Source organism: Micromonospora sp. NPDC049645 (genome assembly GCF_040675155.1).
In the GTDB taxonomy this organism is placed as follows: domain Bacteria; phylum Actinomycetota; class Actinomycetes; order Mycobacteriales; family Micromonosporaceae; genus Micromonospora.
Window position 1 is genome coordinate 346,886 of the sequence record NZ_JBFAOI010000006.1, and the last position, 56,316, is coordinate 403,201.

Sequence of the window (56,316 nt, forward strand, 5' to 3'; positions counted from 1 at the left end):
TCACGGATCGCATTCTTTCCGGAGCGTAAAGTGATTGATTATTACTTTTGGGTAGGTGCGGGATCGGCTGCGAATTAATACCGCGTTCGCCCGAAAGTTGAGGTAGTTTGACGTTCGCGTTTACCGGCGCAACCGCATCCGGACGTGCCACCCCCGCCCGTCCGCGTCCACTTTCACCACTCGTGGAAGGTCCAATGGCGGACATGGGCGACGGTCTCGTTGACGAGCTCGAACGGTACATAGAGGATGCGGCGGTGGCGGCCGCACTGCGGGACTGGGCGGCCGGGCTCGACGCCGTCGTTCGCCCGCCGTGCCACCCCGCCCGACGCCGCGGGCGAAGCGGCGCCGAGCTGATCCAGGTCATCCTGGAGCGGCGTGCCGGCCGCAACGCCGAGCAGCTGTACGTCAAGGTGCTGCCGGCCGGGCAGGCGATCGAAGAAGCCGCCCGGCACGCAAAGGCCGTCGCTGTGGACACCGTCTTCGCGGAGCGGCACCTGGTCCGTCAGCCGTATCCGCGATACCCGGTCGGCGACGGTCGCTACCTCATGTTCCAGGACATCGCGCACGGCGCCGAGCAGGTCGTTCCGCTCGCCGAGGTCGACGACGACCAGCGCAGGGACGCCTACCGGACCCTGCTCGACGGTGTGTGGAACCTGTGGCACCGCCAGGGGCGGCACGTCAGCCAGACCACCGTGGGTCGGTTCGTGCGGCGGGAGGTCGCCGACGCCCAGGCCCGGGACGAGCTGTCCGCGGCTGTGCGGGCGCTCGGCCTCGGCACCGTCGCGGGCGACTGGCTGCACGACGTCGCCACCGGCACGGTGCTGCCGCACCCCCTCCGGTTCGCCGACGTCGGCTCACTCTTCGACGACGACCAGCTCGACCAGCTCTGCGGCGCGTCGCACGGCGACCTGCACGGAAACAACGCCCTCTTTCCGTGCTCCCGAAGCGGCCACGTGCAGGTCAAGAAGTTCTGCCTGGTGGACACGGACCGGTTCGCCGAAGACGCGCCACTCACTCGCGACCTGGCCACCCTGACCCTTGACGCCATCGGCCCGGACGTGGCGGGTGGCCCCCGCACCGCCGCGACCGACGCGCTCCGCGCCCTGCTGATCGACCCGGCGGAACGCCCCTCGGATCGGCTGCCGGCCCGGCAGGTCAAGGTGATCCAGGCCAGCTACGCGGTGGGGTTGGCGGTGGCCAGGCAGGGCAACTGGGGGGCGAGCTGGCGGGCACAGTACCTGCTCTCCCTGCTGAGTCAGGCGCTGATCTCGTGCACCTACGAAAACGTCGGTCGCGCCGGGCGGGTGTGGTACTTCCAGCTGGCCGCCTACGCGGCGCGCGCCTATCAGCTCGAGTTCCGTGACGACCTCGTCGCACCGGCCGCAGCCGGCCTGCCGCCCCTGCCGCACGCCGACGCGCTCCCGCAGGTCGCGTTCCCGGCGAACGACCGGTCGGCCCGGTTCGACGCGGTGGGACCGCAACCGAGCCAGCAGAACCGGGGCGCCCCGTTGGACCGGCTGCCCTTCGAGCAGTCGACCCGTCCGCTGGCCCCGGAGACGTCGACGTCGCAGCGCGGGGCCGCGCCGGTCCCGCAGCGGCAGCTCGGCGGCGGCTGGCACGCGACGGTTCCCCAGTCCTCGGGCTCCCCGGTTTCCCGCACCGGCGCGTCGGGCTGGCCCACCGAGCGGCACGGCGGTCGTCGGGCGAACCGGCCGGCGCGACGGCACACAAGCTCCGCCCGGACGACCGCCATTCCACGGCCTCGCCGACCGGTGGCCGAGGAAACTGTGCCGGCCCCGCCCGCCCCTGGCCGGATCGGCCGGCTGCCACCGAGGGTGCAGGCCGCGCTGGCGGTGGTCGTCCTCGGCGGGATGTCCCTGACAACCCTGGTGGGAGTGGGTGTCACCGCGATCAGGGAGCGTGCGGGGGCCCGAGGCGTACCGACGACCGAGGCCCCGCCGGGGACCCAACCGCCCACCGGCGGCACTCCGACGATCGCCGGCAGGCCGGACCGACTCGCCGATCTCGCGCTGACCGTCGCGGGCATCGCGCCCACGGCCACCCACGGGTCGTACACCATCTCCTGCCTTCGGGTCTGGGCACCGGCGGACCTCGCCCCCGGGACCGATCGGGACAGCTACCGTGACGAGACGCTGTGGTGGACCGCGGAGCTGTCCGGCCGCCGGGTCGTCACCCCGGTCACCGACGGACGCCGATCGGGCGCCCCGACGACGGTCCCCTACCGCCGGGGCGACCTGTCCGAGATCCCGCCGGCGCCGTCGGTGGACCCGCAGGAGCTGCGTCGGCAACTGGCCTCGCTGCTGGGTGAACAACCACCGGAGTTGCGTACGGCGGCCGGGATGCTGAACCTGGTCAGCCGGATCTTCCGCTACCACCTGCTGAGCCCCGGTCAGGTCTCGGCGCTGCTGTTCGAGTTGGCGGCGACGCCCGGCATCCAGGATCGGGGCGCGTACCCGGACTGGGACGGCCGACCCGGGTTGACCTTCAGCGCCGACGACACGCTCGGACGTCGGGAGACGTTGCAGTTCAACCCGCTCACCGGCGAGCTACTCAGCCACGAGACGACCACGGTCGCCGACGACCAGATCCTCGAATACGTGCTGTTCCTGACGAAGGCGCGGACCGACCGGACCACCGTGCCCGGCTGCGCCTGAGGCGACCACGCCGCGCGGTCACCGGCAGCGGCGCTCCACGTAGTTGGGCCAGTTGCGGTAGGGGGACGCGTCGCTGCGGACCCGGTTGCTCGCGCCGATGTCGAAGAGCCGGGTGTCGTAGTAGTAGAACGACACGGTGCCACTGCCGAGGTTGTAGTGCGCCGACTCGACCCGGAACTGCCACTGCCAGGTGGCGAGGCTCTGCCGGCCGCAGTCGGAGAGCCGACCCCGGGGGTAGCCGTAGTTGGGCCACTCGTAGAAGCAGTACCAGCCCGAGGGGCAGTCGGCGGCGGCGAGCGTTCCCAACGGACGCCGCAGCGTCACGATGAACGCCCCACCGTCGTAGCTGATCTCGTTGTCATTGATCGCTTTCCCGCCCGGGTGGGTAGCCAGATAATTGGCCATTTCCTGACTTTCGCCGGTGGCGGCCACGGCGGGGCCGGGTGCCGAACAGACGATCAAAAACCAACCGAGTACGGCCGCGAGCACGACCAGAACAGGACGTGGAATGACCATTTGACACCTCGCGATGTGGGGCGCGCGAGAACCAGCGTATTGACTGTCTTTGATTGATCGCCAGGTGGACCGGGGTGCAGAATCCTGACAACGCCCCTTTTCGGGCACGCCTCACCAACAAGTGAGACATCGCATTGACATCGATGCATCAGGGCTACCATTCGGCTATGTCCGCTCGCCGTGTCACCGCCACCATCGCCCTCGCCACGCTGGCGAGCCTGCTCGCCGTCGGCGCCGTCAACGCGGCCCAGGCCGACGGACCGGCGATCAGCACCCCCGGCAGCCCGACGGTGGTGGCCAACGAACCGCACCGGCTGACGCTCAGCTGGGCGCCCTCCGCCTGGGTCGAGCCCGGCGCGGAGCAGCCGATCAACTACGAGGTCCAGGTGCCGTTGGGTCCGAACACGTACCGCTTCCTCGGCGCCACGACCGACACCACCATCACGTTGACCGACCTGGCACCCGGCACGACGTACCGGATCGCGATCGCCGCCCGCGCGCTCGGCGGCTACTCGGACACCTCGCCCGCCACGACCGTGCGCACCGCGGCCGGCCGCGCGACGGTCAGCTACCTCAACCTGGACTGGTCGCCGACGAACAACCAGATCCAACACCTGCTGCGGGTCACCAACACCGGCACCGGACCGCTCGACCTGACCACCGTGCGGGTGCGCTACCACCTGCGTTTCGAGGGCGGCAACACCTCGTTGGTGCCGAACTGCGACTGGGCCGCGCTGGGCTGCGCCCGGATCCGGCAGACCGTGCAGTTCTTCATCCCGCCGGGCACACCGTCGACTATGACGACGCCGGCGCCGCCGTACCCGCCGCCGGGTACGCCGGTCCCCGGCTGGGTCGAGCTGACCTTCACCGACGGCACGCTCGCGCCGGGTCAGTCGACCGGGCCGATGCAGCTACGGCACCACCGGCACAGCTGGAGCGACATCGACGAACGCGACGACCCGAGCTGGCTCGCCGCCACCGGCCAGTGGATCGAGAACGATCGGATCACGCTGGACGTCGACGGGGTACGCGAGTTCGGCGACGTCTCGTCCTGACCACGCTGATGTCGCGAAGAGCGACCGGCGGCAGTCGCGACCGGCCTGACTTGTCCTGACGAGCGATATACCTGTGAGTCATATCTATGCCCCACAGGCATATCGCTCTACGGAAACTAATCCCGACCTCTCGCAGCGGTTGCCGCACACCTTCAGCCGGCAGGTCAAGGCGGCGGCATACACGATCGGTATGCGCTCGACCTAGCGACGGCGCAATCGGGCAGACTGCGGGCATGACGGAACGCCCGGTGCTGTATCTGGTCGTCTGCGCGGCGGGTCCGGCGGAACACATCGACGAACTCGTCGACCTCCTGATCGGCGACGGGTGGCGGGTGTGCATGATCGTCAGCCCCACCGCCGCGCCGTGGCTGGACCGTCAGGCGTTGCAGGACAAGACCGGCTATCTGGTACGGGTGGAGTGGCGGATGCCCGGCGACCCTGAGCCGCACCCACCGGCCGATGTGGTGCTGGCCGCGCCGGTCACGTTCAACACGGTGACGAAGTGGGCGTTGGGCATCAACGACACGTTGGCGCTCGGCGTACTCAACGAATCGCTGGGTGGGGGCCTACCGATCATTGCCTTCCCGCACACCAAGGCGGAGTTGGCTGCCCATCCGGCGTACGAGGGTCACGTGGCGGTGCTGCGGGCTGCCGGCGTGACCGTCGCTGACGGGAACCCGCTGAACCCGGTACACGGGCCGGCGCGATGGGACCCGGTCATCGGTGCGCTGCGGGCGGCGCGCCCGTCCTGAACAGCTGCCGGGACGTCGGGCGGTGCTTCGGCGGCCGTTCCGAACTGTTCCGTACGGCCTGACGTCTTGTTGCCCAGTTCCTGCCTTGCTCAGATCGAGGTGCGGCGTTCGACGGGCCGCGGGGGTGAGCCCGTCGCCGCGATCACCTCGGAGGAAGGAAGAGAAGTATGCAGAGGACACGTCGTCACCTGACGGCCGGTATCGTCGCGATCCTGGCCATGGTTGGCTCGGTGTTGTTCGTCCCGAGCAGCGCTCAGGCGTACAGCCCCAATCCCACTGTCCGGTGGGCCCAGGTCGACACGGACAACTGCCAGCGCCTCGCCGGCAACCTGACCGTGGTCGCCCAGAGCGACGGGTGCCGCATCAACGACTCCTTCGACGGCACCTTCTTCCGCAAGGACCCGAACGGCGTGGCGATCAAGGTGGAGCTGTACGTCGGCTCGACCCTCGTCGCGAAGTCGGAGTTCCACCCGTACGGCGAGGTGCTCTGGGCGTACGACACCCGTGACGACAGCGACACCATCTACACGACGCTGCGGGTCAGGGAGACCGGCCCGCTCTACGGCCCGTACCGGGGTCCGGTGAACGGTGGAGACCTGTACAACCTCTCCATCACCGACGGCTCCACCGTCTCGATGGCGGTCAACGACAACAACGACCCCAACAACCTCGATCAGCTCATCGCGCTGCAGGGCACCGCGTAGTGGCAGTCGTCCCGGGCTGACTGACGGGCGAGGTGGCGGCGGGTCGTGCCTGGGGCACGACCTGCCGACGCCGGTGCTGCGTGGCATCCCGGCAGGGAATGATCGAGCGCTAGGTTGAAGGCCATGGAGCAGCGGATCAGCCTGGTCACCCTGGGAGTTGCGGACGTGGCCCGCGCGAAAGCGTTCTACGAGCACCTCGGTTGGCAGGGCCAGGAGGTCGAGGAGACGGTCTTCATCCAGGCCGGTGGTCTGGCGGTCGTCCTGTGGGGCCGCGGCAAGCTGGCCGCCGACGCCGGCATCGACGACCCGGGCGCCGACGGTTTCGGCGGGATGACCCTCGCCCAGAACGTCCGCTCGCGAGCCGAGGTCGACGAGGTGATCGCCACGGCGGTCAAGGCCGGCGCCACGGTGACCAAGCCGGCCGAGGAGACCTTCTACGGCGGTTACGCCGGCTACTTCGCCGACCCGGACGGTCACCTGTGGGAGATCGCCTGGAATCCCGGCTTCACCCTCGCGGAGGACGGCACCCTGACCGTCCCCGACTTCAGCGCCACGAACTGAGCGAGACAGGCGCGGGCCGCTGATCAAGGCGCTGGAGACGGGCAGAGCAACGGATCCAGCAACGGCAACCGGACAGGATCCAGGCAGACCGTCAGCAGTCCCGGGTCCGGTGAAGACGTCGCGGTCGGGGTCGGCGAGGGCGACTCGGCGGGCGTCGTCGGGAGGGGCGTCGCGGGCGGGGTCGTGGTGGGAACCGGAGCAGGCGTCGGCACCGCACCGGCCGACGCCTCCGGGGCGACGGACGGCGGGGCGACCGGCGGCCCGGCCAGCACGTTGGCCGGTACCGCCGCAGCGGAGACGGCGGGTTGGATGGCCGCCTCGCGCGATCGAGCGTACGGCCGGCTCGGTGCGGCACGGCCGACCGATCCGACCCTGACCTTCGGTGCCACCGGCCCAACGGAACCGATCGGAACGAGGGCCACCCCATCCGTCGGGACGTCCAAGGCGACGACCTCCGCCGAGGGCACCGGCCCGCGAGGGGCCCACGCGCCCGGCCCGAGTGCACCGGGGCCCAGCGTCACGAACACCACCGCCGCGACGGCTGCGGCGCCGAGCGCCCGCCGGTCGGGGCGTACTGCCGTCAGTGGCGCCTCGTCCGGGCGCACCATCGGCAACGGCGTGGGCCGGGCGTCCCGGTGCGCGGCCAGCAGCGCGTCGACCTGCGCGATGACGTCGGTGCGATGGTCGGCAGCCGCGAGGGTCAGGTAGAAGCGGAAGTTCACCACGGCGTTGGCCGGCACCAGGAGGCCATCGAGTCGTCCGTGGTCGGGCAGCAGGGTGACCGCGGCGTGGGGGTGGTGGGCGGGGCCGACCAGGTCGGCGTACCGCCACTCGCGCCGGTGCGCATGACCGCCGAAGGCCACCCGTCGGCTGGTCACGACGGCCATGCCGGTGTCGACGGTCCGCAGGCCCGCCGGCAGGGCTTCGGAGGAAGCCTCCGTGAAGGAACAGCAGCCGCCCGGGGTGGGCAGACCGGGGACGTGCCGCGCCTCGGCTTCGACCAGCGTGGCGACGGGGAGGACACGGAAGACGAGTTCGTCGTCGTCGAGGTCCACCGGCAGGCCGGTGCGGGGCTGCGTACAGCCGAGGAAGCTGGCGGCTTCGATGCGGAGCCGGGCCAGGTGGTCGTCGCGGCGCCGCCAGTCTTCGGTGGCGTCGCGGTACGCGCGCTGCCGCCGCTCGTTCTCGCGCTCCGCCCAGGCGATCCGCCAGGGGGCGCAGGACACAGAGGTCACGGTCACACGCGGTACAACCGCTCACGTACGTGACAGGGAACGCCACTCGGATCGATGCATCCCGTTGCGCCCGAAAGGAGAGAATTGCAGGTGATCAGCCGGCTCGCCGGCGGTACGGCTGCGGACCGTGGTTCGGAAACCGTGACTGGGTACGCGGCGGGTACGCCGCGCAGTGCTCGGCCCAGTGCTCGGCGGCGGTGGCCAGGGCATCCGCGGAGACGGTGAGGACCAGCGGGTAGATCGCGGTGGACGGGCGGCGCATCCACGGTGGCAGTGACTCGGCGGAGAACTCCACGATCAGTTCCAGCCGGCGGCGGCGCAGCACCCGGGTGCGCAGCGCCAGGTTGGGTTCGGTGAAGCGGACCATCGCCGGTGGCGCGCTCAGCCCGAGGGCGGCGGTGGCCTGTCCGTGCAGCCAGCCGCCGAGCGCGCGGGCCTCCTCGACCATGAGGCTCGGGTAGTGATGGGACCAGGTCTGACCGTCGGCGGTGCGGGCGTCCACCTCGATGAGCAGCCAGTCGTGCCAGCCGGGCGTGTCCCCGTCGGGCTCGTCGGGCGGGTCGACGCCGGGCTGGTAGCCGACGGGGCGTATCCGCACCCGCGCGCCATCGTCAGACCGGATCTCCACTCGATCATTCTGGCCGAGCAAAGCGGACTTCAGACCCCGAATCGGTCACTTGGTGATGGTCCGCCGTACGCCGTCGTGCTCGGTGCAGGCGCTGGACCGGCCGCCGGCCAGGCTGACCGAGCCGTCTCGGCACTGCACCAGGTAACCACGACCGGCCCAGAACTGCGGTACGCAGTCGAACCAGTCACATACCTCGGCCGCCGGCTTGCGGATGCGGGTGCCGCCACAGAAGTCGTACCCCAGCGGGTTCTCCGGGGCCCCGCAGCGCGGGTCGCCCTGGCTGGCGCTGGGCGACGGACGTGGCGACTTCGCCGGCTTCGGCGGCGGGGTCCTCAGCGCCAGGGTCGGGCCGATCAGCGCGGGCGCGGCGCTGGCCGTGGGCGCCGGGGTGGCGGCGGCGGCGACCTCCGCGCCACCGGTCGGGTCGGACGGGTCCGACTCGATAAGCGCCGCCGGCACCAGCAGCGCGATGGCGGAGGCCACCGCGATACTCCTGCGGCCACCGGGCACGAACGACGACAGCCGGGCCTGCCCGGGGGTGGCCACCGCCGGCCGGAACGGCTTGAGCTGGGCATGCTCCGCGATCAGCTCGTCGAGCTGGGTGAGCACCGCGGCGCGCTGTTCGATCGCGTCGGCGAAGGCCAGGGTGAGCTTGAACCGGAAGTCCGGCGCGGCGTCCGTGGGCAGCAACAACCCGGAGGTACGCCGCCGGTCCAGCACCTGGATCAGGGTGACCGGCGCCGCCGGGTCGTGGGCCAGACCGGTCATCCGACCGTACGCCCAGTCGCGCCGGCCTCGACCGCCGAGCAGCACGAGCCGACGACTGGTGATCACGGCCATGCCGGCGTCGGTGACGCGTACGCCGTCCGGGCGGCGCGGACGCAGTGGCCCGGTTCGCGGGGCCACCGTGAGGTCCGGCGCGGGCAGCACGCTGGTGTGCCGCACCTCGACCAGTTGGGCTGCGGGCAGGGCCCAGAGCACCACCTCGTCGGCGGCCAACTCCAGTGGCAGACCGGCCCCGGCGGCCACCGAGCCCTCGAAGTCGGCGGCCAGGGCGCGCAGCCGCCGTAACTCGTCGTCGCGTCGCCGCCACGCCGCCTCAGCGCCGCGGTACGTGCTGACCCGCCGCACGTTCTGCCGGTGCGCCCACCGGTATCGCCAAGTGGAACCCGTCGAATCAGTCTTTGCCACGCCGACTCCTTCGCCGCGCAGGCCACCAATCTGGGGTGTCACCCGGTTCAACCGGCGCGGCGCGCCGCCCGGACACGCCGAAACGGGCGAAATACCCAATCGGCGGAGCAACCCACACGATAGGGCGATAGTGTTGCGTCGATTCACGTCTGGAGGGGGTGGCGGTCGTGCCGCAGGTCACGCTGCCCGGGGTCGTGATCGGGGTGGACATCGGCACCACCAGCACGAAGGCCGTCGCGTACGACACCGACGGGCGGCAGCTCGGCAGCCACCTGATCGGCTACCCGCTGAACGACCCGCAGCCCGGTTACGCCGAGCAGGACCCCCAACTCATTCTTGAGGCGGTGCTCAAGTCGGTCAGCGTGGTCGTGGCCGAGTTGGTCCAACCGGTGTCCGGGCTGTCATTCGGCTCCGCCATGCACAGCCTGATCGGGCTGGACCCGGACGGCCATCCGCTGACCCCGTCGGTGACCTGGGCGGACTCGCGAGCGACCCGGCAGGCCGAACGGTTGCGGGCGGTGCCGTCGGGGCTGGCCCTGCACCGACGTACCGGCACGCCGATGCATCCGATGTCGCCGCTGCCCAAGCTGCTCTGGTTCGCCGAGCAGGAGCCGAAACTCTTCGAGCGGGTGGCGCACTGGGTCGGCATCAAGGACTGGGTGCTGCTGCGACTCTGCGGCGCGCTGGTCACCGACCACTCGATCGCCTCGGCCACCGGCCTGCTGGACATTCACCGGCTGGAGTGGGATCACGAGGCGCTGACCATCGCCGGGATCACCGAGGAGCAGCTGCCGCAGCTGGTCGCCACCACCGCCGTGTTGCCCGGTCTCACCCCGCAGGTCGCGGCCGAGACCGGCCTGCCGGAGCGCACCCCGGTGGTGGTCGGCGCGGGCGACGGGCCACTGGCGAACCTGGGCCTGGGCGCGGTGCACCCCGGCATGGTGGCCTGTTCGATCGGGACGAGCGGCGCGATGCGGGTGATGGTCGAGCGGCCCGGTGTGGACCCGCTCGGCGGGGTGTTCTGCTACGCGCTGACCGAGCGGCGCTGGGCGGTCGGTGGCGCGATCAACAACGGCGGCATCGTGCTGAAGTGGGCCGGGGCGGCGCTCGCCCCGGACCTGGGCGAACACTCCGAGGAGGACCTGGTCGCGCTGGCCGCCCGCGCACCGGTCGGCTCGGGTGGGCTCATCATGCTGCCGTACCTGCACAGCGAGCGGGCACCGCACTGGAGTGCCCTGCCGCGCGGCGCGTACGTGGGGTTGACCTACGGGCACCGCCGTGAGCATCTGGTGCGGGCCGCGTTGGAGGGCGTCTGCCAACAACTCGCGCTGGTGCTCAGCTCGGTGCGCGCGGCCGGCAACGAGGTGCGCGAGGTCCGGGCCGGCGGCGGCTTCGCCCGCAGCGGGCTGTGGCGGCAGATGCTCGCCGACGTGCTCGGCCTGCCGGTGAGCTTCCCGGCCGCACACGAGGGGTCGAGTTTCGGCGCGGCGCTGCTCGGCATGCAGGCGCTCGGGCTGATCCCCAGCATCGACGTCGCCGCCGACCTGGTGCGAATCGAGGAGACGGTGCGTCCCGACCCGGCCGCCGCCGCCACCTACGCGTCGCTGCTGCCGCTCTTCGCCGAGCTGTACGACGCCCTGACGCCCACGTTCACCTCGATCCGCCGGATGGCACCCGGCCTGCCCACCGACCCCGAACCGCCGATGTGACCGTCGCTGTCGTGCGGTGCGCGGGTCAGGCCGCCTCGACGCCGGAGATCAGGTAGCGGTGCACGTCGGCGTCGAGGACGGCCGCTGTCTGCGCGTCACTCGGCCCGGAGCCGCGAAACGCCGCCAACTGCTCCGGGGACTCCCAGCGTTCGTAGACGTGGATGCGACCCGGCTCCAGTGGATCGGCCGCGAGCAGGAAGTCGAGGCAGCCGGCGGTGGCGCGGGCCTGGGCGATGACCTGCGCGCAGTCGGCCAGGTATGCCTCACGTGCCGCCGGCTCGACCAGGAGGCTGCCTGCGATGATCAACATGGGCGGTCCCTCGGGGTGGAGTGCTGCTGATGCGGGTGATGCCACCGGGTCACAGTTATACCCCTGAGAGTGCCGCTCCGGGGGACATCGCCGCCCGGACGGGTGACGGCGGTCCCGCTGGTCTCAGCCGCCCCCGGCGCTCCATATCGTGCAAACGTGAGAAAAAGCGACAAGCGGCGCTCATCTTCCCTGCTGGGGGGCTCGGCCCGCGTACCCCGGAAATGGCTGTCGGCGGCGGTCGCGCTCGCGGTCCTCGCGACGACCGGGCCGGCCACCGCGGACGGTCCGGGCCGCGAGCCCATCGCGGACCCGGCGCAGACGACCCAGCCGGGGTACGGGCTTGAGCCGGGCGACGGGCAGAGCCACGAGCCCGGGGTGGACCCGACGCCGGGGCAGCCCCCGACCAGCGAGGTGTCCTGGCTGTCGTTTCCGGGCGGCGCGTTCGCGGTGGATTCGCTCGGGCGCACCGTGCGCTACCGGGCCTGCGACGGCGACACCGGTCGGGTCGCCGACCCGACCATGCGGGTCGCCGCCGGCGTGGCCAGCGGCGCGGTCGTGGTCGGGGGCACGGCCTACCGCTACCGGGTACCGCTGGTCGGGCGGACCGAGGGCACCCTGGAGGTGATCCAACCGCACCGGCCGCCGACGACGCTGACCGGCGTGGTGGTCACCAGCCCGCAGCCGCCCACCGACCCGGTCGCCGGAGCCCGACTGTTCCCGCTCAGCGGGCAACTCGCCCGGGTGGTCGCCGACGCGAGCCTCAACCCGGCCGGAGTCACCGTCCGCGACCTGTCCGGTCGCTACGGCGACCAGCAGATCGCCGTCAACGGCGCCCTCCGGCCGAAGGCGGCCAGCGTCATCAAACTGTGGATCCTCGTCGAACTGCTACGCCGGGTCGACTGTGGACAGGTCTCGCTCGACGACGGCGTGCTGGTCACCCCGGAGGACGTGGTCGGCGGCACCGGTCAGCTCCAGTTCGAGACGTTCCCGCAGGTGGTCACGCTGCACCGGCTGGCCCAATATCTGATCAAGTACAGCGACAACGTGGCCGCGAACGTGCTGATCACCTATCTGGGTGGGTTCGCCCCGGTCAACGCGTTGATCGACTCGATGAACCAACGCTCCACCATCCTGGCCCGCCGGATGCTCGACAGCGCGGCAGCGCAACGCGGCGAGGAGAACTACACCAGCCCGGACGACGTGGTGTCCCTGCTCGGCGCGGTCTGGGACGGTGAGATCCTCACCCCCGCTTCCCGCGACCTGATGATCGGCTTCATGCGGGAGCAGACCCTGAACACCAAGATCCCGGCGGCGTTGCCACCCGGGGTGCCGGTGGCCCACAAGACCGGTGACCTGCCGGACGCCTCACACGACGTCGGCTACTACCTGATCCCCGGCACCGAGACCGCCGTCGCGTTCCTCACCGCCGGACCGATGGCCACCGGCGACGAGACGGTCCGGCGGATGGCCCGCACCGTCTACGACTTCCTGGTCACCCCGGTCGACGGGGCGGTCGAGGAGTGAACCCTTGTCATGCGCCCGGGATGTTCGCCGGTGGGTCCTCGCCGACCAGGTCGGCCGCCGGCGGGTCGGCCGACACCGGCACCCCGAAATCCGAGTACGTCAGGTCGAGCTGGGCGGTCTGCGACTGCTCGCTGGCCAACTCGATGCGGTAGCGGACCAGCCGACCCTGCTCGTCGACGGCAGCCGTGAACGGCACCGCTCCGGCCCGGTCCCCGAGCACACCTTCGACACCGCTGCCCAGCACCGCGCCGCTCTCGCGCAGGTCCAGCGTGCCCGCGTACTCCCGGGTCGCGGTCTGCCGGACGCCGGCCGGCGCGGTCAACGTGCTGGCCAGCCGGCTGTTGTCCAGGCCCTGCTTCGCGGCCGGATCGCCCGGGGCGCCGACGTGCCACCAGGTCTTGCCGTCCCAGACCGGGACCCGTCGATCCGGGGCGGTGACCCGCACGTACACGTCCGGTCCGGTGGTCAACCGCTCGATCTTCACCACACCGCTGGGCACCTTCAGCGAGGTGGTCTCCAGACCACGCTTCGCCTTCGGGTCCCAGAGCAACACCGTGGCGTCCCCGCCCGCGCCGCCGGTGCCGACGGTCAGCTTGTACGGCTGCTCGTCGGCCTTCGCGGCGGCGGCCGTCAACACACCGGCCGGGTCGGCACCCGCCGACGCCGACGGGCGGCCCGTGTCCGGTTCGTCGTCGCCGGCGGCGACCAGCGCCCACACCCCGGCACCGATCACCACCACGAGCACGGCGACAGCGGCGATCAGCTTCGGTTTCGGCACGGTCGTCTCCCCCGGGCGGTGCGGTCCGGCCAGACTAGCCGGACCGCACCGACCCCGCTCCCGGTCGGCCTCCCGCCGCCGCTGTACCCGTCGGCCTTCCGGCGATCAGGCCCGGCTGATCGCGTTGGCGTGGATCGCCTCGTGCAGGTACGCGGCCAGCCCCGGGGCGATGTTCTCGAAGTACGCGGTGAACCGCTCGTCGGCCAGGTACATGTCGGCCAACCCGGTCTGCATCTCGTACGAACACTCGTAGAACCAGCGGCTGATCAGCTGCCGGTGCTCCTCGGCCAGATCCATCGCCTCCGGGCCGTCGGCCGGCGCGCCCGAGCCCATCAGCGCGACGATCCGTCGACCCCAGTCCTCGTTCTCCGCCTTGATCCGCAGCCAGTCGTCCTTGCCGTAGCGGGAGGCCCGCCGATTCGACTCCCGGTACGCGTCGGTGTCACCCCACCGCTGCGCCGCCTCGGCCTCGTACTGCTCCGGATCGACGTCACCGAAGACCTCGAACCGCTCCTGGGGCGTGAGTTGGATGTTCATCTTGCTCGCCTCCATCGCCAACTCGATCGCCGCGAGCATCTCCTGCAACCGCATCAGCCGTGCCGTCAGCAGCTCGTGCTGGCGGCGCAGGTGAGCGGCCGGATCGGCCGCCGGGTCGTCGATGATCGCGGTGATCTCCTCAAGCGGGAAACCCAGCTCCCGGTAGTACCGGACAAGTTGCAGCCGTTGCAGGTCCGCGTCGTCGTAGCGGCGGTAACCCGCCGAGGTTCGCCCGCTGGGCGAGAGCAGCCCGATCTCGTCGTAGTGGTGCAGCGTCCGCACCGTCACGCCGGCGAGCTTCGCCACCTGCCCCACCGTGTACGCCATGGTTCCCCTCCCTTCCGGGAACCAGGCTCCCGCCTGCCGTTACGTGAGGGTCAACTCCGATTCTGGCCCACCATGGCCGGGCCGTCCGGCCGCCCGTACAGATAGCCCTGGCCGCGTGGGCAGCCGATCGCGCTCACCGCGTCGTGCTGGCGCTCGGTCTCCACCCCCTCGGCGACCACCGCCAGGTCGAACGCGCCGGCCAGTCGGGTGACCATCTCCACCGTGGCGTACGCCCGGTCGTCGGTGCCCAGGCGGGCCACGAACGACCGGTCGATCTTCAGCTCGGTGGCCGGGATGCGGTGCAGGTAGCTCAACGACGAGTAGCCGGTGCCGAAGTCGTCGATGGCGATCCTGATGCCCAACTCGCGAAGCTGGTGCAGCCGTTCCAGCACCGCGTCGGTGCCCTCGATCAGCGCCGACTCGGTCAACTCCAACGTCAACGCCCGGGGTGCCAGCCCGGCGGCGCTGGTGGCCGCGGTCACCGTGGCGATCAGGTCCGGCCGGCGCAGGTGCGCCGCCGCGATGTTCACCGCGACGGTCGCCTCCGGCGCCCGGCCCCGCCAGGTCGCGGCGGCCCGGCACGCCTCGTGGATCACCCAGCGGTCGATCGGCAGGATCAACCCGGTCTCCTCGGCCAACGGCAGGAACCTCGCCGGCGGCAACATCCCCAACCGGGGGTGCCGCCACCGCACCAGCGCCTCGGCGCTGCGTACCGCACCGCTGTCCAGGTCGACGATGGGCTGGAACTCCAGGTGCAACTGATCCTCGTCGACCGCGCGGCGCAGGTCGGCGATCAACTCGGCGCGGGAGACAGCCGACTCGCGCAGCGCCGGAGTGCACGTCCGGTACGCGGACTTCCCGGCCGCCTTGGCTGCGTACATGGCGATGTCGGCGTCGCGGAGCAGGTCGGTGTGGGAGGCGTGCTGCGGGCCGAACTCGGCGATGCCGATGCTCGCCGACGGGTGCACCCCCACGTCCTCCTCGTCGTCGGAGGGCCGCAACGCGTCCAGCAGCCGCTCGGCCAACCGTTCGGGTGACACCGGCCGGTCGCCGTCGACCAGCACCGCGAACTCGTCACCGCCGAGCCGCGCGATGGTGCCGTCGTCGTCCACGGCCGTGTGCATCCGGGCCGCCAGACCGGTCAGCAGGGCGTCGCCGGTGGCGTGCCCGAACCGGTCGTTGACCTGCTTGAACCCGTCCAGGTCGAGCAGCAGCACCGCCACCGGTCGGCCGTCGCGCAGGGCGGTGCGCAATCGCCGGTTGAACAACAGCCGGTTGGGCAACCCGGTGAGCTGGTCACCGTACGCGAGCCGGCGCAGTCGGGCCACCAACCGGAGGTTCTCGTTGGCGGCCAAGCCCTGGCGTACGGCGAGGGCCGCCAGCAACACCATCATGGTCACGAAGACCAGCTGCGGGGTCTGCCCGGTGGGCCGACGGGCCAGCACCACCGCGATGATCGCCCCACCCACCGGCAGGTACGGCAACGCCACCCGCCACCAGGGCGGCAGCGGTGAATCGGCGCTGTCGTCGGTGCCGTCGCAGTCCGGTGGCGGCGGCCTCCGGGTGGCCAGGCCGATCAGCAGGTAGCTCAACGGCCAGCACAGGTCGATCGGGTGACCGGCGGCGTAGTCGGCGCGGGCGACCAGCGACACGTAGACGACATCGGCGACGACCCGCAGGGTGAGGCTCGCCGCGAGGACGCTCATCGGGCGCCACATCGGCCGGGCCGGGCCGGAGACCGCGACCAGGATGGTGAGCTGCATCAGGTCGAACATCGGGAAGAGCAGCCCCAGCGTGCGCGCCGGATCGGCCAGCTCGGCGGCGGCGACCCCACGGAAGACCAGCACCCACCCGATCGGCACCAGGGCCAGGGCGACGATCACCCCGTCCAGCAACGTACGGGCCCGCCCGACCGCGGTCCGTGGCGCGGACGGCGAGCTGAGCAGCGCGGCGGTGCCGGCGAGGATGCCGGCGGTGAAGACCACCCCGACCACCGGCGTGTGCGGCAGATCGCCACCGACGAGGCGTTGCACCGTCCAGATCACCCGACCGAACGCGGCGAGCGCCATGGTGACGGCGAGCAGCGTCCAGAACCGGCGCAGCGGCGCCGGATGCCGACGGGCCACCCCGACGCACGCGAGCGTCGCCCAGCCGGCGACCAGCATCGCGCCGACGTCACTGACCAGCGCGGCACCGGGCAACGCGGCGATCAGCCAGCCCGCCTCCAGCAGGATGACCGCAGCCGCGACGAACGCACCGGCGGGGTTGAGCGCCCCCGCAGCCTGCTTTCCGTCCTGACGGGACACGCTCGCTCCGGCTCTTTCGTCGTGCGTGCACCCTCGACAGGACCGGTCCACGGCAAACCCCGAAAGCCTAACCAGCGCTCAGATGAGCCGCCAGGGCCGAACGTGCACCCCGGCCCCGGCCGCCGGTTTCGGCCCGGGGGTCAACGGCCCGCGGACCGGTTCCAGGGGGAGCGGGGCAGCGAGGTCCCGGCCAACGGGCGGCGTGCGCGGCGACGTCCGCGCCGGCCGGGGGTGCAGGGCGGGCGGGCAACGGTGTGCACTGCCACGTCGACCGACGACGTTGGTCGGCCGATCAGCCAGCAGAGGAAACGTTCCATCGTCGGTTCAGCCGACCGGGAGGCGCTCGGCGTCGGACTTGGAGACCTCGTACTCGGCGCCGCAGAACGTGCACTGCTGCGCGTACCGGGTGCGGATCGGAATGAGCGGAATGAAGAACAGGGTGAACTTGGTCGAACGGCGGGTGATCACCTGCGCGGCCTGGTTGCCGCAGTGGCGGCAGACCTGCTGCACGACACCGGACCGGTCGACCTTGGTACGCAGACCAAAGATAAAGAACATCGCCCGCCAGTACCCACTCCACCGCGAAAAGTCACCACATCTCACCAGCGGATCGGCACAACCATCCCGCCCACCCAACGAGATCGTGCTCGACCCTGGATGTGGTGGCCTCCGGGATGAACGAGGCCACCACATCCCTGATCGAGCACGATCACGGTGCGACAATCAGGGTGCGACGGTCAGCTGGCCGTCGAGGGCTCCAGACCGGGGACCTCGGCGGGGAGCCAGATCGGCTGCCAGTTCGGCACCTCGTGGAATCGGCGCAGCTCGCCCAGCCCGGAGACCGTTCCGCTCCAGGCCGCGTACGGAGGGTTGGTCTCGTCGAAGCCGCTCTGCACGAAGGTCAGCGTGGTACGGCCACCGGATTCGGCCAGCTCCCAGCTCGTGACGCCGACCGGTCCCCAGTCGACGGACATCTTCCGGCCGGGCTCCAGGTCGACGACCTTGGCGGCGTAGCCGGCGTCGAACCCGCCCATCGCGTACCGGCCGCCGACCCAGGGCTCGATGCCGATCGGGTAGCCGAACCAGGCGCTGGCCTGCTCGGAGTTGGTGAGCGACTCCCACACCTTGTCGGCGGGGGCCGCGATGACCAGCTCACCGCGCAGGTCGGCCGAGGTGAAGTCGGTGCGTGGCAGCAGCGACCGGCCCTCCAGGTGGGCGGCCAGGTTGGCGACGGCCAGTGACCAGTACGTCTGGAGCACACCCCGGATGCTGGAGCCACTCATCGCCTCGGCGAAGTCGAAGTGGCTCTGGGTCAGCGTCAGCACGGTGCTGTCGGTGCCCTCGGCGGTCAGCTGGAACTCGGTGGTGGTCTCCACCCCGTCGAGCAGCCAGCTGAAGCGCAGCGTGTCGTCGTCGGCGTGCAGCAGCCGCTGGTGCGGGGCATCGCCCTCGGGCGTGTAGCGGCCCCAGAACTCGTACCGCTGGGGCAGCTCGACCTCGGCGTGCTCGGCCAGCCAGACGCGCAGCTCGGCCGGGTCGGTCAGGGCCTGCCGAACGCGCCCCACGGGCGCGGAGAGACGGGCCTGCACCTTCATCGGTTCACTCATTGTCGTTCCCTTTCGGATAGCAGGCGACGGCCAGCTTGAAGGCATCTCCTTCGCTGCCGCCGTAGCGGGTGAACAGGTCCTGAAGTGCGGTTTGCAGGTCGTGCAGGAACTGCTGGCGCTGCTCGGCCGGCACCCGGATCTCGCCGGAGACCCCGATCGAGGGCAGCTCGGGTGCTGCCCGGTCCAGACCGGCGATGTCGGCCTGGACCTCCTCCATCAGGTCGAGCAGGTAGCCCAGGCTCAGCTCGTCGCGGGCCCGGCGCAGGCCGATCCGGCCGACCAGCCGCGGGGACAGCCAGTAGGACCGGGCGGCGGCCTGGTAGATGCCCTCGGTGATGCCGCGGACCTTGCGCTCGTTGACCAGCTCGACCAGGCCGGCCGCGACGAGCTGCTTGACGTGGTAGTAGACGCGCTGCGGCGTCTGGTCGAGTCGGGCCGCGACCTCGGTGCAGGTGCGCGGCTCGGCCAGCTGCCGCAGCACCTCGACACGCTGCGGCTTGAGCAGGACCTCGGCCTGCTCGATCTGCTCCAGGTACAGGATCTCTCTCATGGCAAAATCAGTTTGTACGTACAAAACTTCTTTGTCAATGGCTTCGCGAGAAGCCGCGCCGACTTTCTCGACGCGGCTTCAGGCGGCGTTCAGCAGATGGTCAGGGCAACCAGTCCGGCCGCAACGGGTAGCCACTCACGCCGTTCGGGCCGTTGTGTGTGGCCAACACCTGGTGCAGCTGGATGCCGTTGCGTTCGAACGCCATCCGCGACCCGGCCATGTACAGCCCCCACACCCGGGCGGTGCCCGCGCCCACCTCGGAGACGCAGAAGTCCCAGTGCTCCACCAGGTTGCGGCACCAGGCGGCAAGCGTCAGCGCGTAGTGCTGGCGCAGGTTCTCCTCGTGGTGCACCTCGAGCCCGGCGTCGTGCACCTCGCTGATCAACCGACCCGGACCGGCCAGCTCACCGTCGGGGAAGACGTACCGGTCGATGAACGCCCCGGAGCGGTGCGGTGCCCGATTGTCCGCGCGGGTGATGCAGTGGTTGAGCAGCCGCCCACCCTGCCGCAGTCGATTGCGCAGCGCCCCGAAGTACGCCGGGTAGTTGCGCACCCCGATGTGCTCGGTCAACCCGATCGAGGAGATGGCGTCGAACTGCTCGGCCGGCGCGTCCCGGTAGTCCAGGTGTCGCACCTCCGCCAGCTCGGTCAACCCCTCCCGCTCGATCGCGGCCTGCGCCCACTGCGCCTGCGCCTTCGACAGGGTCACCCCGAGCGCCTTGACGCCGTACTCGCGGGCGGCGTGGCGCACCATGCCGCCCCAGCCGCACCCGACGTCCAGCAGCCGCATCCCCTTCTTGAGCGCCAGCTTGCCGGCGACCAGGTCGTACTTCGCCGCCTGGGCCTGCTCCAGGGTGTCGTCCGGAGACCGGAAAACCGCGCACGTGTACGTCATCGACGGGCCGAGCACCTTCTCGTAGAAGGCGTTGGAGACGTCGTAGTGGTGCGAGATGGCCGTGCTGTCGCGCACCCGCGAGTGCCGCAGCCCGTTCATCACCCGCTTCCAGCGGGGCTGCGCCTCCTGCGGCGGCGCCGGCGGCGGCATCAGCCGCTCCCAGCCCAGCCCACGGACCAACGCCAGCCCCTCGGCCAGCGCCGGTGGGCGCAACCGCAGCTCGTCCTTGAGTACCCGCAACGCCTCGTACGGGTCACCCGGGTGCACCCCCTGCAACGCCAGGTCGCCGCTCACGTACGCGCGGGCCATGCCCAGGTCGCCGGGCGCGGTGAGCAGGTACGACAGCCCACGCTCGGAACGGATGGCCAGGGTGATGCCGGCGTCGGACGGGCCGACGGCGCTGCCGTCGTACCCGGTTATCCGCACCGGCAACGGCCCCGCGGTGACCGCGCGGATGACATCCGCGACGGTCGGACCCGTCTGCCGGCCCCCCGCCGGTGGGGTGGCGGGGACGCTCGCCGCCCCTTGATCTCTGTCGGTCAGGCTCATGCTCGTGCTACCGCCTTTTCGTACAGTCCCGTCAGCCGCTGGTCCGGGTCGTAGCGGTCTTTCACCGCGCGCCACGTGTCGCCGCCGTACAGGCGATCGAAGGCGTCCCGGTCGTAGTACGCGTCGGAGTAGAGCGACTTGTGCCCGCCCGACTCCGACACCCTGCGTTCGATCGTGCGGTTGACGTCGCCGTCGGCGGCGCCCGGCGCGATCGGCACGCTCCCCCAGAACCCGATGTTCACGTAGTCCTGCCCTGGCCGGAGTGGATACAGCGGCCAGGACCGCGCCGAACCGGGCCCCGCCGGCTCACGCAGTCGCAACGGGCACAACCACACCGGGTTCATTCCCACCGCGCCGGCGAACCAGCGCAGGAAGTCGGCCGTACGGTCCAGCGGGATCTCCACGTCCTGCACGACCCGCTCCCGGGCCGGTTGCCCGCGCAGCCGGTCGATCCGGGCCGCCACCTGGTGGCGATGCTCCAACCGGACCAGTCGGTGGTAGAAGTCGCTGCGCCGGTAGCGCGCCGGCCAGAGCCTGCGTACGACCGGGTGCTGCGCGCCGAACGCCGCCGAGCACCAGAACCAGTCGGTGTCCCAGCGCCACAGGTAGTCGTGCGCGGTGAGCACGTCGCGGGTGCGTTGGCGCAGCGACCGGTAGTAGATCGCCTGACCGGTGTAGTCGCTGGGCGGGTCGGCGGCGTCGGTGAACGTGGCGAACACCAGGTACGCCTCGCCGGGGCTGAACATCACCCCGTCCATCGCGTCGACCGGCTCGCCGGCCCAGGACCGGGTCGCGCTCACCTCGGCGATCGCGTCGGTGAGCGCCTCCAGTTGGGTGAACCGGACGTTGCGTAACGCCACGTACCGGCCGATCGGTTGCAGCTCGATGCGCAGCCGGGTGGCGTAACCGAGGCTGCCCAGCGAGTTCGGGAACGCGCTGAACAGGTCGGCGTGCTCGCCGTCGGGTCGGGCGGTGACGATCTCGCCGGAGCCGGTGAGCACGTCCAGCTCCCGGACCGACTCGTGCGGCAGTCCGTTGCGGAACGAGGTCGACTCGATCCCGAGGCCGGTGACCGCGCCGCCCAGCGTGATGGTGCGCAACTGCGGCACCACCAGCGGCATCAGCCCGTGCGGCAGCGTCGCGTCGACCAGGTCCTCATAGGTGCACATGCCCTGCACGTCGGCGGTGCGGCCGGTCGGGTCGACCGACAGCACGCCGTTCAGGCCACTCACGTCGAGCCCCGGAGTCCGGGGAGCGGACCGGGGGCGGAACAGGTTGGAGGTGCGTTTGGCCAGCCGGACAGGCTCGCCCGTGGGCACCGCGGCGTACGACCGCCGCAGCGTGTCCACCGCTTGATCATGGTCAATTTGGTGATCCACACGCTCAGCGCGCATGTGATCACCTTACGCTCGCCGTCCGCAAACCGTGGGACGTCAACGGTGGCAGTTTCCCGCACGGCGGCCGGCCCGCCGGTTACCGTGGCGGTCATGCCATCGCCAGCGATCGCCGCCCTGGATGCCGCCGAATTGCCATATCGGCTGGTCAGCCATGGTGCGGTCGGCAGTCTCGCGGAGGCCGCCGCCGCCCGGGGAGTGGCCGTCCCCGATGTGGTCAAGACGATCGTGGTCCGTCGGAGTGAAGGGGATCACCTGTTCGTCCTCACCCCCGGCGACCGGGTCATCTCCTGGCCCAAGCTGCGCGCCCTGCTCGGGGTGCAGCGGCTCTCCATGCCCGACGCGGCGGGCGCCCTGGCCGCCACCGGCTACGAACGCGGCACCATCACCCCGTTCGGCGCGAGCACGGCCTGGCCGGTGATCGCCGACGAGCGGCTGCGCGGCCGGGAGATCACGCTCGGTGCCGGCGAGCGCGGTCTCGCCATCGCGGTGGACGCCGACACCGCGATCGCCGCCCTCGACGCCACCGTGGCCGACGTGACCGACCCACAACCCACCCGCTGAACCTCGGCACCCACCGCACCACCGGGCTGGCTCCGGCGCGACGTCGTGGGTGAGGATGGCGCGTATGTCCACGCCCGAGGAACGCCCCGACCCCGCCGGCACCGTCTACGGCGGTCGACCGGCATCCCGCCCCGGGCCGCTGGCCGACCCACTGCTGCGGATCGCGGCGGCGGTCGGGGTCGTCGGCGTACTCCTGGGGGTCGTCTTCGCCACCGGGCTGTTCGACGGTGACGACGAGCCGGCCGTGCCGGCGTCGGTCGGTACGCCCTCCAGCGCGGCCCAGCCCAGCGACCCGGCCGGCGAGCCGAGCCCGACCACCCCGACCACCCCGGCCGAGCCGTCGCCGACCCCGTCAGCCAGCACCCCGGCCGCCCCGCCGACCGGGCCCCGGGTGCTGCGCGCCGCCTCGGGCCTCTGCCTGGGCCTCAACGGCGACGGGGAGAAGGCCGAAGCCGAGTTGGCCGTGTGCACCGGCGGGCCGGAGCAGCAGTGGGTGGTAAGCCCCGCCGGCACGGACGTGCTGACCGTGACCAACGGCGCGTACGGGCAGTGCCTCGACGTCGAGGGCGGCAGCCGGGACGACGGCGCGCGGTTGCAGCAGTTCCCGTGCCACGGCGAGGCCAATCAGCAGTGGCGCTTCGGCGCGGCCGGCAACGGCACTGTGCTGCTGGTGGCCGCGCACAGCGGCAAGTGCGCCCAGCCCGACGACGACGCCGTGGAGGCCGGCGAGGACATCCGGCAGCGCCCCTGCGACGGCCGGCCGGCCCAGCAGTGGACCCTGGGCTGACCGGCCGACACGTCGTGGCTCAGCCCCGGAAGCTCCACGCCTTCGGCGCGGTCGCGGCGGCCAGCACGGCCTGCGGCACCGGTTGGCCCGGTCGTCGGCGCAGCAGCAACGACAGCCCCGCGGCGCCGATCGACAGCGCGCCCGCCACGTACCAGGCCATCGCGTAGTCGCCCAGCCGGTCCCGGACCAGCCCCGCGCCGGTCGCGGCGACCGCCGCGCCGAACTGGTGCGCGGCGAACACCCAGCCGAACACCACCGCTCCGGCGCCGCCGAAGTACTCCCGGCACAGCGCCACCGTCGGCGGCACGGTGGCCACCCAGTCCAGGCCGTAGAACACGATGAACACCAGCATGCTCGGCTCGGCGCTGCCGGAGAACAGGCTGGGCAGCACCAGCAGGGACGCCCCGCGCAGCGCGTAGTACATGCCGAGCAGCAACCGGCTGTCCACCCGGTCGGTGAGCCAGCCGGAGGCGATCGTGCCGACGATGTCGAAGAGCCCCACCAGGGCGAGCAGGCTGGCCGCAGTGGTCTGGGGCATGCCGTGGTCGTGCGCGGCCGGCACGAAGTGCGTACCGACCAGGCCGTTGGTGGTCGCGCCGCAGATCGCGAACCCTCCGGCCAGCAGCCAGAACGGCCGGGTCCGGGCCGCGGTCGACAGGGCGCCGAGCGCCCGGGCCGCCGCGCCGCCGGTGGCCGGCGGCGCCGCGACGACCTCGGTCGCCCCGTAGGCGGGCAGGCCGAGATCCGCCGGGTGCTCGCGCAGCAGCCACACCACCAGGGGTACGACCGCCAGCGCCGCCCCGGCGACCACGAGCGCGGCGGTACGCCAGCCGTGGTCGCGGACCAGGATGGCGATCAGTGGCAGGAACACCAACTGTCCGGCCGCGCCGCCGGCGGTCAGCACGCCGGTGACCAGGCCCCGTCGGTGGACGAACCAGCGCCCGGTGACGGTGGCCACGAACGCCAGCGCCATCGAGCCGGTGCCCAGCCCCACCAGGACGCCCCAGCAGAGCAGGAGCTGCCAACTGGCGGTCATGAAGACCGTCAACCCGCTGCCCGCGGCGACCAGCAGCAGCGCCACCGAGACCACCCGGCGGATGCCGAACCGATCCATCAGGGCAGCCGCGAACGGCGCGGTGAGCCCGTAGAGCAGCAGATTGACCGAGACGGCCGCGGAGATCGTGGCCAACGGCCAGCCGAACTCCTCGTGCAGTGGGTGCAGCAGCACCGACGGGGTGGCGCGGAAGCCGGCCGCGCCGACCAGCGCCACGAAGGCGACGGCGGCGACCAGCCAGGCGGGATGGAGACGGCGGTTCTTGGTCACGCGACAAGTCTGGGTTCGGCCGTTCACCTCGACGAGTGGCCGGAAAGCCATCATGCGCAATAATCGGGCCATGACCGTTCGTCCGCACCGGATCGCCGTACTCGCCCTGCACCAGGTGGTCGGCCTGGACCTCGGCACCCCCTCCCAGGTCTTCAGCACCGCCCGGGCCGCCGACGGGACCCCCTTCTACGACGTCCGGGTGTGCACCCCGGGCGGGCAGCCGGTCCGCAGCACCGCCGGCTTCCAGGTGGTCCCCGACCATGGTCTGGAGCTGTTCGACACCGCCGACACGGTGATCGTCGCGGGTATCCACGGTGGCAGTCCGTTGACCTCGGGGACCGTCGAGCCGGAGGTGACCGAGGCGCTGCGGGCGGCGTACGAGCGGGGCGCCCGGATCATGTCGATCTGCACCGGGGCGTTCGTGCTCGCCGCCGCCGGGCTCCTCGTCGGGCGGCGGGCGACCACCCACTGGGCGTACGCGGAACGGTTCCGCCACCTGCACGGGCGGGTGGACCTCGACCCGGGGGTGCTCTTCATCGCCGACGACCGGGTCCTCACCTCGGCTGGCGTCGCCGCCGGTATCGACCTTTGCCTGCACGTCATCCGCCTCGACCACGGCAGCGAGGTGGCCAATCGGGCGGCGCGCCGCTGCGTGATGCCACCGTGGCGCGACGGCGGCCAGGCGCAGTACATCGAGCAACCGGTGCCGAAGGCCAACGACACCAGCACGGCGGGCGCCCGGGAGTGGGCGCGGCAGCGGCTGCACGAGCCGATCGCCCTCCGCGACCTGGCCGAGCAGGCGCGGATGAGCGTGCGCACCTTCACGCGCCGGTTCCGGTCGGAGACCGGCCTGAGCCCTGCCCAGTGGCTGCTGCAACAGCGCACCGACCACGCGAGACTGCTGCTGGAGACGACCGACCTCACCGTCGACCAGATCGCCCACCGCTCGGGTTTCGGCACCACCGCGGCCCTACGCCAGCAACTCCACCAGCGCATCGGCGTGGCCCCGTCCACCTACCGCCGTACCTTCCACCCCCGCCCCGAGCTGATCGAAACCTGATCCGCCAGCGCGATCACCCTCCCGTCCCACGTCCCGCCACCACACACCCCGCCCACCACAAGCCCCGCCACCACACGCCCGGCCGCGCACACCCACCCAACGACCGGCCCCGCACCAACAGACGGCCCGCCCTCGCACGCCCGCCCTGGCAGGCCCGCACCGCTCGCCCGGTCCCCGCAGGCTGCCGACCGCAGGGCTGGCCGCCGCGCGCAGCCGCAGACCCGGGCGTCTGAGGCTGCCGACCCTGCCGCCAGGTCCAACACGGGAACGGGCATGAGACGGGTGGTCGCGGGAGGCATCACCGCGATAAGCGATATACCTGTGAGTCATATTTATGACCCACAGGTATATCGCTCGTTAGACCAGGACGCCGGAAGTCCACCACGCCGGAGAGCGGCCGTAACCGAATCGGCCCAGCGGGCCTCGCAGCCAGCGGGCCTCACGGCCCAGCGGATTCACGGCCCAGCGGCTCACAGCCCCGCGGGGCGCGGCCCAGCAGGCCCAGGCGGCCCAGCGAGCCGAGCAGCCAACGGGCCGGGCAGCGCACGAGCCGGGGGCTCAGGAGCGGAGGAGGTGCAGTTGGGACTGATGCTTGGGCAGGTGCACCCGGGTGTGCAGGTCCAGGGTGCGGGACCAGGGCAGCGGCTCGTCCACGACGAGGTCGAAGCCTTCGCGCAGGTGCGTCTCGACCGGAGTGTCCGCCGCGAGACCGAGCTGGTCGACCAACCCGCACAGCCGGTCGCTGGTGCCGTGCAGCAGCGCGGTCAGGCCACGCAGACCACCCTGCTCGGCGGCCAACGCGTCGAGCTGCGGACGGTGTATGTCCTCTTCCAACTCGTAGTAGGCGAACGGCGACCCGGCCAGCAACGCCTCGGTGGCCTGGATCATCAACTCGTCGTTGGCGACCAGATGCGCGACGATCTGCTCGGCGCTGAGCTGCCCCTCCGGTGCCGGACCGAACCCACCAGCGTCCACCTCCGCGAACAGGGCACCGTAAGCCCGCCGCAATCCCCCGCTCTCCATTCCCCCAGTCAACCCGCCCCGGCGGGGGTTAGCGGCGGGATTGGCGGGAGCGGAGGTAGTCGCTGACCACGTACTCGCCCAGGTCGTCGGTGTCCGGGGTGAACATCCGGCCACGGCTGCGGCGGGCCACCGCGTCGACGAAGCGCCGCAGGCCCGGGTCGTCGCCGAGCATGAAGAGGTTGAGGGTGGCGCCGTAGCGACTGAGCCGGTCCACCTCGCGGACCGTCGCCTCGATGGTTTCGGGTAGCGGCGGCCAGTGGAACAGGGCCTCCCCGTCGTCCGGGTCCAGATGGGCGGTCGGCTCGCCGTCGGTGACCACCAGCACCACCGGCTCGGCGTCCGGGTGCCGGCGCAGGTGCCGACCCGCCAACCGCAGCGCGTGCTGGAGGTTGGTGCCCTGCTCCATGTCCGGCTCCACGGCCGCCAACTCCTGCTGGGTGAGCGTCATCGCCTCCCGGCCGAAGCCCACGATCTGCAGGGCGTCCTGCGGGAAGCGCGTCTCCATGAGATGTGCCAGCGCCAGCGCGGTCTGCTTCATCGGACCCCAACGACCCTGCGAGATCATCGAGTACGACAGGTCGACGCAGAGCACCACCGCGGCTGAGGCCCGTTTCTCGGTCTCCACCACCTCGAAGTCGTCCACCGCGAGCTGCACCGGAACCGTGGGGCCGGCCCGGCTGACCGCCCGGGTCAGCGTTCGGACCACGTCCAACGGCTGCTCGTCGCCGTACTGCCAGGGTCGGGACGCGCCGCTCACCTCGCCCGCCGCACCGGCCGAGCGCAGGTCGTGCTGGCCGCGCGGCCCGGCGGTCAGCTCGGCGAAGACCCGCCGCAGCGCCGTCCCACCGAGCCGGCGCAGCGCCTTCGGGCTCAGCGTGAGCCCCTCCGCGTCCCGACTCACCCAGCCCTGGCGGCGTAGCTCCCGCTCCAGATCGCGCAGCCGGCGAACGTCGTCGGCCGCGTCCCGGCCCAGCGTACGAGCCACCGCGTCGACGTCCACGTCGTCGAGGGTCGCCCCCGGGTGTTCCTGGTCGAGCTGGTCCAGCAGGTCGTCCAGCTCGCCGATCTCACCCAGCGCGCCGGCCGCGTCGGCATAGTCCAGCGGCTGGTCGCCGCGAACCCGCTCGCCCCGCCCCCAGCGCAGATCGGGTCGCAGCGCCCGCAGGTTCGCGTCGAGCGCCGACAACTCCCCCGCGAGGCGGTCGCCGAGCGACTGCTGCATGAGGCCGGCCAACTCCTCGCGCTGGCGGTCGGAAAGCGATCTCATCAGCCGCTCCCCGGCCGCCGCACGGCGGGCCAGCACGTCGATCAGCTCGTCGACGGTCTCCGGCTGCTCCGGGAAGAACTCGCCGTGTCGGCGCATGAACTCGGCGAACGCGTCGGTGGTGTCCTCCGCGCGACCGTGCCGGGCCAGCAGGTCGTTCAGGTCGCCCATCATCTCGGCAAGCCGCTGCTGGGCGGCCGGGTCGGCGGAGGCGCGCACCGCGTCCCGCAGCCCGGCGAAGCGCTGACCGAGCACGTCGTCCCGGAGTTGGTCGAGAATCTGCTGGTACGAGCGGCGGGCGTCGTCGCTGGCCCACTGGTAGCCGGACAGCTCCTGCACCGCCCGCGCGGTCGAACGGGGCAGGTTGTCGAGCACCGCCTCGGCGAACCGCGCGCCGTCGTCGTCGCGCCCCCGCAGCTCGTCCCGCTCGGCGGCGAGGGCCTGGTCGAGCAGGGCCTGCGCCCTGGTCACCGGGCCGTCCAGGTCACCCCTGCGCATCGCCTCGCGGCGCAGCCGCCGAGCGCGGGCGGCCAGGTCGTCCAGGCCACCCCGCCCCTGCGGACCACGGCGCAGCAGGTCGCGCAGCGCCTCCCGCAGGCTGCCACCGGCCAGCACCTCGGCACCGACCGCGTCCACCGCCTCGCGCACGTCGTACGGAGGTGCGAGCGGGTCGGGCCCGCCGTTCCACTGCCCGTAACGGAACCGGTTGCCGGCCACGGTCAGCCCCGGCCGCCGTAGACGGTGCGCCCCGAGTCGGTGACGTCCTTGCCGAGCCGGCGGGTCAGGTGCAGCCCTTCCAGCACGAACTCGACGGCGGCGGCGGCCTCCTCCGACGTGGGCGCGTCGCCCAGGCCGAGCCGGTCGAGGACCTTCGCCAACCCGGGCACGGTGCCGACCTGGCGCAGCAGCTCGGCGGCGCTGACCAACTCGCCGGTCTCGATCGCGGTGCCGTCCTCGACCAGGGCGGTGAACCCGGACAGGTCCAGCCCGGCGAGGTGGGCCCGGAACGTCTCGGCGGTCGCGGTACGCAACAGATGGGCGAGTACCTCGGTCTCCCGGCCCTCCTCGCCGCTCTCGAACTCGACCTTGCCGCGCAGGGTGCTGGTCACCGACACCGCGTCGCCGACGCGGGCGACGGCGGCCTCGGGGCGTCCCTCCGAGGGGTGGGAGGCGGCGAGCAGGCCGGCGCGGCGCAGCGCGGCGCCGGCGACCGTCTCGGCGGCGGCGATGGCGAATCGGGCGGAGACACCGGAACGCGGGTCCACCGAGGGCGACTCCCGGACGGCACGGGCGAACCGGGCCAGCACCTCCAGCACGTGCGCCGGCACGTCGGCGACCAGGTCGGCCTCCTGCCGGATCAGCGCCAGCTCCAGCTCCAGCTCGACCGGGTAGTGGGTGCGGATCTCCGCGCCGAAGCGGTCCTTCAGCGGGGTGATGATCCGGCCCCGGTTGGTGTAGTCCTCCGGGTTGGCGCTGGCCACCAGCAACAGGTCCAGCGGAAGCCGCAGCTGGTAACCGCGAACCTGGATGTCCCGCTCCTCAAGCACGTTGAGCAGCGCCACCTGGATGCGCTCGGCGAGGTCGGGCAGCTCGTTGACGGCGAAGATGCCCCGGTTGGTGCGCGGCACCAACCCGAAGTGGATGGTCTCCGGGTCGCCGAGGGTACGCCCCTGGGCGATCCGGATCGGGTCGACGTCACCGATCAGGTCGCCGACGCTGGTGTCCGGGGTGGCCAACTTCTCGCCGTACCGCATCGAGCGGTGCAGCCAGCCGATCGGCAGTTCGTCGCCGGCCTCGGCGACCTGGGCGCGGGACGCCGGGGTGAGCGGGTGCATCGGGTGCTCGTTGAGCACCGAGCCGGGCAGCACGGGGGTCCACTCGTCGAGCAACGCGCCCAGCGCGCGGATCAGTCGGGTCTTGCCCTGGCCACGCTCACCGAGCAGCACCATGTCGTGCCCGGCGAGCAGGGCCCGCTCGACCTCGGGCAGCACGGTGTCGTCGTAACCGACGATGCCGGGGAAACGGGTCTCGCCGGAACGCATCCGGGCGAGGAGGTTGTCGCGGAGTTCCTGCTTGACGGTGCGGTACTGGTGACCGGCCGCCCGCAGCGCGCCGAGCGTGCCGGGCAGGTCGGCCGGTGGAACCGGGATTACCGGGGTAGGCGCAGTCACCCGACCCACGCTAGCTCACATTCGCGGGGGCGCCCCGAGCATCGGGGAGCACCCCCGCTACCGCCCTCAGCCCCGATCGCACCGCCGGCAGGTGCCACGGCGGCGCAGGTGGTACGCGTGGGTGGCCGCGCCGAGCGCCGCGCCCCACAGCGGCCAGAGCAGCATCGGCGCTCCGGTCATGCTGATCCCGCCGGTCAGCCGCCAGAACTCGGGGTTGCTGAGCAGCCCCAGCGAGGCCGCGGTCACGGCGATGGCGACCAGGGTGGCCGGCACCACGGCCAGCTTCACCGGCACCCGACGGCCGGCAACCCGAGCATCCAGCGCGGGAAACGCTCGCCCCAGCGCTGCACCAGGCCGAGGGTGAGGATCGCGCCGACGGTGGCGAACGCGCCCAGCCCGAACCCGGCCCAGACCAGCCCGGTGTCCTGCATCTCGGTCAGGAACTCGCGGGAGATGCCGAGCGGGATGCCGGCCGCCCAGGCGAACCGGGTCGACGCGTACGTCAATGGAATGGCCGCGGCGATGCCGGCGGCCCACCGGCCCCAGCGCGTGGCGGCGGCCGGGGTGTTCCACCCCCCGTCGGTGTCGTCGCGACCGCAGCCGACGCAGGCCCCGGCGGTACGGCGCTGCCAGGCGAGCACCGCCCCGGCCAGCAGCAGACCGCCGGCCAGCGCGGCGAACCGGGCGAACAGTGCCCAGGTGAACACCTCGGCGTAGTCGACCGGCGGCCAGCCGAACGGCAACCCGACGATGAGTATCGGCAGGTAGCCGAGGATGATCAGGACGCGGGAGTCGGGGACGACCACGGTGAGCACGAACGCCACCGCCCAGCCGTAGCCGATCAGCAGCGCCCGCAGCGGGCCGGGTGGGCGTATCGCCGGGCGGCTCATGGCGAGGGCGGCCACCGCGGCGGTGAGCAGCACGCCGGCGAAGAGCGGGGTGGCCAGCTCGACCGGCACGAGGCGCAGCAGGCTGACGTCGCCACCGTGCGGGTCGTTCGGGCCGAACGGGTAGCCGGCGCCGGTGAGCGTCCCGAGCAGGGCTAGTACGCCCCACAGACCGAGCCAACCGGCGGCCAGTGGGGCGAGCCGGTCCGGCCAGCGGGAGTCGGTACGGGGTCGGCGGGCAGTGATCGTTGTCATGCTCTCAGCCTCGACCGGCGGGCGTCCGGTGCCCTCCCGGCCGGTGGTGAACCCGCTCCCCCGGCGGAGGGACCGATCAGCTGGACGGGGTGACGAAGCCTGACTCGTAGGCGGCGATGACCGCCTGGGTGCGGTCGCGGACGCCCAGTTTCGCCAGCACGTTGCCGACGTGCGTCTTGACCGTCTCCACCCCGACCACGAGGTGCGCGGCGATCTCCGGGTTGGATCGGCCGGTGGTCATCAGCCGCAGCACCTCGGCCTCCCGTTCGGTGAGTCGGGCGTTGCGCAGTTGGTCACCGCCGGCCGGCCCGTACGCCCCGACCAACTGGCGGATCGCGGCCGGGAAGAGCAGCGACTCGCCCGCCGCGACCACCCGGACCGCTTCCACCACCTCGGCGGGCCGGGCCCGTTTGAGCAGGAAGCCGGAGGCGCCCGCGCGCAGCGCCTCGTAGACGTACTCGTCGTTGGCGAACGTGGTGACCACCAGCACCCGGGGCGGGTCGGCCGACGTGGCCAGCAGGTGTCGGGTGGCCTGGATGCCGTCGATGCCGGGCATCCGCACGTCCATCAGCACCACGTCGGGCCGGTGCCGGGCGACCAGCGGCGGCACCTCGGCCCCGTCGGCGGCCTCGGCGAGTACGCGCAGGTCGGGCTGGGCGTCGATGATGGCCCGTAGCCCGATCCGGATCAGCTCGTCGTCGTCGACGATGAGCACGCCGGTGGTCATCGGGTCTCCTCGTAGGGCAGGCGGGCCCGGATCAGCCAGCGGTCGCCGTCCGGACCGACGGTGAGTCGACCGCCGAGCAGCAGCACCCGCTCCCGCATGCCGTCCAGACCTCGACCGCCCCGCCCCAACCGGGCCCGTTCGGGGTGGCTCACCGCGTTGATCAGCTCCAGCTCCAGCGCGTCCGGGTGCAGGTCCAGGCGTACCGTCACCGGCCCGTGGCCGTGCCGGGCCGCGTTGGTGAGTCCTTCCTGGACGATCCGGTAGCCCTCCCGGGACACCACGGCGGGCACCCGGGTCGGGTCGCCGGCGCGATGCGCGTGCACCGCCAGGCCGGCCGCGCGGGCGTCGGTGACGAGTCGGTCCAGGTCGGCGAGGGTACGCTGCGGCGCCACCACGGGCCGGTCGTGCCCGTTCTCCCGGAGCAGCCCGAGTACGTGGTCGAGGTCGTCCATCGCGTTACGCCCGACGTCCTCGATGGCGGTGAGCGCCCGCCGGACGAACTCCGGGTCGGTGTCGAGGACCTCGCGGGCGGCCCCGGCCTGGAGGGTGGCCACGGTCAGCGCGTGGCCGACCGAGTCGTGCAGCTCCCGGGCCAGCCGGTTGCGTTCGGCGAGCCGGGTGGCCCGTGCCTCCAGGGCGGCGATCCGTTCCGCCTGGGCGGGGCCGAGCAGCACCGGCGCCATGGAGCCGGCGAGCGCGCCGAGCCCCGCGACGGCGTAGCCGAGGCCCACCAGCAGGAGCACCCCGGTCACGGTGAGCCAGCCGCTGTCCTGCCCGTCCAGTGGCCCGAAGCGTTCCCGGCTGGTCAGCTCCTCGCCGATGCCGAACTGCTGAGCGATGAACGCCAACGCCATCGGCAGGGCGCTGAACAGCGCGAGCATCACCAGCGCGCCGATGATGAGGTGGGTGGCGATCCAGAGGGCGCTGCGCAGCCGGGTCTCCCGGTCGCCGTGGTGCCCCGGCGCGGGTTCGGGCAGGTCGACACCGAGCAGAGCCCGAACGGCGGCGATCTCCAACGCCCGACTGCCGTCCAGCAGCAACGGCACCACGGCGATCAGTACCGCGATGACCAGCAGGGCGTACACCAGCGGGCGGGGGATCGCCGAGTCGGCGAGCAGCTGGGCGAAGGTCACCGCGAGGAGCCCGTACGGCAGCGCCAGCACGCCGCCGAGCAGCAGGAACACGCCGCGTCGCCAGGTGCTGCCGGCGACCAGCGGGGCCAACGCCGCGCGGAGGGTCACCCCGTCATTCTGCTGCCCCGACCGGTCCCGACGACTCCCCCGTGCCGGGGAGATCTCAGCGGTGGTCGGCGACGTACTGCTGCGGGTCCTTGTCGCGGAACGGCAGGTTGCGGCCGTTCTTGTGTTCGCCGTAGAAGGTCAGCCAGCGTCGACCCAGCTCGGCGCGGAGTTCGGTGCTGGCGTGCCGGCGGAAGTCGGGCAGCGCCTCGTCCTCCTCCTCGGCGAGGTGCTCGCTGTTCTCCCGGCGGGCGGTGCCGACCGCCTCCCACCACTGGTCCGAGCCGACCGGGTGCAGTTTCGCCTCGGCGATGGCGTCGCGGATCTTGTTATGGTCGCCGATCGCGTCGGCGGTCTCGTCCTCGCCGTCGTCGCCGTGCTTCACCAGGTGCGGGTAGAGGATTGCCTCCTCCGCCTCGGCGTGGATGTCCAGGTGCAGGGCGAGGGCGTCCCAGATGGCGAGCATCTCCTGCTCGTCGCGGGCGTCGTCGAGGCGGGCGAAGCCGCGCCGGAAGGCGGCGTGGTCGTCCAGGATCAGTGCGGTGATGTCGTCCACTGTGCTCACTTTCGGATTGGTTGGCGGAGAGCCGGGCACGTAGCGATCGCAGGCGTCACAGCACGTCCGGTGCCGGGTCGAAACTACCCCGATGTCCCGGTTTCACACGCCCGATCCCCGCCGACGCGGGCCGGAGCTAGGCTCATGATCGTGACTTACCTCGCCGCGGATGACCGCTACGACACCATGACCTATCGGCGCAGCGGACGCAGTGGCCTGCGGCTGCCCGCCGTCTCGCTCGGGCTGTGGCACAACTTCGGCCCCGATCGCCCGTTCGAACGGCAGCGCGACATCGTGCGGCGCGCCTTCGACCTGGGTGTCACCCACTTCGACCTGGCCAACAACTACGGCCCGCCGCCCGGTTCGGCGGAGGAGAACTTCGGCCGGATGCTCGCCACCGACCTGAAGTCGTACCGCGACGAGCTGGTCATCTCCAGCAAGGCCGGGTACCTGATGTGGCCCGGCCCGTACGGCGAGTGGGGCTCGCGCAAGAACCTGATCTCGTCGCTGGACCAGTCGCTGGGCCGGATGGGGCTGGACTACGTCGACATCTTCTACTCGCACCGGTTCGACCCGGACACCCCGCTGGAGGAGACGATGGGCGCGCTCGACGCCATCGTCCGCTCCGGCAAGGCTCTCTACGTCGGCATCTCGAACTACAACTCGGAGCAGACCACGCGGGCCGCCACGATCCTGCGCGAGCTGGGTACGCCGCTGCTGATCAACCAGCCGTCGTACTCGATGCTCAACCGCTGGACCGAGTCCGACGGCCTGCTCGACACGCTGGAGCAGGTCGGCGCGGGCTGCATCGCGTACAGCCCGTTGGCCCAGGGCCTGCTGACCGACCGCTACCTGGGCGGCATCCCGGCCGACTCGCGGGTCCGCACCAGCGTCTTCCTCAACGAGAGCGACCTCAGCGAGGAGAAGATGGCCACCATCCGTGGGCTCGGCGCGGTCGCCGAGGGGCGCGGCCAGTCGCTCGCCCAACTCGCGCTGGCCTGGGCGTTGCGCGACCCACGGATGACCAGCCTCATCATCGGGGCGAGCAGCGTGCAGCAGTTGGAGACGAACATCGCCGCGCTGGACAACCTCGACTTCACGGCCGAGGAGTTGGCCGAGATCGAGCGGCACCTGGGCTGACCGCCTCCGGGCCCCGGGCGGGCCGGGTCACCAGATCCGGCGCCGCCCGGCCCGGTGGTTGCGCACCTCGCACTGCCGGCCCACCGGCGCGACCGCGCTGCGGCGTCGCCGTCCGGCGCCGACCAGCAGCGCCAGGACCAGCACGACGGCCGCGCCGGCCAGCACCGGCCACCGGCCGTCGAGGTCGGTCACCGAGGCCACCGGCACGCCGGGGTCGGCCGCCGTCGCGAGCGCCGGCTCGGTGGTGGCCGGCCCACTCGCCGGGGTACGCGGCGCGCTCTTCGGCGCGGCGGCCTTCGTCGGGGTCGCGGTGGCCTTGGCGCCCCGGAACACCACGTCCGAGCAGGAGTAGTAGGTGTCCGGGGTGTTGGAGTTCTGCCAGATCGTGTAGATCAGGTGCCGGCCGCTGCGGCCCGCCGGCAGCCGGCCCGCCAGCTGGTACGCCCCGGCCCGCACCGGCGGGTCGGTCAGCGTCAGAAATGGGCGTGACTCCAGATCCGCCCAGGTCAGCTTCTTGCTGGGGTCGTAGTCGGGTTTGGTGACGTAGAGCCGGAAGGTGCCCCGGTGCTCGATGGTGGTCCGGTACCTGAAAGTGAACGTCGCGCCGGTGGTCAGGTCGGTGCTCGGCCAGTCGGTCCGGGGCAGGTCCAACCCTCGGTACGCGGACAGCCCGCCGCTGCACAGCTCACCGTCCGGGATCCGCTCCCGGTCTCGCCCGTTGATCGCGGCCACGCGGACGTTGTCCCATTCGCGCACCGCCGCGCCGGCCCGGATCGCCGCCCGGCAGGCGCTGGTGGCCGCGTACCTGCCCTCGGGTCCGCAGGCCGCCGCGCGGCTGACCGGGTCGGTCGGGGCACCGTGGGCGGCGGCGGGGGTCGCGGCCAGCGGCACGGTCGCGGCAGCGACCAGCACCGTGGCAAGGAGCCGACGTACGGGCATGGGGGTGACCTCCGCCCACTGGTACGGGCGAGAGGCGGCAAAGGTTCGACGCTCACCGGGCGGGAATCCGGCGGGTGGGTGTGGCGTTTCGATAGGCGGAACCGCTTGCACCGAGGAGGCAGAGATGAAGGTACGTAGCTCGTTGCGTGCACTGAAGCAGAAGCCGGGTTCGGTGGTGGTCCGCCGTCGCGGCCGGGTGGTCGTGGTGAACCGCACCAACCCGCAGTGGAAGAGCCGTCAGGGCTGATCCCGCCCTTACCGGACATACAGTCGTCAACGCCCTGACCGGGTCATCCGGTCAGGGCGTTTCGCGTGTCCCGCCGGGCCGTACCGCTTACTCAGACTGGTGCGCCGCCGAAGCCGATCTCGTTGCCGTCGGGGTCGCGGAAGGTGGCCTTGCGCACGCCGTTGTCGTAGGTCTCGCGCTCGGCCGGCTCCAGGCCGCGCCCGGCGATCTGGGCGAGCCGGGCGTCGAAATCGTCGACGAAGACGGTGTGCATGGCGTGCCCGGCGTGCTCGGGCCGCACCTCGATGAAGACGTACCGGTGCTCGGCGAGCTCCCACACCGCCTCGGTGTCGTTGGGCAGGAACGCCGGTGGTGCGCCGAGGAGCTGCTCGTACCAGGCGGCTGCCGCGCCGTAGTCGGTGACGGGGACACCCGCGAAGAGGTCGATGGCCATCGGCCCATGCTAAGGGCGGTGCCGACCGGCCGGGATCGCCTCCGGCGGCGTTCAGCAGGGAACGGTGGGGGCCCGCCGGATCGACTAGGGTGCTCCGCGAGACCGCCCTGACGAGGAGGAACCGGTGTTCATCTTGGAGCTGTCCTTCGGCGACGACCCCGACCGGCTCGCGGCCCGACCGGCGCACCGGGAGCGTCTCCAGGCCCTGCGCCAGGAGGGCCGGCTGGTCATGGCCGGGCCGTTCGCCGACGACACCGGAGCACTGCTGATCTTCGACGTCCCGGACGCCGAGGCGTTCGCCGCGATCATCGCCGCGGACCCGTACTACCGCACCCCCGGGGTGACGATCGCCAGTCAGCGGGAGTGGTCGCCGATCGTGCGGTAGCCCTGCGGCGACCCGATAAGGGAACCGCCAGAAACAGCGAACGCCCTGGCCGGATCATCCCGGCCAGGGCGTTTCCCAAGGGTGGAGCCGAGGGGACTCGAACCCCTGACCCCCACACTGCCAGTGTGGTGCGCTACCAGCTGCGCCACGGCCCCTTGCTGTCGTCCCGGTCGCCCGGGCACTGGGAAACTATACACAGACGGGCCCGCATGGTCATCTCGCGGGGTCCCCCGCCGAGCCGGGTCAGTTGAGCGCCACGTCCGGCGGGAAGTGCGCGACGGCGGCCATCATTCCGCCCTGCCGGCGCAGCACCATCGGCCACAGGTCGTCGGGCCGGTCGACGAAGGCGTCGCCGGGCAGCCCGTCCAGCACGAACCAGGACCCGTCGGCGATCTCCTGCTCCAACTGCCCGCTGCCCCAGCCGGAGTAGCCGGCGAAGACGCGGATGCCGCCGATGCTCTCCCGCAGCCGCTCCGGGTCGACCGAGAGGTCGATCGTGCCGACCGCCCCGGAGACCTGGTGGAAGCCTTTCAGCCGGCGCATCGGGTGCCGCATGCGGGCGAGGCAGATGGCCGAGTCGGGTTGCACCGGGCCACCCTCGAAGAGCACGGCCGGGTGCCGGGCCAGGTCGCTCCAGTCACCGAGGACCTCGGCCACGGGCACCTCCGTGGCCCGGTTCAACACCACGCCGAGCGCGCCGCCCGGCTCATGGGCGACCAGCAGCACCACCGTACGGTCGAAATTGGGGTCCTTGAGCGCCGGAGTCGCGACCAGCAGCCGCCCGGTCATCGACTCCATGGCTCGCCCGCCGATCGCCTGGCCCTCTCCCTGCATGCCACACACCCGTCAACCGTGAGCCCGCGCCGGGGGCCGGTCATCCACCGGATCCGCCCGGCGCATCGGGTTCAGCCGCGCTGTCAACGCCATGCCTGGCACCATAGCTTGCGTCCCGGGTGCTGGCTAAGGTCTGACCGGCGGGTGATCGGACAGTTAAGACGAAGGGCCGGTGTCGCCGGCCGCAGACCGACCGGTGATCGACCGATCCGGGCCACCGACGGTCGAGAAACGCCCGAAAGGTCCATCACATCCCGATAGATTCGGCTGATCGGGAGGGCGACCGCGGTCGCCCCTGCCCGCGACACCGAGGCGGGTGGCGATGGCAACGGTCCGGGACGCGACGTACGACGTGCTCCGCACCGTCGGCATGACCACCGTCTTCGGCAACCCCGGCTCCACCGAGGAGCCGTTCCTGCAGGACTTCCCCGCCGACTTCCACTACGTCCACGCGCTGCAGGAGGCGACGGCCGTCGCGATGGCCGACGGGTACGCCCAGGCCAGCGGGGTGCCCGGCCACGTCAACCTGCACACCGCCCCCGGCACCGGCAACGGCATGGGCAACCTGGTCACCGCCTGGCACAACAAGACCCCGCTGATCGTCACCGCCGGGCAGCAGACGCGGGAGATGCTGCTGCTCGAACCTCGGCTGGCCAGCCGACGACCCACCGAGCTTCCGCAGCCGTACGTGAAGTGGGCCTACGAGCCAACCCGGGCGCAGGACATCCCGGCGGCGGTGCTGCGGGCGTACGCGACGGCGGTGCAGCCCCCCGCCGGGCCGGTGTTCCTCTCCCTGCCGATGGATGACTGGGCCCAGCCGGCCGACCCGCCGCCCGCGCCGCGAACGGTCGCCACCCGGTTCGCGCCGGACCCCGAGCGGTTGGACGAGTTCGCCCGGGTGCTTGCCGGCAGCCGCAACCCGGTGCTCGTGTACGGGCCGGGGGTGGATCGCTCCGCGAGCTGGTCGACGGCGGTCGCGCTGGCCGAGCGACTGGCCGCGCCGGTCTGGTCGGCCCCCGCCCCCGAACGTGCCGTGTTCCCCGAGGACCACCCGCACTTCCGCGGCGTGCTGCCGTACGCGATCGGTCCACTGGCCGACGCGCTGCGCGGGCACGACACGGTGCTGGTCGTCGGCGCCCCGGTGTTCCGCTACTACCCGTACGTACCGGGCGGGCACCTGCCCGACGGCGCCCGGCTGCTGCACGTCACCGACGACCCCGACGAGGCCGCGCGGGCCCCGGTCGGCGACAGCCTGCTCAGCGACCCGGGGCTGGCGCTGGCCGCGCTTGTCGAACGGGTGCCGCCGAGCGACCGGCCGCCACCCGCGCGACGGGGCAGCCCGCCCCCGCCGGAGATCACCACCCCACTGAGCGCCGATGCCATGTTCGCCGCGCTGGCCGCACACTGGCCGGCCGACGGCGTGCTGATCCAGGAGTCACCGTCCAACCTGTCCGCGCTGCGTCGTCAGCTGCGGATCACCCGCCCGGCGTCGTACTTCACGATGGCCAGCGGCGGCCTCGGTTACGGCCTCCCGGCGGCGGTCGGCGTCGCCCTCGCCGAGCGGGACACCGGACGCGGTCGCCCGGTGGTGGCGGTGGTCGGTGACGGCTCGTTCCACTACTCGGTGCAGGCGCTCTGGACGGCCGCGCGCCTCGCGCTGCCGGTGGTGGTCGTCGTCCCGGTCAACCAGCAGTACGCCATCCTCAAGGCGTTCGCCGAGCTGAAGCACACCCCCGGGGTGCCCGGTCTGGACCTGCCGGGGTTGGACATCGCCGCGATCGCGGCCGGCTACGGCTGTGCCACGGAGGTGGTGGAGAGCCCGGACCAGCTCGGCGCGGCGCTCGCCACCGGGCTGCGCGCCGACCGTCCGACGGTGGTGCCGGTGCCGATCAGCACCGACGTGCCCAGCATCCTCTGAGCCGGACCTCGACCTGCGTGCCGGTTGCGCTCAGCGCGGTGCGATCGACAGCGGGGCACCGGTGAAGACGTCCAGTACCGCTCTGGCGCCCAGCGGCGCCGCGAGGGTGACCGTGACCGGCTCCAGCTTGAGCAGGTCCGGACAGACCCCGGTGGCCCGGGTGACGCGGCCACCGACCACCACGACGTCAGGCCGTTCCCACACCAACGGCGTGATGCCGGTGTCGCAGGCGCCGACGCCGAGCCGCACGGTCAGCCGGGTGCCGTCGACGGCGGCCAGGTCCTGGGCGGCCACCAACCCGTCCGCCAGTGGCCGGGCCGGCGCGGTGGGTTCGGGAACCGGTGTGACCGCCGTCGGGGCGACGGCGAGCCGCACCACCGGAGTGGCCAGCTCCTTGACGGCGAACAACCAGGCCGGGACCTGCGCCGCGCCCCGGCTGGTGCGCACCGGCACGGCGCCGAACGTCACCCCGGTGACGGTCAGCGGGAGACAAGCGGTCTGCGTCGTGCTGGTGGCCCAGCCGTCGGGGCCCGGTTCTACAGTCGGGCCGCCGGGGGTCGGCCGGCCGGGCCGCTTCGGCCGCCCCGGGCAGGGCAACGGGTCACCCTGGTCAAGCTGCCGGTACGCCTCGGCGGCGCTGACCAACGGCAGCGTCAGCCGTCCGTCCGGGAATTGGATCTCGCCGCCGACCCGGGTGGGTGGTAACGGCACCTCTGCGCGGTACCAGCCGGCCCGGAAGGCCGCATCGGTGTCGGGGGTGAAGCCCGGGTCGCCGGTGAGCAGGGTCGGCCCCTCCAGCGGCACGTACCCGGTGCGCCAGTCGGGGCCGGGCCGCCACGCCTCGGCCACCTGACCGGCCCGTTGGTCGAACACCTCCGTGCCGGGGGTCGGGCTGCGCGGGCCGTCGGCCGGACCGACGTCGGTCGCGGCACAACCCCCCGTGAGCAGCAACGGGAGTACGAGCAGCAGGGCCGGTCGACGCATACCCGGTTCGACGTGACCGTCGACCGACCGGTTCCCGCCCCGGGCTCAGGTCTCGCCACCCAGATCCGTCTGGTACGCCTCCCAGAGCAGGTCGGCGCCGCGCCGCCGGTGCCGGGCCAACCTCCGCAACAGGTGCCCGGCCCGATGCCGCAGCTCGTCGGGGTGGACCTCGGGCCGCTCGGCGACCTGCTGGAGAGCCAGGATCGCGGCGACGATCGCCGCGTGCTCGCGGGTCAGCAGCCGTACCCCGTGGTCCAGTCGCGGCGACTGGGCGAGCAGCTCCCGATAGAGGCCGGTGGGGCCCTCGGTGACCCGGACGTGCTCGGCGAAGCCCTGACGCACCGGACGCAGCCGGACGAGGACGTCTTCGCGCCAGCGTGGCTCGGTGCTGGCGACGGCGACGGCCCGGCCGAAGGCGTGCACGTCACCGGCGAGTCCGGCCGGGCGCGGCTCGCCGGGTAACCCGATGGGATGTGGGTCGGCGGGGAGCCCCGCCGGGTGCGCGACGCGCGGTCGGGCGACGACTGACGGCTGCTGGATCGGACCGGTGACCATGGCACCTCCCGCAAGGCGCTGCTACCCCATACCGCGATGGTGAGGCTGCCTACCCGCCCTGTCCAGGGCCCGGTGCCGCCTCATCTGCCCCGCTGACCACGTCGACCCCACCGGCCCCAACTGTCGACCTGAACGGCCTCGTGATCGCGCCGGCCAACGCCCGGCGGCTCGGCCGGCGGCAGGCCGTTCCTTGCGGACAACGAAGCGCCCCGGCTGGTGGGCCGGGGCGCTTCGTTCGAGGTGGTGGAGGTGCCGGGAATCGAACCCGGGTCCTTCGCCGGTTTGTCAGGGCTTCTCCGAGCGCAGCTCGCTGTGCCTCTACTCGGCCCCACCGCTCACGCGAGCAAGTTGGTGTGACGGGCCCAGTCGCTGATTAATCTCGCCGCACGGACCCCGCGACCGGGTCCGATTGGCCAGCCTTCTAGCTGATGCCGGCTACTGGGACGAAGGCGTTCCCAGGCCGACAGACTTAGCTACTCGCCTCAGGCGGCGAGAGCGAAGTCAGCGCGAGTGTTCTTGGCGCTTATAAGTTTCCGACGACCGATTCTCGAGACGACGTCGGCTTCCTCGGCTCGCTTCCCCTGTCGCTGCGTACGAAGTCGAAACCAGTCACCCCCTCGACAGGCCACCGATGTGGTGGCACTGACAAGCCTAACGCCTGCCGCAACAGCTTTCATCCCGAGCCCCGGGCCGACGCGTCGACCTGGACAAACGGGATGAACTAGTCATCCATCCCCTTGCCGCGCCGGCCGGACACCCGGGCGATCTCCCGGTCCGCGTCCCGCTTCGCGAGGTCCTGCCGCTTGTCGTACGACTTCTTGCCCTTGGCCAGGGCGATCTCGACCTTGGCCCAGCCGTCGGAGAAGTAGACCTGGAGCGGGACGATGGTCAGACCGCCCTCACGGGTCTTGCCGACGAGCTTGTCGATCTCGCCCCGATTGAGCAGCAGCTTGCGGGTACGCCGGGGCTCATGGTTGGTCCAGGTGCCCTGGGTGTACTCCGGGATGTGCATCGCGTGCAGGTACAGCTCACCGTCGCGCTCCTGGGCGAACGCGTCGACAAGCGACGCCCGGCCGGCCCGCAGCGACTTGACCTCGGTGCCGGTCAGCGCCATGCCCGCCTCGTACGTGTCGAGGATCGCGTAGTCGTGGCGTGCCTTCTTGTTGGAGGCGACCACCTTGCGCCCCTTTTCCCGTGGCATCGGCGCCACCCCCTCTCCTACGACGTCCGTGGCCGGGCACACCCCGGCCGGACAACCGATCATGCTACCTGAATGACAAGGACCCTCCCGCGCCGTTTATTTCCGGCCGCGGGAGGGTCCCCGGGAGACGACGGGCCAACCCCGTACGGCGCCTAGACCCGCAGGTAGAAGCGCAGGGTGATCCAGGCGGTACCCGCGCTGACCAGGCCACCGACACCGGCCATCAGCGGGAAGACGAACAGGATGTCGCCCCAGGTGATCGGCGAGAGCAGACTCTCCAACGCGCTCAGCGACCCGTCGAAGAGCAGATACTTCGCCGCGACCAGGGCCACCAGACCGAGTAGCGAACCGATCAGGCCGGCGACCACGGCCTCCAGCACGAACGGCGCCTGGATGAACCAGTTGGACGCGCCGACCAGCTTCATGACCGCGACCTCACGCCGCTTGCTGTACGCGGCCACCTGAATGGTGTTCGCGACCAGCAGCAGGGCGGCGATCGCCATCACGATGGCGGCGGCCAGGGCGATGTTCTGGATCGAGGTGAGGATGTTGAAGATCTTGTCGAGCAGTCGACTCTGGTCGATGATCTCCTCGACGCCGGCCGTGTTCTTGTACTGTTCGTAGATGTCCTTGTACTGCTCCGGGTTGTTCAGCTTGAGCCGGAACGCCTCGGGCAGCTGGTCCGGCTTGACCGCGTTCACCAGATCCGGCGCGTCCTGGTACATCTCCTTGAAGCGCTTGTACGCCTCGTCCTTGTTGACGTAGAGGACCTCCTTCACCAGGGGGTCGCTCCGCAGCTTGCTGTCCAGGTCGGTGCGCTCCTGCTCGCTCACCTCCTGGGTCAAGAAGATCGAAACTTCGATGTTCTTGTAGTAGAGGTCCTTCATGTCGTCGACCTGGCGGTACATGAGACCGCTGGCGCCGAGCATGGTCAGCGAGACCGCCATCGTGATGATCATCGCGATGGACATGGTCACGTTGCGCCACAGTCCGACCAGTACCTCGGACAGGACGTATTTCACGCGCATCGGGATTTCCTCCGGGTCTCCGGCATGAGGTGTTCGTCGTCAGGCTGCGCAGGGGTGGAGCGCTGGCTCACCCGTAGACGCCGCGGGCCTGGTCACGCACGATGCGACCGCTCTCAATCTCAACGACGCGGCGGCGCATCTGGTTCACGATGTTGGAGTCGTGGGTGACCATCACGACGGTCGTGCCGGTGCGATTGATCCGGTCCAGCAGACGCATGATCTCGATCGAGGTGTCCGGGTCCAGGTTTCCGGTGGGCTCGTCCGCCAGCAGGATCAGCGGACGGTTCACGAACGCCCGGGCGACGGCGACCCGCTGCTGCTCACCACCGGAGAGCTCGTGCGGGTAGCGGTGCTCCTTGCCACCGAGCCCGACCAGCTCCAGCACCTCCGGCACGACCCGGCGGGCGACCGCCTTCGTCTTGCCGATCACCTCGAGGGCGAACGCCACATTCTCGTAGGCGGTGCGGTTCGGCAGCAGCCGGAAGTCCTGGAAGACGCAGCCGATGGAACGCCGGAAGTGGGGTCGCTTCCAGGAACGCATCGACGTGACGTCCTTGCCGTTGACGACGACGCGCCCCTTGTTGGGGGCCACCTCGTGCAGCAGCATTTTGATGATCGTGGACTTGCCGGAGCCGGATGGACCGATGAAGAAGACGAACTCGCCCTTCTCGATCGAGACGGACACGTTGTCGAGCGAAGGCCGGGACGCCTTCGGGTACGTCTTCGTCACTTGCTCAAGCTGAATCACGGGTGGTGAGTCTACGCGGTGTAACAACTGAGCCAAGCCCCACGCCCCGCCGATCCGGCGCGAGTCGTCGAATCAGGCTTCTACCTGGAGATCGACGACGCGCTCCGCCCGCGCGTCATCACGCACCGTCGCCGGCGAGCTGCCGCTGCTTACGCCAACGGATGCCCGCCTCGATGAAACCGTCCAACTCACCGTCGAAAACGGCGCTCGGATTGCCGGTCTCCTGCTCAGTTCGGAGATCCTTCACCATCTGATACGGGTGCAGGACGTACGAGCGCATCTGGTCGCCCCACGAGCCGGCCGCGTTCTCCTTGAGACCCTCGAGCTTGGCCTGCTCCTCCTGGCGCTTGCGCTCCAGCAGTCGGGCCTGGAGCACCCGCAGCGCGGATGCCTTGTTCTGCAGTTGGGACTTCTCGTTCTGGCAGGTCACCACGATGCCGGTCGGGATGTGCGTCAGCCGCACCGCCGAGTCGGTGGTGTTGACGCTCTGCCCACCCGGGCCGGAGGAACGGTAGACGTCGACCCGTACCTCGTTCTCCGGGATGTCGATGTGGTCGGTCTGCTCGGTGACCGGCAGGACCTCGACGCCCGCGAAGCTGGTCTGCCGACGGCCCTGGTTGTCGAACGGGCTGATCCGGACCAGCCGGTGGGTGCCCGACTCGACGCTGAGCGTGCCGTACGCGTACGGAACCTTGACCGCGAAGGTGGCCGACTTCAGACCCGCCTCCTCGGCGTACGAGGTCTCGTAGACCTCGGTCGGGTAGCCGTGCCGCTCCGCCCAGCGCAGGTACATCCGCAGCAGCATCTCGGCGAAGTCCGCGGCGTCCACGCCACCCGCGCCGGCCCGGATGGCGACCAGCGCCTCCCGGGAGTCGTACTCGCCGGAGAGCAGGGTGCGGACCTCCATCTCCTGGATGGCCTTGGTCAACCCGGTGATCTCCGACTCGACCTCGGTCAACACGCCCGGGTCGGCCTCGGCTTCGGCCAGCTCCAACAGCACCTGGGCGTCGTCGAGGCCGGAACGCAGGCTGCCCAGCTTGCTGATCTCGCCGTTGACGTACGACAGCTGCGAGGTCACCTGCTGGGCCTTGGCCTGGTCGTCCCACAGGTCGGGGGCGGAAGCCTCCTGCTCAAGGCGGGCCTTGTCCTCGTGGAGCCGGTCGATGTTGAGGACGGCCTCGATGTTTCGCAGGGTCGCGTCGAGTTCCTTGAGCTGTTCGGCGTAATCGGCAGCGGTCACGACAGACAAGCGTACTGCGCGGACGCGGAGTGAGCTTGCGAGCCCCGCAGGTCCGCGCCAAATCGGCCCCGCGCCGGTGCTGCCGGAGCAGCTCGTTCTCTGTCGGTCAATCCGCCGAAGATCACCCGACGGGGGCGGACTTCAACCACGAGAGGGCAGCCTTGTGGTAGGCGACGGCGAACTCCAGCGCGCTGGCGTCGTACGTCTCGCCGTCCCGTTTGGCGTTCTTCACCTGCTCCCGGACCTGGGCGAGGGCCTCGGTGTGGTATTCGTTGGCCGAGGCGTACAGGCCCTTCAGCTGGCTGGCGGAGTGCAGGTTGCCGAAGGCCATCCGAAGCGCGATCGGGTTGCGGATGGTGTCCCGCCCCGGGTTCTCCGCCAACCAGCGGGAAAACGTCCGTTTTCCGCTGGCGGTCAACGCGTACGGCTGGCTCATCCGCGGACCCGGCTTGCCGAGCCGCACAAAACCCCGCTCGGCCAGCACCGGCAACTCGCGGTACACCTGACTGCGGGTCATCGACCAGTACGGCGCCAGACGGCGCTCAGCGGCGGCCATCAACTGACCGCCTGTCATCGGGCCCTCGTGGAGGAGGCCGAGCAGGGCCGCCGCCGTAGGGTTGACTCCGGAATCCGCCATGCCCACTACGCTGCCACTTTGCGCACCCGGCGTCCAGGATTTGCCAGTTTGCCACCCAACAGGACTTCCTAAGTGCACTGTCGGCGACAGACTGTCCGTTGAGGACTATCAATGGGTTACCACGATCCGGCGTCCGCCGGCGGCGCCACGCGCGCCGCCGGCGGATCGTCGCCGGTCAGCCCATGTGGGGGTACATGTGGTCGGTCGGCGGCACGAAGGTCTCCTTGATCGTCCGCGGCGAGACCCAGCGGACCAGGTTGAGCCAGGAGCCGGCCTTGTCGTTGGTGCCGCTGGCCCGGGCGCCACCGAACGGCTGCTGCCCGACCACCGCGCCGGTCGGCTTGTCGTTGATGTAGAAGTTGCCGGCCGCGTAGCGCATCCGCTCGCCCACCGACTCGACGACCCGACGGTCGGTGGCGAACACCGAGCCGGTCAGCGCGTACGGGGCGATCGACTCGGCCTGCGCGACCACCTCGTCGAACCGGGCGTCGTCGAAGACGTGCACACCCAGGATCGGCCCGAAGTACTCGGTGGTGAACGTCTCGTGGGCGGCATCCCCGCACTCGAACAGGGTCGGCCGGACGAAGTAGCCGACCGAGTCGTCGGCGGTGCCACCGGCCAGCACCCGGCAGCTGTCGTCGCCGCCGATCAGCTCCAGCGCGGCGGTGTGCCGCGCGAACGCCTTGTCGTCGATCACCGCGCCGCCGAAGTTGCCGAAGTCGGTCACGTCACCGTAGGTCAGCGAGTCGGCGGTGGCGGCCAGCCGGTCACGCAGCCCACCCTCCCAGATCGAACGCGGCACGTACGCCCGCGAGGCCGCCGAGCACTTCTGACCCTGGTACTCGTACGCGCCCCGGATCAGTGCGGTGTGCAGGGCGTCCACGTCGGCGCTGCGGTGCGCGACCACGAAGTCCTTGCCGCCGGTCTCGCCGACCAGGCGCGGGTAGCCCCGGTAGCGGGCGATGTTGTCGCCGACCGTCCGCCACAGGTGCTGGAAGACCTTCGTCGAACCGGTGAAGTGGATGCCGGCCAGATCCGGATCGGCGAGGACGACGTCGGAAACCTCCTCGCCCCGACCGGTCACCATGTTGATCACGCCCGGCGGCAGGCCGGCGGCCTCGAACAGCCGCATGGTGAAGTGCGCGGCGAACTGCTGGGTCGGGCCCGGCTTCCAGACCACCGTGTTGCCCAGCAGGGCCGGCGCCGACGGCAGGTTGCCGGCGATGGCGGTGAAGTTGAACGGGGTGACCGCGTAGACGAAGCCCTCCAGCGGGCGGTGGTCGAAGCGGTTCCAGACGCCGGGCGAGGACGCCGGCTGCTCCTCGAGCAGGCGGCGCGCGAAATGCACGTTGAACCGGAGGAAGTCGATGAACTCGCAGGCCGAGTCGATCTCGGCCTGGATCGCGGTCTTCGACTGGCCGAGCATGGTGGCGGCGTTGAGGGTGTCCCGCCAGGGGCCGGCGAGCAGCTCGGCGGCGCGCAGGAAGATCGCGGCGCGCTCCTCGAAGGGCAGCGCCCGCCACATCGGCGCGGCATCCTTGGCCGCCTTGACCGCCGCACGGGCGTCGTCGTGGGTGGCGTGCGCGGTCACCCCCAGCACGTGCGCGTGCTTGTGCGGCTGCACCACGTTGATCGGGTCGCCGCCGGCCATCCGCTGCTCGCCGCCGATGGTCATCGGCAGGTCGATGCGCTCGGCGGCGAGCTCGGTCAGCCGCCGCTGGAGCCGGTCCCGGTCGGGGCTGCCCGGCTCGTAATTGCGAACCGGCTCGTTGCGCGGCTCGGGAACGGAGAACACGGCATCCATCAAGGCTCCTGGCGATCTCGACAGCAGTGGCGAAACCGGACCCGCAGGCACCGACCGGACGGCCGGACACCGGACGCCGCACGGAAGGCCGAGCAGCGGCGGGACCTCCCGTGATTCTCCCATGACGGGCCGCGCGCCCCGCCTCCGCCACCGCCCTGCGCCAAGGACCGGCCCACCCCTCCTCCCCTTACCGACCGGTCTCGATCCGGTGACCCGCCCCAGGTCGGGCCGCCGCCTGGCCCGCGCATCAGGCAGTCATCCCGGCCCGCTCCGCGCCGGCGGTCGCGGCCCCGGCGGCCGGTCCAGCGGAGCCGACCGCGGGCTCGAACCGTCTCGGCCGTCCCGGGGCGGCAGGCGGCCCAGCGGGCCCGCGTACCCTGAGTGGTCGGTGACCTGCCGCCTCGAAGGGGAGACGATGACCAAGCAGCCCGGCCGCGTCCCGGCCGCCGAGTCGGACGAGCCGGCGGTCGAGCCGACCAGCCCCAGCAGTCAGCCGCTGCCCGCGCCCGGCGCGGCGGTGCTCGCGCTGCTCGCCCTCGGCTGGCTGGCCGCGATGCTCTGGTCCACCCGGGAGGCCATCAACTCGGCGGCGGCCGGGGTCACCGCGATCAGCCTCTCCGCGTTCGCCCTGCCCGGTGTGATCTCGGCCGCGCTGGTGGCCGGGGCGGCCGTCGCGCTGGCCGGCGGCAACCAGCTGGCCCGCCGGTACGGCGACTGGGCCACCCTGCGCTTCGCCGGGGCGATCGGCGCCGGGATGGTGGTCGGGCTCGCTGCCGCGGTCGCCATCAACCTCACCTACTTCGACACGTCCACCACCAACGTGATCGCCGGCACCACGGCCGCTGCGGCGATCATCGGAAGCGCGCTGGCCGGCGCCCGCACCGCCCCGGCCATCGGCGCGGTGGTCACCGCCGCGCTCGGCACGCTGATCTTCGTGGTCGCGTTCAGCCAGGCCCGGGACCCGCTGTTCGACCTCTTCGGGGCCGGCGACAGCCAGGAGTCGTTGGTCAACGCGGCCAAGTGGGTGTCCCGTACCGAATCGCTCGTCGCCGGGCTGCTCGCCGGGCTGCTGGCCTTCGGCTACCTGACCTGGGCACGGCGTCGCGCCGTCCGCCGCGATCCCGAGGCGCCCGCGCTGCGCTGGCCGGCATATCTGGTCGCCGGCGCCGGGCCGGGGCTGCTCCTGCTGCTCGCCGAGGTGATCATCCGGATCGGCGGCCGGTCGCTGCTCGATCTCGCCAGCGCGCTCAGTGACGCGGACGCGGTGGCGCAGACCTCACTGGGCACCTCGCGGGTGGACAACGGCATCTGGGTGCTCTTCGTGGGGGCGCTGACCGCGCTCATCGCCTTCGGCCGCACGCTCGGCCCGGCCCACGCCGACGACGACGTACCGGCCGACGGTCCGAGCCCGGTCGCGGACCAGGTCGACCCGGAGGACGACAAGCCCGGCTACGCCAAGGCGTTCGACGCCGACCCGGCCGAGACGTCCGACGCACCTGAGACGTCCGACGCCGACCCGGCGAAGGCGAACCCGGCCCGCTGACGCGCCAAACCGAGCCAGCGAACGGCGCAGAGAACCCCGCCCCGCGCAGGCGCCCCTTCCCGGGTCGATCATGGAGTTGTGGTGGGTGGTTCACCCGCTTGTGCGGCTTACATCCACCAGCACAACTCCATGATCGGGGCCGGGGCAGCTCGGGCGGCCAGGGCCGCTTTCCCGATCAGTCGGTGGCGCGGAGCAGCTGGTCCAGCTCCGTCACGTCGTACCACTCCAGCTCGTGGTCCTCGGCGCCGTCGACGGTGAACTGGGCGTCCGGGTCCCCGGCCGCCGCCTCCGCCACCACGTCGGCCGCCGCGCCGACCTCCTCGACCGCGTCCGCCCCGTCCACGTGGATGGCCGCGACGGCGCCCGCCGGCACCGGACCGGTCAACGTCACCGCGCTGGAACCCAGCTCGCCGTCACCGCGCCCGACCACGCCCGACGGCAGGTCGACCGAGACGACGACGCGGCGGCGGGGAGCGGCCGGGTCGGCCCGGAGCAGGTGCAACGCGTCCTGGGCAGCCCGGGTGAACGCGACGTACTCCAGCTCCTCCTCGTCGCCCTCGGCGTACCACTCACGCAGCGCCGGGGTCACGGCGTGTGCCTGCTCGGCGGCCAGTCCCTCCTCGCGCAGCCGGGCCAGCATCGGTACGGTCGCCGGCACGTACACCCGGACAAGCTCCTCGGTCACCGGTCGTCTCCCCGCGTCGTCCTCCACCGGCGTCCGCCGGCACGGGCGCAGATCATGCCGCACGCCGTGACCGTCATACACCCCGCCTCCGGCCGGAGGAAGCTCCCCAACCGGTGTGTCCCGCGTGGTCGGCTGGCAACAACCCGGCCGGGTGCTGGGCGGTCGGGGCTGTCGGTGGCAAACTGAGCCAAACGACGTCAACCCCTGGAGTTCTCTGTGGAGCCGAGGTTCCTGCTGCTCTCCGACGTGGCCACCGAGCTGAACGTGTCGGATTCGCAGGTCTACCACATGGTGCGCAGCGGGGAACTGCCAGCGATCAAGATCGGCGGGCGCGGCCAGTGGCGCGTCGAGCGCGCCCGCCTGGAGGAGTACATAGCTCGCAAGTACGACGAAACAGCGGACTGGGTGCAGAGCAACCCGCTGGTCGACCGCGACCCCGAATAGCGGCATCCCCCACGCCCGGCCGCGTCCCCTGCCCCCACGGGACTCGCCGCCAGCCCGGCCCGCACCGCCAGCCCGGCCCCCACGGCCAGCCCGGCCAGTCCGGCCCGCCCGGCCCGCCCGCCCGGCTGCTCCGCCCGGTTCGACCACCCGCCCGGCTCGACCGCCGTCTCCGCCCGGCTCGACCGTCCGGTCCGGCCCGACCGCCGTCCCCGCCCGGCTCGACCGCCCGGTCCGGCCCGACCGCCGTCCCCGCCCGGCTCGACCGTCCGGTCCGGCCCGGCGTGATCCACTCGGCTTTGCGGAAGTCGGGGCATTGAGGGCTGCTGGATAGGCCGACATCAAGGAACACGAGTGGATCATGGGCTTCTTCGGGTGAGGGCTACCCCGAGCCATTGACCGAGGCCGCTCTGTCACTCAGAATCGATGTTGTCGGAGGCAAACGTAAACAAACGCAAGATCGAGGGGCTACGATGAGCGGCGTGAGACCCGGTCCTTCTCGACCGCCCGTACGGTTGCGCCCCGTCCCACCCTTCGACCCGCCGTACGTCGACGAGACCGACGGGCCGTACTGGCCGGCACCGACCGACGGTCAACTCGCCCTCGACCTGTTCGCCTCGACCCGACCGCATCCGGCCCGGCCCCCGGAGCGCCGAGCCGCCCTGCGCCAGGTGCCCGCCCGGTCCGCCGCCGCCACCCACCCGGTCACGTCCCTTCCGCCGGCGACCGCCCCGGAGGCCACCCGAGCCGCGCATCGCTTCGTCGGCACCTGCCTGGAGGTGATCAACGGTTACCGGTCACCGGCCCAGGTCCGAGCGCTGCTCGATCCCGCCCGAGCCGGTGACCTGCTGACCGAGTTGGCCCGCGCGTCCGGCCGGGTGGGGACATCCCGCCAGCGCGCCGGCCGGCCAGTGGTCCGGCTGCTCCGCCTGCGCGTCTGCGAACCCCGGGAGGCCGCAGTGGAGGCGGCTGCCGTCCTCACCGGCGCGGGCAGCCGGAGTTGGGCGATGGCGCTGCGCCTGGAGCATCGCCGGGGCCGCTGGCTCTGCATTGCCCTGAACGTGCTCTGAGACAACCCACCCCCGGCGATGATCCACTCGGGGTTCAGGAAGACGCGGCATCCGGTTGGCGATGATGCCCCGGTTTTCCGGAGGTCAAGGTGACCCGAGTGCGAGGTGACCTGAGGGCGAGGTGATCAGTGGAAGCGGCTTCCGGCAAGCCTGTCGAGATGTACCAATTGCAGGCTTCGGCGGGCTGTTCGAGCACTTTGGCGCTGCGATGTGTGCCTGAGCGGTTCGAAACGGCGGCAGGGCCGCAGACGCCGACGGTCCCGGCCGTGCAGGCCGGGACCGTCGATCAGACGTTGGTCGGGTGCGGGCTGCTGCCCGGTGCGGACGCCGACGGGTCCCGGCCTTCACGGCCGGGACCCGTCGGTTCGGAACGCTGGTGGTGCGGCTGCTGTCGGTCAGTTGCCGCCGTTGGGGGCACCGTGGCAGCGCTTGTACTTGCGACCCGAGCCACACGGGCACGGGGCGTTGCGGGACGGGCCGTTGCTCGCCTCCGCCTGGTTCGGTGCCGGTCGACGGGCGGCGGCCGACGGAACGGCCGGGCCGCGCAGCCCGGATGCCGGTCGCTGCGGGGCGGACGGCGCGCTCTGCCCCGGCGCCGCCGGGGCACCCGGAGCCGGTCGACCCACACCCAGCGCCGGAGCCTGCTGCTCGGCCTGCTCCACGGCGACCGCGCCGGGGCTGGCCTCACCGTCGAGGGTGGGCGCGGAGTATTGCAGGCCCTGCCGCCGCGGTGCCTGGTTGAGGCCCTTGGCCCGGATCTCCACCGGCTTGTCGAGCAGCGTGACCTCTTCGGCCCCCGCCTCCGGCTCCGGTTCGGTGACCTGGACGTCGACGTTGTAGAGGAAGCCGACCGTCTCCTCCTTGATGCCCTCCATCATGGTGGCGAACATGTCGAAGCCCTCGCGCTGGTATTCCACCACCGGGTCGCGCTGGGCGTACGCCCGGAGGTTGATGCCCTCCTGGAGGTAGTCCATCTCGTAGAGGTGCTCGCGCCACTTGCGGTCGATGACCTGGAGCAGCACCATCCGCTCGAGCTGGCGCACCCCCTCGGTGCCGAGTTGCTCCTCACGCCGGTCGTACGCGGCGTTGGCGTCCTCCTTGAGGCGGGCGACCAGGAAGTCGGCGTCCATGCCGGCCCGGGAGCCGCCGGCCTCCTCCTCCAACTCCTCGATCGTCACGCCGACCGGGTAGAGCTGCTTGAGGCTGGACCAGAGCTGCTCAAGGTCCCAGTCCTCGCCGTAGCCCTCGGAGGTGGCACCCCGCACGTACGCCTCGACGGTGTCGTCGATCATGTTGCGGACCTGGTCGGAGAGGTCCTCACCGTTGAGCACCCGGAGCCGCTCGGCGTAGACGACCTGGCGCTGCTTGTTGAGCACCTCGTCGTACTTGAGGACGTTCTTGCGGATCTCGGCGTTCTGGCCCTCGATCTGGGCCTGGGCGCTCTTGATCTGCCGGGTGACCATCTTCGACTCGATGGGCACGTCCTCCGGGATGTTGAAGCGCTCCATCACCGCCTCGACCGCCCCGGCCCGGAAGCGCCGCATCAGCTCGTCCTGCAGGGACAGGTAGAACCGGGACTCGCCCGGGTCACCCTGCCGGCCGGCACGACCACGCAGCTGGTTGTCGATCCGCCGGGACTCGTGCCGCTCGGTGCCCAGCACGTAGAGGCCACCGGCGGCGGCGACCTCGTCCGCCTCGGCGTCGCAGGCCTGCTTCCAGGTGGGAAGGACCTCCTCCATCGCCTTGGCGTACTCTTCCTCGTTCTCCAACGGGTCGAGGCCGCGCTGACGCAGCTCGTTCGCGGCGAGGAACTCGGCGTTGCCGCCGAGCAGAATGTCGGTGCCCCGGCCGGCCATGTTGGTCGCCACGGTGACCGCGCCCTTACGCCCGGCCTGCGCGACGATCTCGGCCTCCCGCGCGTGGAACTTGGCGTTCAGCACGTTGTGCGGGATGCCGCGGCGGCGCAGCAGCTGGGAGAGGATCTCGGAGTTTTCCACCGAGACGGTGCCGACCAGCACCGGCTGGCCCAGCTGGTGCCGCTCGGCGATGTCCTCGATGACGGCGTTGAACTTGGCCTTCTCCGTCTTGTAGATGACGTCCGGCCGGTCTTCGCGAACCATCGGGCGGTGGGTCGGGATCGTCACGACGCCGACCTTGTAGACCTTGTTGAACTCGCCGGCCTCGGTCTGCGCCGTACCGGTCATGCCGGACAGCTTCTCGTAGAGGCGGAAGTAGTTCTGGAGGGTGATGGTGGCCAGGGTCTGGTTCTCCTGCTTGATCTCCACCCCCTCCTTGGCCTCGATCGCCTGGTGCATGCCCTCGTTGTAGCGGCGGCCGTGCAGGATGCGACCGGTGAACTCGTCGACGATCAGGACCTCACCGTCGCTGACGATGTAGTCCTTGTCGCGCTTGTAGAGCTCCTTGGCCTTGATCGCGTTGTTGAGGTAGCCGACCAGCGGGGTGTTCACCGACTCGTACAGGTTGTCGATGCCGAGCCGGTCCTCGACCTTGGCGACACCGCGCTCGGTCACCGCGATGGTGCGCTTGGAGTGGTCGACCTCGTAGTCGCCCTCGCCGTCGGTGCCGGGCTGGAGCCGGCGAACCACGCCGGCGAACTCGCCGTACCAGCGGGCGGAGTGCTCGGCCGGGCCGGAGATGATCAGCGGGGTGCGGGCCTCGTCGATCAGGATGGAGTCGACCTCGTCGACCACCGCGAAGTTGTGCCCGCGCTGCACCAGCTCGTCCTTCGACCAGGCCATGTTGTCGCGCAGGTAGTCGAAGCCGAACTCGTTGTTGGTGCCGTAGGTGATGTCGCACTCGTACGCGGCACGGTGCTCGGTGGCCGGCCGGTTGGGCAGCACCACGCCGACGGTCAGCCCGAGGAACTCGTGCACCCGACCCATCCAGGCGGCGTCGCGCTGGGCGAGGTAGTCGTTGACCGTGATCACGTGCACGCCCTTGCCGGACAGCGCGTTGAGGTAGACGGCCATGACCGAGGTCAGCGTCTTACCCTCACCGGTCTTCATCTCGGCGATGTTGCCGAAGTGCAGCGCCGCGCCGCCCATCACCTGGACGTCGTACGGCCGCTGGCCCAGCACCCGGGCGGACGCCTCGCGGGCCACCGCGAATGCCTCCGGCAGCAGGTCGTCGAGGGTCTCCCCGTCAGCGAGCCGCTCCCGGAACTGTTCGGTCATGCCGGCCAGTTCCTCGTCGCTGAGGTTGACGTAGTCGTCCTCGATCGAGTTGACGGCGGCGGCGATGGCCTTGAGCCGGCGCACCATGCGGCCCTCGCCTGCGCGAAGGACCTTTTCCAGAATCGACACGGATCAACGCTCCCCTAGACGGTCTCGAACCATCGTAGGCGCTCCATCGGCGTGATGGTCACTGGTAGCGGCGGTCCATGGCGTTGAACCCGACATAACTCACGTAGCAGATACGCCGGGGACGTAATCCGGTTACGCCGTGGGCGAACGTTGCGGCACGATGCACGGGTGGAGCCAGCGGAGATCATCGAGGACGGTGTGCTGCTACGGCCCTGGCAGGAGGCCGACGCCGACGCCGTGCACGAGGCGTGCCAGGACCCGGACATTCAGCGGTGGACCAGCGTGCCGCGCCCATACCTCCCCGAGCACGCGCGCGGTTTCGTCACCGAGACGAGCCCGAAGGCGTGGGCCGAGGGCACCGGCGCGCTGTTCGCGGTCTGCGACCCGAGCACGGGGGAGCTGCTCGGCTCCAACGGCCTGATCTCGATCGACCGCAACGGCACCGGTGAGATCGGCTACTGGACGGCCCCCTGGGCGCGTGGTCGGGGCGTGATGGTCCGGGCCACCCGGGCGGTGGCCCGCTGGTCCTTCGACACCCTCGGGCTCCGCCGGCTCATCTGGCAGGCCGAGGTGGGCAATCACGCCTCCCGGCTGGTGGCGCTCCGGGCCGGCTTCCGGATCGACGGCCGGTTGCGGCTGGCCGACCCGGCGCCGCACGGTGGCGCGGACGGCTGGATCGGTTCGCTGCTGCCCGGTGAGGTGCCCGTCGCCGGGTCGACCGGGCCGGCCGGTCCGGGCACCCTCGCCGCCCGGCGGGCCGCCGTCTTCGGGCGCCCGCAGCCCGTCCTGTTCGCCACGCACGGTGCCGGCGAGCTGCGTCTGCGGCCGATGGAGGAGCGGGACCTGGACGCGGTGGTGCGGAACTGCCGGGACCCGGAGAGCATCCGCTGGACCACGGTGCCGGATCCGTACGAGCGCGTCGACGCGCAGGGCTACCAGGCCCACAACCGGGACGCCTGGGCCCGGGGGGACGCCGCCGGCTTCGTGATCGCCGATGTCGACGACCGGTACGTGGGCTCGCTCGACCTGCGGCTCTCCCCCATTGACCCGCTGCTGGCCGACGTCGGTTTCATGACCGCACCGGAGGCCCGGGGTCGGGGCTATCTGCCCGCCGCGTTGGTGGCGCTCGGAGCCTGGGGCTTCGGCACGTTGGGCCTGGCCCGGATCGAGTGGCGCGCGAACGTGGGAAACAACGCCTCCCGCCGGGCCGCGGAGAAGGCCGGCTTCGTCGTCGAGGGGACGGCCCGGGGCGGTGTGCAGCACCGGGGCGAACGGGTGGACGTGTGGGTCGGTGCGCTTCTCCCCGGGGATCTGGGATGACTCCGCCGCCGGTCGTCGAGGCGTACGGGGTGCGGCTGCGTCCCTTTCGCGCCGAGGACGGCGCCGACGTGGTCGACGGCTGCGCGGACCCGCTGACCCAACGGTTCGTGTCGAACCTGCCCACTCCGTACACCGAGACCGACGCCCGCTGGTGGATCGACGTCGGCGCTCCGGCGGCCTGG

At 71.5% G+C, this 56,316-nt stretch carries 54 protein-coding genes, 1 tRNA gene and 1 other RNA gene (1 of these 56 running past the window's edge); 19 read left to right on the plus strand and 37 right to left on the minus strand.

What is annotated here, in order from left to right:
* Positions 1–203 precede the first annotated feature (203 nt).
* Positions 204–2,675 carry a hypothetical protein gene (locus AB0J33_RS17130; RefSeq protein ID WP_363614515.1) on the plus strand — a complete coding sequence of 824 codons (2,472 nt, stop codon included), beginning with the start codon at positions 204–206 and terminating at the stop codon, positions 2,673–2,675.
* 18 nt (positions 2,676–2,693) lie between these two features.
* On the opposite strand, the gene AB0J33_RS17135 is transcribed toward AB0J33_RS17130, so the two are convergent.
* Positions 2,694–3,191 (minus strand): peptidase inhibitor family I36 protein, encoded by a 498-nt coding sequence (locus tag AB0J33_RS17135; RefSeq protein ID WP_363614517.1) that lies wholly within the window; start codon positions 3,189–3,191, stop codon positions 2,694–2,696.
* 167 nt (positions 3,192–3,358) lie between these two features.
* Between AB0J33_RS17135 and AB0J33_RS17140 the strand changes: the two genes are divergently transcribed.
* The 4 genes from AB0J33_RS17140 (at position 3,359) to AB0J33_RS17155 (ending at position 6,263) form a co-directional block, all read left to right on the plus strand.
* On the plus strand, positions 3,359–4,246 hold the full coding sequence (locus AB0J33_RS17140; protein ID WP_363614519.1) for a cellulose binding domain-containing protein: 888 nt from the start codon (positions 3,359–3,361) through the stop codon (positions 4,244–4,246).
* A gap of 233 nt (positions 4,247–4,479) precedes the next feature.
* Positions 4,480–4,998, plus strand: coding sequence for a flavoprotein (locus AB0J33_RS17145; protein ID WP_363614521.1), 519 nt, complete (start codon positions 4,480–4,482; stop codon positions 4,996–4,998).
* 167 nt (positions 4,999–5,165) lie between these two features.
* Positions 5,166–5,702 (plus strand): hypothetical protein, encoded by a 537-nt coding sequence (locus tag AB0J33_RS17150; protein ID WP_363614523.1) that lies wholly within the window; start codon positions 5,166–5,168, stop codon positions 5,700–5,702.
* 123 nt (positions 5,703–5,825) lie between these two features.
* Positions 5,826–6,263: a VOC family protein gene (locus AB0J33_RS17155; protein ID WP_363614525.1), complete on the plus strand. Its 438-nt coding sequence runs from the start codon at positions 5,826–5,828 to the stop codon at positions 6,261–6,263.
* Positions 6,264–6,286: 23 nt separating this feature from the next.
* On the opposite strand, the gene AB0J33_RS17160 is transcribed toward AB0J33_RS17155, so the two are convergent.
* The 3 genes from AB0J33_RS17160 to AB0J33_RS17170 form a co-directional block, all read right to left on the minus strand.
* A complete protein-coding gene (locus AB0J33_RS17160) occupies positions 6,287–7,498 on the minus strand; it encodes a hypothetical protein (protein WP_363614527.1) in 1,212 nt (403 codons plus the stop codon).
* A 94-nt stretch (positions 7,499–7,592) separates the two neighbouring features.
* The gene (locus tag AB0J33_RS17165; RefSeq protein WP_363614529.1) at positions 7,593–8,126 is read right to left on the minus strand and encodes a hypothetical protein; all 534 of its coding nucleotides are present in this window, start codon (positions 8,124–8,126) and stop codon (positions 7,593–7,595) included.
* A gap of 45 nt (positions 8,127–8,171) precedes the next feature.
* Positions 8,172–9,317, minus strand: a complete 1,146-nt coding sequence (locus AB0J33_RS17170) for a hypothetical protein (RefSeq protein WP_363614531.1) — start codon at positions 9,315–9,317, stop codon at positions 8,172–8,174.
* Positions 9,318–9,484: 167 nt separating this feature from the next.
* On the opposite strand from AB0J33_RS17170, the gene AB0J33_RS17175 reads away from it, so the two are divergent.
* A complete protein-coding gene (locus AB0J33_RS17175; RefSeq protein WP_363614533.1) occupies positions 9,485–11,026 on the plus strand; it encodes a gluconokinase in 1,542 nt (513 codons plus the stop codon).
* 25 nt (positions 11,027–11,051) lie between these two features.
* Here the strand turns inward: AB0J33_RS17175 and AB0J33_RS17180 are convergent, their stop codons facing one another.
* On the minus strand, positions 11,052–11,336 hold the full coding sequence (locus AB0J33_RS17180; protein ID WP_363614535.1) for an antibiotic biosynthesis monooxygenase: 285 nt from the start codon (positions 11,334–11,336) through the stop codon (positions 11,052–11,054).
* Positions 11,337–11,492: 156 nt separating this feature from the next.
* Between AB0J33_RS17180 and AB0J33_RS17185 the strand changes: the two genes are divergently transcribed.
* The gene (locus AB0J33_RS17185; protein WP_363614537.1) at positions 11,493–12,860 is read left to right on the plus strand and encodes a serine hydrolase; all 1,368 of its coding nucleotides are present in this window, start codon (positions 11,493–11,495) and stop codon (positions 12,858–12,860) included.
* A gap of 7 nt (positions 12,861–12,867) precedes the next feature.
* On the opposite strand, the gene AB0J33_RS17190 is transcribed toward AB0J33_RS17185, so the two are convergent.
* From AB0J33_RS17190 to AB0J33_RS17225, 8 genes are all read right to left on the minus strand, one after another.
* Positions 12,868–13,638, minus strand: a complete 771-nt coding sequence (locus AB0J33_RS17190; RefSeq protein WP_363614539.1) for a hypothetical protein — start codon at positions 13,636–13,638, stop codon at positions 12,868–12,870.
* Positions 13,639–13,743: 105 nt separating this feature from the next.
* Entirely contained in the window at positions 13,744–14,502 is a 759-nt protein-coding gene (locus tag AB0J33_RS17195) for a MerR family transcriptional regulator (RefSeq protein WP_363614541.1), read from the minus strand.
* Between the two features lie 50 nt (positions 14,503–14,552).
* Positions 14,553–16,808, minus strand: coding sequence for an EAL domain-containing protein (locus AB0J33_RS17200; protein ID WP_363614543.1), 2,256 nt, complete (start codon positions 16,806–16,808; stop codon positions 14,553–14,555).
* Positions 16,809–17,132: 324 nt separating this feature from the next.
* Positions 17,133–17,366: a zinc-ribbon domain-containing protein gene (locus AB0J33_RS17205; protein WP_363614545.1), complete on the minus strand. Its 234-nt coding sequence runs from the start codon at positions 17,364–17,366 to the stop codon at positions 17,133–17,135.
* 179 nt (positions 17,367–17,545) lie between these two features.
* Positions 17,546–18,415, minus strand: a complete 870-nt coding sequence (locus AB0J33_RS17210) for an SRPBCC family protein (RefSeq protein ID WP_363614547.1) — start codon at positions 18,413–18,415, stop codon at positions 17,546–17,548.
* Entirely contained in the window at positions 18,408–18,965 is a 558-nt protein-coding gene (locus AB0J33_RS17215) for a helix-turn-helix domain-containing protein (protein ID WP_363614549.1), read from the minus strand. The genes AB0J33_RS17210 and AB0J33_RS17215 overlap by 8 nt, the downstream gene beginning before the upstream one ends.
* A gap of 100 nt (positions 18,966–19,065) precedes the next feature.
* Positions 19,066–20,409 (minus strand): class I SAM-dependent methyltransferase, encoded by a 1,344-nt coding sequence (locus tag AB0J33_RS17220; protein WP_363614551.1) that lies wholly within the window; start codon positions 20,407–20,409, stop codon positions 19,066–19,068.
* A complete protein-coding gene (locus AB0J33_RS17225; RefSeq protein WP_363614553.1) occupies positions 20,406–21,803 on the minus strand; it encodes an FAD-binding oxidoreductase in 1,398 nt (465 codons plus the stop codon). The genes AB0J33_RS17220 and AB0J33_RS17225 overlap by 4 nt, the downstream gene beginning before the upstream one ends.
* Before the next feature lie 93 nt (positions 21,804–21,896).
* Between AB0J33_RS17225 and AB0J33_RS17230 the strand changes: the two genes are divergently transcribed.
* Together AB0J33_RS17230 and AB0J33_RS17235 are read left to right on the plus strand one after the other, a co-directional pair.
* Positions 21,897–22,367, plus strand: coding sequence for a YbaK/EbsC family protein (locus AB0J33_RS17230; RefSeq protein WP_363614555.1), 471 nt, complete (start codon positions 21,897–21,899; stop codon positions 22,365–22,367).
* 64 nt (positions 22,368–22,431) lie between these two features.
* Positions 22,432–23,154 carry an RICIN domain-containing protein gene (locus AB0J33_RS17235; protein WP_363614557.1) on the plus strand — a complete coding sequence of 241 codons (723 nt, stop codon included), beginning with the start codon at positions 22,432–22,434 and terminating at the stop codon, positions 23,152–23,154.
* Positions 23,155–23,173: 19 nt separating this feature from the next.
* Here the strand turns inward: AB0J33_RS17235 and AB0J33_RS17240 are convergent, their stop codons facing one another.
* The gene (locus AB0J33_RS17240) at positions 23,174–24,478 is read right to left on the minus strand and encodes an MFS transporter (RefSeq protein ID WP_363614559.1); all 1,305 of its coding nucleotides are present in this window, start codon (positions 24,476–24,478) and stop codon (positions 23,174–23,176) included.
* A gap of 52 nt (positions 24,479–24,530) precedes the next feature.
* Here AB0J33_RS17240 and AB0J33_RS17245 point away from each other — a divergent pair, with 52 nt between their 5' ends.
* A complete protein-coding gene (locus AB0J33_RS17245; protein WP_363614561.1) occupies positions 24,531–25,538 on the plus strand; it encodes a helix-turn-helix domain-containing protein in 1,008 nt (335 codons plus the stop codon).
* Between the two features lie 558 nt (positions 25,539–26,096).
* Here AB0J33_RS17245 and AB0J33_RS17250 read toward each other — a convergent pair.
* The 8 genes from AB0J33_RS17250 to AB0J33_RS17285 all read right to left on the minus strand — a co-directional run bounded on the left by AB0J33_RS17250 (position 26,097) and on the right by AB0J33_RS17285 (position 33,668).
* A complete protein-coding gene (locus AB0J33_RS17250; RefSeq protein WP_363614563.1) occupies positions 26,097–26,561 on the minus strand; it encodes a hypothetical protein in 465 nt (154 codons plus the stop codon).
* A 28-nt stretch (positions 26,562–26,589) separates the two neighbouring features.
* Positions 26,590–28,542: a VWA domain-containing protein gene (locus tag AB0J33_RS17255; RefSeq protein ID WP_363614565.1), complete on the minus strand. Its 1,953-nt coding sequence runs from the start codon at positions 28,540–28,542 to the stop codon at positions 26,590–26,592.
* Positions 28,543–28,544: 2 nt separating this feature from the next.
* On the minus strand, positions 28,545–30,005 hold the full coding sequence (locus AB0J33_RS17260) for a sigma 54-interacting transcriptional regulator (protein ID WP_363614567.1): 1,461 nt from the start codon (positions 30,003–30,005) through the stop codon (positions 28,545–28,547).
* Positions 30,006–30,062: 57 nt separating this feature from the next.
* Positions 30,063–30,290: a hypothetical protein gene (locus AB0J33_RS17265; RefSeq protein WP_363614569.1), complete on the minus strand. Its 228-nt coding sequence runs from the start codon at positions 30,288–30,290 to the stop codon at positions 30,063–30,065.
* Complete coding sequence (locus AB0J33_RS17270) at positions 30,281–31,138, minus strand: hypothetical protein (protein WP_363614571.1); 858 nt, start codon at positions 31,136–31,138, stop codon at positions 30,281–30,283. The genes AB0J33_RS17265 and AB0J33_RS17270 overlap by 10 nt, the downstream gene beginning before the upstream one ends.
* Before the next feature lie 76 nt (positions 31,139–31,214).
* Positions 31,215–31,865, minus strand: coding sequence for a response regulator transcription factor (locus AB0J33_RS17275; protein ID WP_363614573.1), 651 nt, complete (start codon positions 31,863–31,865; stop codon positions 31,215–31,217).
* Positions 31,862–33,106, minus strand: a complete 1,245-nt coding sequence (locus AB0J33_RS17280) for a histidine kinase (protein ID WP_363614575.1) — start codon at positions 33,104–33,106, stop codon at positions 31,862–31,864. Before AB0J33_RS17280 ends, AB0J33_RS17275 begins: the two co-directional genes overlap by 4 nt.
* 55 nt (positions 33,107–33,161) lie before the next feature.
* Positions 33,162–33,668 carry a hemerythrin domain-containing protein gene (locus AB0J33_RS17285; RefSeq protein WP_363614577.1) on the minus strand — a complete coding sequence of 169 codons (507 nt, stop codon included), beginning with the start codon at positions 33,666–33,668 and terminating at the stop codon, positions 33,162–33,164.
* Between the two features lie 135 nt (positions 33,669–33,803).
* Here AB0J33_RS17285 and mgrA point away from each other — a divergent pair, with 135 nt between their 5' ends.
* A complete protein-coding gene (mgrA, locus tag AB0J33_RS17290) occupies positions 33,804–34,799 on the plus strand; it encodes an L-glyceraldehyde 3-phosphate reductase (protein ID WP_363614579.1) in 996 nt (331 codons plus the stop codon).
* Between the two features lie 27 nt (positions 34,800–34,826).
* Here the strand turns inward: mgrA and AB0J33_RS17295 are convergent, their stop codons facing one another.
* Complete coding sequence (locus AB0J33_RS17295; protein ID WP_363614581.1) at positions 34,827–35,738, minus strand: lytic polysaccharide monooxygenase; 912 nt, start codon at positions 35,736–35,738, stop codon at positions 34,827–34,829.
* A gap of 124 nt (positions 35,739–35,862) precedes the next feature.
* Between AB0J33_RS17295 and AB0J33_RS17300 the strand changes: the two genes are divergently transcribed.
* Positions 35,863–35,985: a 50S ribosomal protein L36 gene (locus AB0J33_RS17300; protein ID WP_234583078.1), complete on the plus strand. Its 123-nt coding sequence runs from the start codon at positions 35,863–35,865 to the stop codon at positions 35,983–35,985.
* Positions 35,986–36,076: 91 nt separating this feature from the next.
* Here the strand turns inward: AB0J33_RS17300 and AB0J33_RS17305 are convergent, their stop codons facing one another.
* Positions 36,077–36,418, minus strand: coding sequence for a VOC family protein (locus AB0J33_RS17305; RefSeq protein ID WP_363614583.1), 342 nt, complete (start codon positions 36,416–36,418; stop codon positions 36,077–36,079).
* 124 nt (positions 36,419–36,542) lie between these two features.
* On the opposite strand from AB0J33_RS17305, the gene AB0J33_RS17310 reads away from it, so the two are divergent.
* Positions 36,543–36,803, plus strand: coding sequence for a YciI family protein (locus AB0J33_RS17310; protein WP_363614585.1), 261 nt, complete (start codon positions 36,543–36,545; stop codon positions 36,801–36,803).
* An 82-nt stretch (positions 36,804–36,885) separates the two neighbouring features.
* Here AB0J33_RS17310 and AB0J33_RS17315 read toward each other — a convergent pair.
* Positions 36,886–36,958, minus strand: a tRNA-Ala gene (locus tag AB0J33_RS17315).
* Between the two features lie 88 nt (positions 36,959–37,046).
* Positions 37,047–37,637 (minus strand): YqgE/AlgH family protein, encoded by a 591-nt coding sequence (locus AB0J33_RS17320; RefSeq protein ID WP_030490862.1) that lies wholly within the window; start codon positions 37,635–37,637, stop codon positions 37,047–37,049.
* Positions 37,638–37,959: 322 nt separating this feature from the next.
* On the opposite strand from AB0J33_RS17320, the gene mdlC reads away from it, so the two are divergent.
* The gene (mdlC, locus tag AB0J33_RS17325; RefSeq protein ID WP_363614588.1) at positions 37,960–39,555 is read left to right on the plus strand and encodes a benzoylformate decarboxylase; all 1,596 of its coding nucleotides are present in this window, start codon (positions 37,960–37,962) and stop codon (positions 39,553–39,555) included.
* Between the two features lie 30 nt (positions 39,556–39,585).
* On the opposite strand, the gene AB0J33_RS17330 is transcribed toward mdlC, so the two are convergent.
* From AB0J33_RS17330 to pruA, 9 genes are all read right to left on the minus strand, one after another.
* Complete coding sequence (locus tag AB0J33_RS17330) at positions 39,586–40,539, minus strand: hypothetical protein (RefSeq protein ID WP_363614590.1); 954 nt, start codon at positions 40,537–40,539, stop codon at positions 39,586–39,588.
* 45 nt (positions 40,540–40,584) lie between these two features.
* On the minus strand, positions 40,585–41,094 hold the full coding sequence (locus tag AB0J33_RS17335) for a hypothetical protein (RefSeq protein WP_363614592.1): 510 nt from the start codon (positions 41,092–41,094) through the stop codon (positions 40,585–40,587).
* Between the two features lie 241 nt (positions 41,095–41,335).
* Positions 41,336–41,711, minus strand: a transfer-messenger RNA (tmRNA) gene (gene ssrA, locus AB0J33_RS17340).
* 104 nt (positions 41,712–41,815) lie between these two features.
* Positions 41,816–42,295: an SsrA-binding protein SmpB gene (gene smpB / locus AB0J33_RS17345; RefSeq protein WP_124775313.1), complete on the minus strand. Its 480-nt coding sequence runs from the start codon at positions 42,293–42,295 to the stop codon at positions 41,816–41,818.
* A 152-nt stretch (positions 42,296–42,447) separates the two neighbouring features.
* Positions 42,448–43,323: a permease-like cell division protein FtsX gene (ftsX, locus tag AB0J33_RS17350; protein ID WP_363614595.1), complete on the minus strand. Its 876-nt coding sequence runs from the start codon at positions 43,321–43,323 to the stop codon at positions 42,448–42,450.
* Between the two features lie 67 nt (positions 43,324–43,390).
* Positions 43,391–44,071 (minus strand): cell division ATP-binding protein FtsE, encoded by a 681-nt coding sequence (gene ftsE / locus AB0J33_RS17355; protein ID WP_030331491.1) that lies wholly within the window; start codon positions 44,069–44,071, stop codon positions 43,391–43,393.
* A 118-nt stretch (positions 44,072–44,189) separates the two neighbouring features.
* On the minus strand, positions 44,190–45,311 hold the full coding sequence (gene prfB, locus AB0J33_RS17360) for a peptide chain release factor 2 (protein WP_363614597.1): 1,122 nt from the start codon (positions 45,309–45,311) through the stop codon (positions 44,190–44,192).
* A gap of 121 nt (positions 45,312–45,432) precedes the next feature.
* Positions 45,433–45,948: a PadR family transcriptional regulator gene (locus AB0J33_RS17365; protein WP_030490856.1), complete on the minus strand. Its 516-nt coding sequence runs from the start codon at positions 45,946–45,948 to the stop codon at positions 45,433–45,435.
* A 175-nt stretch (positions 45,949–46,123) separates the two neighbouring features.
* Positions 46,124–47,752: an L-glutamate gamma-semialdehyde dehydrogenase gene (pruA, locus tag AB0J33_RS17370; protein ID WP_363614599.1), complete on the minus strand. Its 1,629-nt coding sequence runs from the start codon at positions 47,750–47,752 to the stop codon at positions 46,124–46,126.
* A gap of 415 nt (positions 47,753–48,167) precedes the next feature.
* On the opposite strand from pruA, the gene AB0J33_RS17375 reads away from it, so the two are divergent.
* Positions 48,168–49,295, plus strand: coding sequence for a hypothetical protein (locus tag AB0J33_RS17375; RefSeq protein ID WP_363614601.1), 1,128 nt, complete (start codon positions 48,168–48,170; stop codon positions 49,293–49,295).
* 175 nt (positions 49,296–49,470) lie between these two features.
* Here AB0J33_RS17375 and AB0J33_RS17380 read toward each other — a convergent pair whose 3' ends face one another.
* Positions 49,471–49,980, minus strand: a complete 510-nt coding sequence (locus AB0J33_RS17380) for a hypothetical protein (RefSeq protein ID WP_363614603.1) — start codon at positions 49,978–49,980, stop codon at positions 49,471–49,473.
* Positions 49,981–50,196: 216 nt separating this feature from the next.
* On the opposite strand from AB0J33_RS17380, the gene AB0J33_RS17385 reads away from it, so the two are divergent.
* Positions 50,197–50,424, plus strand: coding sequence for a helix-turn-helix domain-containing protein (locus AB0J33_RS17385; protein WP_091393976.1), 228 nt, complete (start codon positions 50,197–50,199; stop codon positions 50,422–50,424).
* A 470-nt stretch (positions 50,425–50,894) separates the two neighbouring features.
* On the plus strand, positions 50,895–51,491 hold the full coding sequence (locus tag AB0J33_RS17390; protein ID WP_363614605.1) for an Rv3235 family protein: 597 nt from the start codon (positions 50,895–50,897) through the stop codon (positions 51,489–51,491).
* Positions 51,492–51,886: 395 nt separating this feature from the next.
* Here the strand turns inward: AB0J33_RS17390 and secA are convergent, their stop codons facing one another.
* Positions 51,887–54,814 (minus strand): preprotein translocase subunit SecA, encoded by a 2,928-nt coding sequence (gene secA, locus AB0J33_RS17395; RefSeq protein ID WP_363614607.1) that lies wholly within the window; start codon positions 54,812–54,814, stop codon positions 51,887–51,889.
* A gap of 168 nt (positions 54,815–54,982) precedes the next feature.
* Here secA and AB0J33_RS17400 point away from each other — a divergent pair, with 168 nt between their 5' ends.
* Together AB0J33_RS17400 and AB0J33_RS17405 are read left to right on the plus strand one after the other, a co-directional pair.
* Positions 54,983–56,134, plus strand: coding sequence for a GNAT family N-acetyltransferase (locus tag AB0J33_RS17400; protein WP_363614610.1), 1,152 nt, complete (start codon positions 54,983–54,985; stop codon positions 56,132–56,134).
* A protein-coding gene (locus tag AB0J33_RS17405; RefSeq protein ID WP_363614612.1) for a GNAT family N-acetyltransferase crosses the window boundary here: on the plus strand, positions 56,131–56,316 show its 5' end (the start). 927 nt of this gene lie beyond the right edge of the window; 186 of the gene's 1,113 nt are visible here — the first part of the coding sequence; its start codon is at positions 56,131–56,133; its stop codon lies off the right edge, out of view. Before AB0J33_RS17400 ends, AB0J33_RS17405 begins: the two co-directional genes overlap by 4 nt.

What these genes read in the sequence shown, in the direction of transcription:
- AB0J33_RS17130 (WP_363614515.1), top strand. Translation starts at nt 204, where the DNA reads ATGGGCGACGGTCTCGTTGACGAGCTCGAACGGTACATAGAGGATGCG.
- AB0J33_RS17135 (WP_363614517.1), bottom strand. Translation starts at nt 3,191, where the DNA reads ATGGTCATTCCACGTCCTGTTCTGGTCGTGCTCGCGGCCGTACTCGGT.
- AB0J33_RS17140 (WP_363614519.1), top strand. Translation starts at nt 3,359, where the DNA reads ATGTCCGCTCGCCGTGTCACCGCCACCATCGCCCTCGCCACGCTGGCG.
- AB0J33_RS17145 (WP_363614521.1), top strand. Translation starts at nt 4,480, where the DNA reads ATGACGGAACGCCCGGTGCTGTATCTGGTCGTCTGCGCGGCGGGTCCG.
- AB0J33_RS17150 (WP_363614523.1), top strand. Translation starts at nt 5,166, where the DNA reads ATGCAGAGGACACGTCGTCACCTGACGGCCGGTATCGTCGCGATCCTG.
- AB0J33_RS17155 (WP_363614525.1), top strand. Translation starts at nt 5,826, where the DNA reads ATGGAGCAGCGGATCAGCCTGGTCACCCTGGGAGTTGCGGACGTGGCC.
- AB0J33_RS17180 (WP_363614535.1), bottom strand. Translation starts at nt 11,336, where the DNA reads ATGTTGATCATCGCAGGCAGCCTCCTGGTCGAGCCGGCGGCACGTGAG.
- AB0J33_RS17195 (WP_363614541.1), bottom strand. Translation starts at nt 14,502, where the DNA reads ATGGCGTACACGGTGGGGCAGGTGGCGAAGCTCGCCGGCGTGACGGTG.
- AB0J33_RS17205 (WP_363614545.1), bottom strand. Translation starts at nt 17,366, where the DNA reads ATGTTCTTTATCTTTGGTCTGCGTACCAAGGTCGACCGGTCCGGTGTC.
- AB0J33_RS17210 (WP_363614547.1), bottom strand. Translation starts at nt 18,415, where the DNA reads ATGAGTGAACCGATGAAGGTGCAGGCCCGTCTCTCCGCGCCCGTGGGG.
- AB0J33_RS17215 (WP_363614549.1), bottom strand. Translation starts at nt 18,965, where the DNA reads ATGAGAGAGATCCTGTACCTGGAGCAGATCGAGCAGGCCGAGGTCCTG.
- AB0J33_RS17220 (WP_363614551.1), bottom strand. Translation starts at nt 20,409, where the DNA reads ATGAGCCTGACCGACAGAGATCAAGGGGCGGCGAGCGTCCCCGCCACC.
- AB0J33_RS17225 (WP_363614553.1), bottom strand. Translation starts at nt 21,803, where the DNA reads ATGCGCGCTGAGCGTGTGGATCACCAAATTGACCATGATCAAGCGGTG.
- AB0J33_RS17230 (WP_363614555.1), top strand. Translation starts at nt 21,897, where the DNA reads ATGCCATCGCCAGCGATCGCCGCCCTGGATGCCGCCGAATTGCCATAT.
- AB0J33_RS17235 (WP_363614557.1), top strand. Translation starts at nt 22,432, where the DNA reads ATGTCCACGCCCGAGGAACGCCCCGACCCCGCCGGCACCGTCTACGGC.
- AB0J33_RS17245 (WP_363614561.1), top strand. Translation starts at nt 24,531, where the DNA reads ATGCGCAATAATCGGGCCATGACCGTTCGTCCGCACCGGATCGCCGTA.
- AB0J33_RS17250 (WP_363614563.1), bottom strand. Translation starts at nt 26,561, where the DNA reads ATGGAGAGCGGGGGATTGCGGCGGGCTTACGGTGCCCTGTTCGCGGAG.
- AB0J33_RS17270 (WP_363614571.1), bottom strand. Translation starts at nt 31,138, where the DNA reads ATGACAACGATCACTGCCCGCCGACCCCGTACCGACTCCCGCTGGCCG.
- AB0J33_RS17275 (WP_363614573.1), bottom strand. Translation starts at nt 31,865, where the DNA reads ATGACCACCGGCGTGCTCATCGTCGACGACGACGAGCTGATCCGGATC.
- mgrA (WP_363614579.1), top strand. Translation starts at nt 33,804, where the DNA reads ATGATCGTGACTTACCTCGCCGCGGATGACCGCTACGACACCATGACC.
- AB0J33_RS17295 (WP_363614581.1), bottom strand. Translation starts at nt 35,738, where the DNA reads ATGCCCGTACGTCGGCTCCTTGCCACGGTGCTGGTCGCTGCCGCGACC.
- AB0J33_RS17300 (WP_234583078.1), top strand. Translation starts at nt 35,863, where the DNA reads ATGAAGGTACGTAGCTCGTTGCGTGCACTGAAGCAGAAGCCGGGTTCG.
- AB0J33_RS17305 (WP_363614583.1), bottom strand. Translation starts at nt 36,418, where the DNA reads ATGGCCATCGACCTCTTCGCGGGTGTCCCCGTCACCGACTACGGCGCG.
- AB0J33_RS17320 (WP_030490862.1), bottom strand. Translation starts at nt 37,637, where the DNA reads ATGCAGGGAGAGGGCCAGGCGATCGGCGGGCGAGCCATGGAGTCGATG.
- mdlC (WP_363614588.1), top strand. Translation starts at nt 37,960, where the DNA reads ATGGCAACGGTCCGGGACGCGACGTACGACGTGCTCCGCACCGTCGGC.
- AB0J33_RS17330 (WP_363614590.1), bottom strand. Translation starts at nt 40,539, where the DNA reads ATGCGTCGACCGGCCCTGCTGCTCGTACTCCCGTTGCTGCTCACGGGG.
- AB0J33_RS17335 (WP_363614592.1), bottom strand. Translation starts at nt 41,094, where the DNA reads ATGGTCACCGGTCCGATCCAGCAGCCGTCAGTCGTCGCCCGACCGCGC.
- smpB (WP_124775313.1), bottom strand. Translation starts at nt 42,295, where the DNA reads ATGCCACGGGAAAAGGGGCGCAAGGTGGTCGCCTCCAACAAGAAGGCA.
- ftsX (WP_363614595.1), bottom strand. Translation starts at nt 43,323, where the DNA reads ATGCGCGTGAAATACGTCCTGTCCGAGGTACTGGTCGGACTGTGGCGC.
- AB0J33_RS17365 (WP_030490856.1), bottom strand. Translation starts at nt 45,948, where the DNA reads ATGGCGGATTCCGGAGTCAACCCTACGGCGGCGGCCCTGCTCGGCCTC.
- pruA (WP_363614599.1), bottom strand. Translation starts at nt 47,752, where the DNA reads ATGGATGCCGTGTTCTCCGTTCCCGAGCCGCGCAACGAGCCGGTTCGC.
- AB0J33_RS17375 (WP_363614601.1), top strand. Translation starts at nt 48,168, where the DNA reads ATGACCAAGCAGCCCGGCCGCGTCCCGGCCGCCGAGTCGGACGAGCCG.
- AB0J33_RS17390 (WP_363614605.1), top strand. Translation starts at nt 50,895, where the DNA reads ATGAGCGGCGTGAGACCCGGTCCTTCTCGACCGCCCGTACGGTTGCGC.